61 protein-coding genes (1 of these 61 running past the window's edge) are annotated in these 57,671 nt (G+C 42.0%); 48 read left to right on the top strand and 13 right to left on the bottom strand.

From position 1 onward, the window contains the following. From nuoG to EV690_RS09285, 31 genes are all read left to right on the top strand, one after another. Positions 1–127: the final stretch of an NADH-quinone oxidoreductase subunit NuoG gene (gene nuoG / locus EV690_RS09440; RefSeq protein WP_131912767.1), read on the top strand. It extends 2,594 nt beyond the left edge of the window; 127 of the gene's 2,721 nt are visible here — the last part of the coding sequence; its start codon lies off the left edge, out of view; the stop codon is at positions 125–127. After that, a complete protein-coding gene (gene nuoH, locus EV690_RS09435; RefSeq protein WP_131912766.1) occupies positions 124–1,101 on the top strand; it encodes an NADH-quinone oxidoreductase subunit NuoH in 978 nt (325 codons plus the stop codon). The genes nuoG and nuoH overlap by 4 nt, the downstream gene beginning before the upstream one ends. Before the next feature lie 13 nt (positions 1,102–1,114). Further along, complete coding sequence (nuoI, locus tag EV690_RS09430; RefSeq protein WP_131912765.1) at positions 1,115–1,657, top strand: NADH-quinone oxidoreductase subunit NuoI; 543 nt, start codon at positions 1,115–1,117, stop codon at positions 1,655–1,657. 10 nt (positions 1,658–1,667) lie between these two features. Continuing rightward, positions 1,668–2,189 carry an NADH-quinone oxidoreductase subunit J gene (gene nuoJ, locus EV690_RS09425; RefSeq protein ID WP_131912764.1) on the top strand — a complete coding sequence of 174 codons (522 nt, stop codon included), beginning with the start codon at positions 1,668–1,670 and terminating at the stop codon, positions 2,187–2,189. Next, the gene (gene nuoK / locus EV690_RS09420; protein WP_131912763.1) at positions 2,186–2,488 is read left to right on the top strand and encodes an NADH-quinone oxidoreductase subunit NuoK; all 303 of its coding nucleotides are present in this window, start codon (positions 2,186–2,188) and stop codon (positions 2,486–2,488) included. The genes nuoJ and nuoK overlap by 4 nt, the downstream gene beginning before the upstream one ends. Beyond that, positions 2,485–4,314: an NADH-quinone oxidoreductase subunit L gene (gene nuoL, locus EV690_RS09415; protein ID WP_131912762.1), complete on the top strand. Its 1,830-nt coding sequence runs from the start codon at positions 2,485–2,487 to the stop codon at positions 4,312–4,314. The genes nuoK and nuoL overlap by 4 nt, the downstream gene beginning before the upstream one ends. Positions 4,315–4,386: 72 nt before the next feature. Beyond that, complete coding sequence (nuoM, locus tag EV690_RS09410; protein WP_131912761.1) at positions 4,387–5,913, top strand: NADH-quinone oxidoreductase subunit M; 1,527 nt, start codon at positions 4,387–4,389, stop codon at positions 5,911–5,913. Positions 5,914–5,919: 6 nt separating this feature from the next. Next, a complete protein-coding gene (nuoN, locus tag EV690_RS09405) occupies positions 5,920–7,380 on the top strand; it encodes an NADH-quinone oxidoreductase subunit NuoN (RefSeq protein WP_131912760.1) in 1,461 nt (486 codons plus the stop codon). Positions 7,381–7,681: 301 nt separating this feature from the next. Beyond that, positions 7,682–8,326 (top strand): adenylate kinase, encoded by a 645-nt coding sequence (adk, locus tag EV690_RS09400; protein WP_131912759.1) that lies wholly within the window; start codon positions 7,682–7,684, stop codon positions 8,324–8,326. Between the two features lie 109 nt (positions 8,327–8,435). Further along, positions 8,436–9,416: a ferrochelatase gene (gene hemH / locus EV690_RS09395; RefSeq protein WP_131912758.1), complete on the top strand. Its 981-nt coding sequence runs from the start codon at positions 8,436–8,438 to the stop codon at positions 9,414–9,416. 264 nt (positions 9,417–9,680) lie between these two features. After that, positions 9,681–10,175, top strand: a complete 495-nt coding sequence (locus EV690_RS09390) for an Hcp family type VI secretion system effector (RefSeq protein WP_131912757.1) — start codon at positions 9,681–9,683, stop codon at positions 10,173–10,175. A gap of 1,013 nt (positions 10,176–11,188) precedes the next feature. After that, on the top strand, positions 11,189–11,662 hold the full coding sequence (locus EV690_RS09380; protein WP_131912755.1) for a GNAT family N-acetyltransferase: 474 nt from the start codon (positions 11,189–11,191) through the stop codon (positions 11,660–11,662). 380 nt (positions 11,663–12,042) lie between these two features. Further along, positions 12,043–12,549 (top strand): peptide deformylase, encoded by a 507-nt coding sequence (gene def, locus EV690_RS09375; RefSeq protein WP_131912754.1) that lies wholly within the window; start codon positions 12,043–12,045, stop codon positions 12,547–12,549. A gap of 402 nt (positions 12,550–12,951) precedes the next feature. Further along, positions 12,952–13,398: a GyrI-like domain-containing protein gene (locus tag EV690_RS09370; protein WP_131912753.1), complete on the top strand. Its 447-nt coding sequence runs from the start codon at positions 12,952–12,954 to the stop codon at positions 13,396–13,398. Positions 13,399–13,517: 119 nt separating this feature from the next. Then, entirely contained in the window at positions 13,518–13,988 is a 471-nt protein-coding gene (locus EV690_RS09365) for a GNAT family N-acetyltransferase (RefSeq protein WP_131912752.1), read from the top strand. 784 nt (positions 13,989–14,772) lie between these two features. Continuing rightward, positions 14,773–15,246, top strand: a complete 474-nt coding sequence (locus tag EV690_RS09360; RefSeq protein ID WP_165872714.1) for a GIN domain-containing protein — start codon at positions 14,773–14,775, stop codon at positions 15,244–15,246. Between the two features lie 154 nt (positions 15,247–15,400). Then, positions 15,401–16,051 (top strand): LysE family translocator, encoded by a 651-nt coding sequence (locus EV690_RS09355; protein WP_131912750.1) that lies wholly within the window; start codon positions 15,401–15,403, stop codon positions 16,049–16,051. A 31-nt stretch (positions 16,052–16,082) separates the two neighbouring features. Then, positions 16,083–16,724 (top strand): glutathione S-transferase family protein, encoded by a 642-nt coding sequence (locus EV690_RS09350; protein WP_131912749.1) that lies wholly within the window; start codon positions 16,083–16,085, stop codon positions 16,722–16,724. Positions 16,725–16,778: 54 nt separating this feature from the next. Further along, complete coding sequence (catB, locus tag EV690_RS09345) at positions 16,779–17,411, top strand: type B chloramphenicol O-acetyltransferase (RefSeq protein WP_131913111.1); 633 nt, start codon at positions 16,779–16,781, stop codon at positions 17,409–17,411. 102 nt (positions 17,412–17,513) lie between these two features. Continuing rightward, positions 17,514–17,873 carry a MerR family transcriptional regulator gene (locus EV690_RS09340; RefSeq protein ID WP_131912748.1) on the top strand — a complete coding sequence of 120 codons (360 nt, stop codon included), beginning with the start codon at positions 17,514–17,516 and terminating at the stop codon, positions 17,871–17,873. Positions 17,874–17,912: 39 nt separating this feature from the next. Beyond that, positions 17,913–18,494, top strand: a complete 582-nt coding sequence (locus EV690_RS09335) for an NAD(P)H-dependent oxidoreductase (RefSeq protein ID WP_317986191.1) — start codon at positions 17,913–17,915, stop codon at positions 18,492–18,494. Between the two features lie 297 nt (positions 18,495–18,791). Beyond that, positions 18,792–19,508, top strand: a complete 717-nt coding sequence (locus tag EV690_RS09330; RefSeq protein WP_131912747.1) for an SDR family oxidoreductase — start codon at positions 18,792–18,794, stop codon at positions 19,506–19,508. A 219-nt stretch (positions 19,509–19,727) separates the two neighbouring features. Further along, positions 19,728–20,078, top strand: coding sequence for a hypothetical protein (locus tag EV690_RS09325; protein ID WP_207907519.1), 351 nt, complete (start codon positions 19,728–19,730; stop codon positions 20,076–20,078). A gap of 127 nt (positions 20,079–20,205) precedes the next feature. After that, positions 20,206–20,760: a class IV adenylate cyclase gene (gene cyaB, locus EV690_RS09320; RefSeq protein ID WP_131912746.1), complete on the top strand. Its 555-nt coding sequence runs from the start codon at positions 20,206–20,208 to the stop codon at positions 20,758–20,760. An 89-nt stretch (positions 20,761–20,849) separates the two neighbouring features. Then, positions 20,850–21,785 (top strand): alpha/beta hydrolase, encoded by a 936-nt coding sequence (locus EV690_RS09315; protein WP_131912745.1) that lies wholly within the window; start codon positions 20,850–20,852, stop codon positions 21,783–21,785. A gap of 266 nt (positions 21,786–22,051) precedes the next feature. Continuing rightward, positions 22,052–22,711: a DUF4336 domain-containing protein gene (locus tag EV690_RS09310; RefSeq protein WP_131912744.1), complete on the top strand. Its 660-nt coding sequence runs from the start codon at positions 22,052–22,054 to the stop codon at positions 22,709–22,711. A 393-nt stretch (positions 22,712–23,104) separates the two neighbouring features. After that, on the top strand, positions 23,105–23,719 hold the full coding sequence (locus EV690_RS09305) for a VOC family protein (RefSeq protein ID WP_131912743.1): 615 nt from the start codon (positions 23,105–23,107) through the stop codon (positions 23,717–23,719). 14 nt (positions 23,720–23,733) lie between these two features. Then, positions 23,734–24,183: an N-acetyltransferase gene (locus tag EV690_RS09300; RefSeq protein WP_131912742.1), complete on the top strand. Its 450-nt coding sequence runs from the start codon at positions 23,734–23,736 to the stop codon at positions 24,181–24,183. Between the two features lie 133 nt (positions 24,184–24,316). Then, complete coding sequence (locus EV690_RS09295) at positions 24,317–24,916, top strand: glutathione S-transferase family protein (RefSeq protein ID WP_131912741.1); 600 nt, start codon at positions 24,317–24,319, stop codon at positions 24,914–24,916. Positions 24,917–25,610: 694 nt separating this feature from the next. Further along, positions 25,611–25,820, top strand: a complete 210-nt coding sequence (locus tag EV690_RS09290) for a cold-shock protein (protein WP_131912740.1) — start codon at positions 25,611–25,613, stop codon at positions 25,818–25,820. A gap of 418 nt (positions 25,821–26,238) precedes the next feature. Further along, entirely contained in the window at positions 26,239–26,700 is a 462-nt protein-coding gene (locus EV690_RS09285) for a YbaK/EbsC family protein (protein ID WP_131912739.1), read from the top strand. Between the two features lie 49 nt (positions 26,701–26,749). Here the strand turns inward: EV690_RS09285 and EV690_RS09280 are convergent, their stop codons facing one another. Next, positions 26,750–27,067, bottom strand: a complete 318-nt coding sequence (locus tag EV690_RS09280) for a DUF496 family protein (protein ID WP_131912738.1) — start codon at positions 27,065–27,067, stop codon at positions 26,750–26,752. Between the two features lie 150 nt (positions 27,068–27,217). Beyond that, a complete protein-coding gene (locus EV690_RS09275) occupies positions 27,218–28,450 on the bottom strand; it encodes an HD-GYP domain-containing protein (RefSeq protein WP_131912737.1) in 1,233 nt (410 codons plus the stop codon). Between the two features lie 217 nt (positions 28,451–28,667). Here EV690_RS09275 and EV690_RS09270 point away from each other — a divergent pair, with 217 nt between their 5' ends. The 3 genes from EV690_RS09270 to EV690_RS09260 all read left to right on the top strand — a co-directional run bounded on the left by EV690_RS09270 (position 28,668) and on the right by EV690_RS09260 (position 32,004). Continuing rightward, the gene (locus EV690_RS09270) at positions 28,668–29,291 is read left to right on the top strand and encodes a flavin prenyltransferase UbiX (RefSeq protein WP_131912736.1); all 624 of its coding nucleotides are present in this window, start codon (positions 28,668–28,670) and stop codon (positions 29,289–29,291) included. 2 nt (positions 29,292–29,293) lie between these two features. After that, complete coding sequence (locus tag EV690_RS09265) at positions 29,294–30,283, top strand: YbgA family protein (protein WP_165872713.1); 990 nt, start codon at positions 29,294–29,296, stop codon at positions 30,281–30,283. A gap of 182 nt (positions 30,284–30,465) precedes the next feature. Continuing rightward, a complete protein-coding gene (locus tag EV690_RS09260; RefSeq protein ID WP_131912734.1) occupies positions 30,466–32,004 on the top strand; it encodes a PIN domain-containing protein in 1,539 nt (512 codons plus the stop codon). 59 nt (positions 32,005–32,063) lie between these two features. On the opposite strand, the gene fur is transcribed toward EV690_RS09260, so the two are convergent. The 5 genes from fur to EV690_RS09235 form a co-directional block, all read right to left on the bottom strand. Beyond that, entirely contained in the window at positions 32,064–32,495 is a 432-nt protein-coding gene (gene fur, locus EV690_RS09255; RefSeq protein ID WP_131912733.1) for a ferric iron uptake transcriptional regulator, read from the bottom strand. A 227-nt stretch (positions 32,496–32,722) separates the two neighbouring features. Then, positions 32,723–33,394 carry a lytic transglycosylase domain-containing protein gene (locus tag EV690_RS09250; RefSeq protein ID WP_224055017.1) on the bottom strand — a complete coding sequence of 224 codons (672 nt, stop codon included), beginning with the start codon at positions 33,392–33,394 and terminating at the stop codon, positions 32,723–32,725. Between the two features lie 113 nt (positions 33,395–33,507). Next, on the bottom strand, positions 33,508–34,035 hold the full coding sequence (fldA, locus tag EV690_RS09245) for a flavodoxin FldA (protein ID WP_131912732.1): 528 nt from the start codon (positions 34,033–34,035) through the stop codon (positions 33,508–33,510). Positions 34,036–34,050: 15 nt separating this feature from the next. After that, a complete protein-coding gene (gene ybfE, locus EV690_RS09240; protein ID WP_131912731.1) occupies positions 34,051–34,344 on the bottom strand; it encodes a LexA regulated protein in 294 nt (97 codons plus the stop codon). 157 nt (positions 34,345–34,501) lie between these two features. Further along, positions 34,502–35,290 (bottom strand): alpha/beta fold hydrolase, encoded by a 789-nt coding sequence (locus EV690_RS09235; protein ID WP_131912730.1) that lies wholly within the window; start codon positions 35,288–35,290, stop codon positions 34,502–34,504. Between the two features lie 197 nt (positions 35,291–35,487). Here EV690_RS09235 and seqA point away from each other — a divergent pair, with 197 nt between their 5' ends. From seqA to EV690_RS09190, 10 genes are all read left to right on the top strand, one after another. After that, the gene (gene seqA, locus EV690_RS09230) at positions 35,488–35,982 is read left to right on the top strand and encodes a replication initiation negative regulator SeqA (protein ID WP_131912729.1); all 495 of its coding nucleotides are present in this window, start codon (positions 35,488–35,490) and stop codon (positions 35,980–35,982) included. Positions 35,983–36,026: 44 nt separating this feature from the next. After that, positions 36,027–37,676 carry a phosphoglucomutase (alpha-D-glucose-1,6-bisphosphate-dependent) gene (pgm, locus tag EV690_RS09225; protein WP_131912728.1) on the top strand — a complete coding sequence of 550 codons (1,650 nt, stop codon included), beginning with the start codon at positions 36,027–36,029 and terminating at the stop codon, positions 37,674–37,676. A gap of 288 nt (positions 37,677–37,964) precedes the next feature. Next, positions 37,965–40,445 (top strand): glycogen/starch/alpha-glucan phosphorylase, encoded by a 2,481-nt coding sequence (locus EV690_RS09220; protein ID WP_131912727.1) that lies wholly within the window; start codon positions 37,965–37,967, stop codon positions 40,443–40,445. A gap of 384 nt (positions 40,446–40,829) precedes the next feature. Further along, a complete protein-coding gene (gene astE, locus EV690_RS09215) occupies positions 40,830–41,858 on the top strand; it encodes a succinylglutamate desuccinylase (RefSeq protein ID WP_131912726.1) in 1,029 nt (342 codons plus the stop codon). A 10-nt stretch (positions 41,859–41,868) separates the two neighbouring features. Beyond that, entirely contained in the window at positions 41,869–42,849 is a 981-nt protein-coding gene (locus EV690_RS09210) for an iron chelate uptake ABC transporter family permease subunit (protein ID WP_131912725.1), read from the top strand. Continuing rightward, on the top strand, positions 42,842–43,600 hold the full coding sequence (locus EV690_RS09205) for an ABC transporter ATP-binding protein (protein WP_131912724.1): 759 nt from the start codon (positions 42,842–42,844) through the stop codon (positions 43,598–43,600). The genes EV690_RS09210 and EV690_RS09205 overlap by 8 nt, the downstream gene beginning before the upstream one ends. Positions 43,601–43,646: 46 nt before the next feature. Beyond that, the gene (locus EV690_RS18555) at positions 43,647–43,775 is read left to right on the top strand and encodes a hypothetical protein (RefSeq protein WP_263433855.1); all 129 of its coding nucleotides are present in this window, start codon (positions 43,647–43,649) and stop codon (positions 43,773–43,775) included. Between the two features lie 260 nt (positions 43,776–44,035). Beyond that, on the top strand, positions 44,036–47,077 hold the full coding sequence (gene ydiJ, locus EV690_RS09200; RefSeq protein ID WP_131912723.1) for a D-2-hydroxyglutarate dehydrogenase YdiJ: 3,042 nt from the start codon (positions 44,036–44,038) through the stop codon (positions 47,075–47,077). After that, on the top strand, positions 47,078–47,509 hold the full coding sequence (locus EV690_RS09195; RefSeq protein ID WP_131912722.1) for a hotdog fold thioesterase: 432 nt from the start codon (positions 47,078–47,080) through the stop codon (positions 47,507–47,509). It abuts the gene before it with no gap. A gap of 90 nt (positions 47,510–47,599) precedes the next feature. Then, on the top strand, positions 47,600–48,904 hold the full coding sequence (locus EV690_RS09190; protein ID WP_131912721.1) for an MFS transporter: 1,305 nt from the start codon (positions 47,600–47,602) through the stop codon (positions 48,902–48,904). Between the two features lie 37 nt (positions 48,905–48,941). Here the strand turns inward: EV690_RS09190 and EV690_RS09185 are convergent, their stop codons facing one another. The 5 genes from EV690_RS09185 to EV690_RS09165 form a co-directional block, all read right to left on the bottom strand. Further along, positions 48,942–49,379 (bottom strand): YqaA family protein, encoded by a 438-nt coding sequence (locus EV690_RS09185; protein WP_131912720.1) that lies wholly within the window; start codon positions 49,377–49,379, stop codon positions 48,942–48,944. A gap of 7 nt (positions 49,380–49,386) precedes the next feature. Continuing rightward, a complete protein-coding gene (locus EV690_RS09180; protein WP_131912719.1) occupies positions 49,387–50,088 on the bottom strand; it encodes a gamma-glutamyl-gamma-aminobutyrate hydrolase family protein in 702 nt (233 codons plus the stop codon). Next, positions 50,049–51,044, bottom strand: coding sequence for an amidoligase family protein (locus tag EV690_RS09175; protein ID WP_165872712.1), 996 nt, complete (start codon positions 51,042–51,044; stop codon positions 50,049–50,051). Before EV690_RS09175 ends, EV690_RS09180 begins: the two co-directional genes overlap by 40 nt. Continuing rightward, positions 51,041–52,048, bottom strand: a complete 1,008-nt coding sequence (locus EV690_RS09170; RefSeq protein WP_263433856.1) for an AI-2E family transporter — start codon at positions 52,046–52,048, stop codon at positions 51,041–51,043. The genes EV690_RS09175 and EV690_RS09170 overlap by 4 nt, the downstream gene beginning before the upstream one ends. Positions 52,049–52,265: 217 nt before the next feature. Beyond that, positions 52,266–53,528: a DEAD/DEAH box helicase gene (locus EV690_RS09165; protein WP_131912716.1), complete on the bottom strand. Its 1,263-nt coding sequence runs from the start codon at positions 53,526–53,528 to the stop codon at positions 52,266–52,268. Positions 53,529–53,700: 172 nt separating this feature from the next. Between EV690_RS09165 and EV690_RS09160 the strand changes: the two genes are divergently transcribed. The 4 genes from EV690_RS09160 (at position 53,701) to EV690_RS09145 (ending at position 56,665) form a co-directional block, all read left to right on the top strand. Continuing rightward, on the top strand, positions 53,701–54,276 hold the full coding sequence (locus EV690_RS09160) for a GNAT family N-acetyltransferase (protein WP_131912715.1): 576 nt from the start codon (positions 53,701–53,703) through the stop codon (positions 54,274–54,276). Positions 54,277–54,503: 227 nt separating this feature from the next. After that, entirely contained in the window at positions 54,504–55,388 is an 885-nt protein-coding gene (locus EV690_RS09155) for a DUF72 domain-containing protein (RefSeq protein WP_131913107.1), read from the top strand. Between the two features lie 33 nt (positions 55,389–55,421). Beyond that, on the top strand, positions 55,422–55,805 hold the full coding sequence (locus EV690_RS09150; protein WP_131912714.1) for a nuclear transport factor 2 family protein: 384 nt from the start codon (positions 55,422–55,424) through the stop codon (positions 55,803–55,805). Between the two features lie 215 nt (positions 55,806–56,020). Next, complete coding sequence (locus tag EV690_RS09145; RefSeq protein ID WP_224055019.1) at positions 56,021–56,665, top strand: class I SAM-dependent methyltransferase; 645 nt, start codon at positions 56,021–56,023, stop codon at positions 56,663–56,665. A 61-nt stretch (positions 56,666–56,726) separates the two neighbouring features. On the opposite strand, the gene EV690_RS09140 is transcribed toward EV690_RS09145, so the two are convergent. Next, a complete protein-coding gene (locus EV690_RS09140; RefSeq protein ID WP_131912713.1) occupies positions 56,727–57,311 on the bottom strand; it encodes a GNAT family N-acetyltransferase in 585 nt (194 codons plus the stop codon). Positions 57,312–57,671 lie beyond the last annotated feature (360 nt).

The following is a 57,671-nucleotide window of genomic DNA, read 5'->3' as shown; positions in this document are numbered from 1 at the left end:
GTCATTGCCGATTCAATTTAGTTCGGCTCTTTCTTGTGGAATGGTGGGGTTGCCACTGGGATGTGAAACACTGCCGAATGTCTTGGCTGGGGAAACCATTACACAATTGCAGGAGGGGCACCTATGAGTATTTTCACCCCTACACTCATCGCATGCATTATTGCTGTAGCCAAAGCATTAGTGATTTTGCTGGTGGTTGTAGCTTGCGGTGCATTTATGAGCTTTGGGGAACGTCGTTTACTCGGTTTGTTTCAAAACCGTTATGGGCCAAACCGCGTCGGTTGGGGCGGTTCGCTGCAACTGGCTGCGGATATGATCAAAATGTTCTTCAAAGAAGATTGGATCCCACCGTTTGCTGATCGATTCATTTTTACATTGGCACCGATGATTGCGTTCACTTCTTTATTAGTGTCGTTTGCAATTGTTCCGGTTTCACCTACTTGGATTGTTTCCGATTTAAACATCGGCATTTTGTTTTTCTTAATGATGGCCGGTCTCGGTGTTTATGCGGTGTTGTTTGCCGGTTGGTCCAGTAATAATAAATATTCGTTATTAGGAGCAATGCGTGCTTCGGCCCAGACGTTAAGTTACGAAGTGTTTTTAGGGTTATCACTGATGGGGGTTGTGGCTAAAGCTGGGTCATTTAAGCTGACCGATATCGTTGCTAACCAAGCGCATTTATGGAATATCATTCCGCAGTTTTTCGGCTTTGTAACGTTTGTGATCGCCGGGATTGCAGTGTGTCACCGCCATCCTTTTGACCAACCTGAAGCAGAGCAAGAGTTAGCCGATGGTTACCATATTGAATATGCAGGTATGAAATTTGGCTTATTCTTTGTCGGTGAATATATCGGAATTGTGACTATTTCTGCGTTAATTGTGACGCTGTTTTTTGGTGGCTGGCAAGGGCCTTGGCTTCCCGGATTTATCTGGTTCGCGATTAAAACTGCCTTTTTTATGATGATGTTTATTTTAGTTCGAGCCGCACTGCCTCGACCTCGATATGACCAAGTGATGGCTTTTGGATGGAAGGTTTGTTTGCCGATTACACTGGTGAACTTACTTATTACCGCTGCCATTATTTTACTCCAACAGAGTTAACTAGGAGACAACCATGACGATTAAAGAAATTCTGGTTGGCTTCGGCACCCAGGTTCGCAGCTTGTGGATGATTGGCATGCATGCCTTTGCCAAACGGGAAACCCAGATGTATCCGGAGGTGCCTGTTGCGGTTCCTCCTCGTTATCGTGGGCGGATCGTATTGACTCGAGACCCAGATGGAGACGAGCGTTGTGTGGCATGTAACTTGTGCGCTGCTGTTTGTCCGGTCGATTGTATCTCGTTACAAAAAGCCGAGAAGGATGATGGTCGTTGGTATCCGGAATTTTTCCGGATCAATTTCTCACGCTGCATTTTCTGCGGAATGTGTGAAGAAGCTTGTCCAACTACTGCCATCCAGCTTACTCCTGATTTTGAACTGGGTGAGTTTAATCGCCAGGATCTTGTGTATGAAAAAGAAGACCTGCTGATTTCCGGGCCGGGGAAATATCCCGATTATAACTTCTATCGAATGGCTGGCATGTCTATTGACGGTAAACCAAAAGGTGATGCTGAAAATGAAGCCAAACCGATCGATGTGAAAGGTTTAATGCCTTAAGGATTTTCTGATGGATATTGTTTTTTATGTTGCCGCAGTCGTAGCTGTACTGGCGACGATTCGAGTGATTACACATACTAACCCGGTCCATGCCTTGTTGTACCTAGTAGTTTCTCTGCTAGCGGTGTCAGTGGTCTTTTTCTCTTTAGGGGGATATTTCGCGGGCGCTCTGGAGCTGATTGTATATGCTGGGGCCATTATGGTGTTGTTTGTATTTGTCGTAATGATGCTCAATCTAGGTGCTGAAACGATCGATCAAGAACGCCAATGGTTGCGTCTGGGATTGTGGATTGGCCCTGGTGTTTTATCTGCACTTTTATTGATTGTGCTGCTGTATGCCATCTCTAGTTTGCATTTGCCAATGATTCAATTTGAAATGATTGGCGCTAAAGCCGTAGGTATCGCGCTATTTGGACCATATGTTCTGGCAGTTGAGTTGGCTTCGTTATTGTTATTAGCCGGACTCGTAGTGGCCTTCCATCTGGGTCGGGATAAAGAAGCCTTAGCACGTACGGAGGGGAAAAAAGAATGATTGCGCTACAGCATGTCCTTATCTTGGCGGCAGTTTTGTTCGTCTTAGGATTTGTAGGACTTTTGATTCGTCGTAACTTATTGTTTATGTTGATTAGTTTGGAAGTCATGATTAATGCAGCTGCGCTAGCCTTTGTTGGTGCAGGGAGTTATTGGCACCAAGCGGATGGGCAGGTGATGTATATCTTAGCAATCACTCTGGCAGCTTCCGAGGCAAGTATTGGACTTGCGTTGTTACTGCAATTGCACCGTCGTCAACAGTCTTTAAATATTGATTCAGTCAGTGAGATGCGCGGATGAGTTTACTTTATTTAACGATACTCCTGCCACTTATAGGGTTTGTGCTATTGGCATTTTCCCGCGGTCGATGGAGTGAAAATACCTCAGCAACAATCGGCATTGGGTCAGTATTTATTGCGGCTTTAATCGGCCTGTATGCTGGGATTAACTTCTTTGCTCACTCTGAGCAAGCTTTTGATTTACCGATGTGGACCTGGATACATGAAGGGGCATTTAATATCGGGATTACCCTGCACTTGGATGGTTTGTCATTGACCATGCTTGGCGTGGTGACCGGCGTTGGTACATTGATCCACTTGTTTGCATCTTGGTACATGCGCGGTGAGGAAGGTTATTCGAGATTCTTTGCATACACCAACTTGTTTATCGCGAGTATGCTGGTGTTGGTTTTAGCGGATAACTTGTTGGTATTGTACCTAGGTTGGGAAGGTGTTGGTTTATGTAGTTACCTATTAATTGGTTTTTATTATGGTAACCCAGCCAACGGTGCAGCAGCGATGAAAGCATTCATCGTGACCCGTGTGGGCGATGTTTTTTTAGCGATTGCACTGTTCATTCTTTATGCTCAGTTCGGTACGTTAAATATCGCAGAGTTGAGCCAGATTGCTCCTGCTAAGGTTGCTGTTGGCTCATCAGTCATGTTCTGGGCGACATTGATGTTGCTGGGTGGTGCGGTTGGTAAATCAGCACAGCTGCCATTGCAGACTTGGTTGGCTGACGCGATGGCCGGCCCTACACCGGTTTCAGCATTGATTCATGCTGCAACAATGGTTACCGCTGGGGTGTATTTAATTGCAAGAACCCATGTCTTGTTCTTAATGGCACCGCAAGTGTTGCATCTAGTTGGCATTATTGGTGCAATTACCCTGGTCATTGCTGGATTTTCAGCTTTGGTTCAGACCGATATCAAGCGTGTGTTAGCCTATTCAACCATGAGTCAAATTGGCTATATGTTTTTAGCTCTTGGCGTTCAGGCTTGGGATGCGGCTATTTTCCACCTAATGATTCATGCATTCTTTAAAGCGCTACTGTTTTTGGCTTCGGGTTCGGTTATTTTATCGTGCCACCACGAACAGAATATCTTCAAAATGGGTGGGTTACGTAAGCAATTGCCACTGGCATTTGCCGCCTTTATTGTTGGTGGCGGTGCGTTGTCAGCTTTGCCGCTGTTAACCGCCGGATTTTATAGTAAAGATGAGATTTTATCGGGTGCTTTCGCCAGTGGACACATTAACCTGTTAACAGCCGGGTTAGTGGGGGCTCTTTTAACGGCGCTCTATACGTTCCGCATGATCTTTATTGTCTTTTTTGGCAAAAGTCATGTTCAAGCCCATCCAGGTAAAGGATTTGCGCATAATCTGCCTTTGATTATTCTGATGATCCTTTCAACCTTTATCGGTGCGCTTATTCCACAGCCACTTCGCGATGCATTGCCACATAGTTTTGCAGGCGATTCACTCACTGTGCAGTTGATTTCTGGTTCAGCTGCCATTATTGGCTTAGTGTTGGCTGCTTGGATTTGGTTAGGAAATCGCCAGTGGGTTGAAAGCCTATCCAACCATTATCTATGTCGCTTAGTGAGCCGTTATTGGTTTAATGCTTGGGGATTTGACTGGCTGTATGACAAAGTGTTTGTACAACCATATCTAAAAATTGCTCGGTTATTGCGAGCGGATCCCATCAACGCAATGGTGGATAGCTCGCGTTATTTAGCACTTGGCGGTAACTGGACACTGACGTTAACTGAAAACGGTAAAGTGCGTTGGTATATAGCATCGATGGGAATTGGTGCTGTGTGTGTGTTAGGTCTATTGCTCTTAAGTTAGTCTACTAGGCTGGGGTCAGCCTCTATAAGAGAGGCTGGCAGAGTTATCATATAAAGAGGAACGTATAACGCCATGCTATTACCTTGGCTCATTCTTCTGCCTTTTATCGGTGGTTTGTTGTGCTGGCAGAGCGAGCGTTTTAGTCGTGTTTTGCCGCGTTGGATTGCGGTGATATCGATGGCGCTTACTTTGCTAGTGTCATTACTGCTTTGGGGGCAGGGACATTATAGCTTAGCTGTACCGCAGGGAATTCCCCAGTGGCAAGCTGAATATGTATATCCATGGATCCCACGTTTTGGTATTTCGATTCATTTAGCATTGGATGGTTTGTCTTTGCTGATGGTCGTTTTGACCGCATTCTTGGGATTGTTAGCGGTTATTTGTTCATGGCGTGAAATCGAACGCTATGAAGGTTTTTTCCACTTAAATCTGTTGTGGATCATTGGCGCAGTGATGGGCGTATTCATTGCGATTGACCTGTTTTTATTCTTCTTCTTCTGGGAGATGATGCTGGTTCCAATGTATTTCCTCATCGCGTTGTGGGGACACAAAGGATCGGATGGTCAAACCCGTATTCGCACTGCTATAAAATTCTTCATTTATACCCAGGTTAGCGGTCTGATTATGCTGATTGCTATCTTAGGCTTGGTATTTGCTCATCATAGTGCAACAGGCGTGTGGACCTTCAATTATGAGCAATTACTGGGAACGCATTTAAATAGTACAGTTGCTTATTTGCTGATGTTGGGATTCTTCATCGCCTTTGCTGTGAAAATGCCATTGGTTCCCTTACACGGGTGGTTGCCCGATGCGCATAGTCAGGCACCGACAGCGGGTTCTGTTGACTTGGCTGGGATTTTGTTAAAGACCGCTGCATACGGGTTGCTACGTTTTTCATTGCCGCTATTTCCACATGCGAGCGCTGAATTTGCACCAATTGCAATGTGGCTCGGGGTTATCAGCATCTTCTATGGTGCGTGGATGGCCTTTATTCAGACCGATATTAAACGACTCGTCGCTTATACCAGTGTTTCGCATATGGGACTGGTGATGGTCGCTATCTATTCAGGTAGTCAGCTGGCCTATCAAGGCGCGGTTGTGATGATGATTGCCCACGGTTTATCTGCTGCTGGTCTGTTCATTATTTGTGGTCAGTTGTACGAACGCCTAGGCACTCGAGATATGCGTCAGATGGGTGGCTTATGGGGAAAAATTCGTTATCTACCCGGATTATCCATGTTCTTTGCGGTCGCTTCTTTAGGCATGCCAGGAACTGGAAACTTTGTCGGTGAGTTCTTAATGTTGATCGGTAGCTACAAAGTTGTGCCGGTAGTTGCTGTTATCGCTGCTTTTGGTCTGGTTTTTGCGTCAGTTTACTCACTAATTATGATTCAGCGAGCTTATTTTGGCCAATCTAAAGCAACTGTAACCATGACTGCAATGTCATCTCGTGAGCTGATTATGTTGTTATCGATTGTTGTGTTGTTGGTTGCGCTTGGTTTCTTCCCGCAGGAAATCCTCGTGACTTCGCATGCAGCGATGGCAAACATTCAACATTGGTTTACATCGGTTTCTTCTAATTCTTATACAGGGCTGTAATTTGCCATGACCATAACTTATCAACAACTGATCGCGCTATTACCACTATTGATCGTTGGGTTAACGGTTGTCGTGGTGATGCTAGCGATTGTCTGTCGGCGCTGCCATGCCGTTGCGGCATGGTTAAGTGTCATCGGACTAGTGATTGCGTTTATCTCGCTAGGTGCTGTGCATAGTGAGATGCCTCTTAATATCGAGCCGCTTATGAGGGCGGACGGGTTTACGATTTTTTATAGTGGGTTGGTGCTCATCGCGTCACTAGCGACCTGTATTTTGGGGTACTCTTATCTCAAAGGGTATACCCATAATCGTGAAGAGTTCTATTTGCTGGTCTTAATCTCCACGACTGGTGGTTTGTTGCTTTCTTACGCTAACCATATGGCTGCTTTGTTTCTGGGGATTGAGCTGGTTTCTGTACCTTTGTTTGGGCTTGCAGGGTATGCATTTGAACAAAAACGTTCTCTGGAAGCATCAATCAAATACACGATTCTGTCGGCGGCGGCCTCATCATTTTTACTGTTTGGCATTGCACTGTTATATGCCGAAGCAGGCTCTCTGAGTTTTGTAAAAGTCGGGGCTAGTTTGCAGACACAGCTTTTACATGCGCCAGTTGTTCTCATCGGCGTGGGGATGATGATTGTCGGAATCGCTTTTAAATTGTCACTGGTTCCATTCCACCTGTGGACACCGGATGTGTATCAAGGTTCGCCAACACCCGTTTCTACCTATCTGGCAACTGCTAGTAAAATAGCTATTTTTGCGGTGATCACTCGGTTTTTCATCGATGCTCCAGTGACCAGTGATTCGTCGGTACAACTGGTGTTAGGGATTATTGCCATTCTCTCGATGCTGTTTGGTAATTTGATGGCCGTCTCTCAGCGTAATATTAAGCGGTTATTAGGATATTCATCCATTGCTCACCTGGGTTATTTACTAGTGGCTTTAGTCGCGGTAAAAGACCATCTACTCGCGATGGAAACGATCGGTGTATATCTGATTGGTTATCTGTTTGCTAGTATTGGTGCCTTTGGGGTTGTGAGCTTGATGTCAAGTCCATACCAAGGCCGTGATGCTGACGGCTTGTATAGTTATCGAGGTCTGTTTTGGCATCGTCCTATTTTAGCTGCAGTGATGACGGTCATGTTGTTGTCACTGGCTGGGATCCCTATGACATTAGGATTTATCGGTAAATTCTATATCTTGGCGATTGGTATACAGGCTCATCTGTGGTGGCTGACTGCAGGGGTTGTGATTGGCAGTGCGATTGGCTTGTTCTATTATTTGCGTGTTACGGTTAGCTTGTATTTGGCTCCCCGTGAAGCGTTTGAACGCGATACTGCCCATGATTGGGCCGCGACAGCTGGCGGTTTAGTGACGTTGGTTGCAGCGGTGATTGTCTTTATTTTTGGACTATTTCCGCAGCCAATTATTGAACTGGCTCAAATGGCACAGTTTAGTGTGCATTAAGCACAGCTTCGTTCGCCATTAAATAGAATTTGAGTAGCAGAGAGAGGTAATTTCTCTGCTATTTTTTTGTTTAAATGGTCTATTTTTAATCGGTTTTTAGGATAGGTGAATTTTTTATAAATATTAAGTGCTCTCTTCTATATGCAAAGGTGGCTCTTAATCGTTTGTTTTAATAGATATATTCGCCGGTTCGTCGTAATTTCTCCCCCGCGTTAACAATTGTCCGACTTGAGAAAAAGCGCCGGGGAGTGTAAATTTTACGTTTTTATAAAACATCGTATTGTTTAAAAGGATAAGCGTTATGCGCATTATTTTACTGGGGGCTCCTGGAGCTGGTAAGGGGACTCAGGCACAGTTCATTATGGAACGTTACGGTATCCCACAGATTTCAACTGGTGATATGCTTAGAGCAGCAGTGAAAGCGGGCACTGAATTAGGCAAACAAGCCAAAGCGGTGATGGATGCAGGCCAATTGGTTAGCGATGAGCTGATTATTGCATTAGTTAAAGAACGTGTCTCTCAGCAAGATTGTGCAAACGGGTTCTTATTAGATGGTTTTCCTCGGACAATTCCTCAAGCTGATGCTATGAAAGAACACAATATTGATGTTGATGTGGTTCTAGAGTTCGATGTTCCTGATGAAGAAATTGTAAAACGAATGAGCGGTCGTCGTGTTCATCCTGGGTCTGGTCGTGTGTATCATATCGTTTATAATCCACCTAAAGTAGAAGGTAAGGATGACGTGACTGGCGAAGATTTAATGATTCGCCCAGATGATGAAGAAGAAACGGTCCGTAAACGTTTAGCGATTTATCATGAAACCACTCAGCCATTGGTTGAATACTATAACCAAGATGCTGAGCAAGGGTACAATAAATATTATTGCATTGATGGTACTCAACCCGTAGCTGATGTGAGTAAACAGCTGGCTCAGTTGCTTGATTAATTGGCAAATTGTATATCATTAAAAAAGCTGACTTAAAGTCAGCTTTTTTATCGGGTGTTGCCAATAACTGTTTAAATTTAACTGTTTTTATGACTCTCAAGGACTTTATATGGCGCATAATGAGAAAGTGACAGTGATTCTGGTCAATTTGGGGACTCCCGATAAACCCGATGCCGCATCCGTTCGGGCATTTCTCAACCGTTTCTTAAGCGATAAGCGAGTGGTGTCGCTTCCTGATGTGCTTTGGCAACCTTTGTTAAAAGGAATTATTTTACCGCTGCGTTCTCCTCGAGTGGCAAAACTGTACCAGAAAATCTGGCTGGAGGGGGGATCTCCACTGCAGGTTTATAGCGAACGTTTGGTGGCGAAGGTTTCGCAGCTGGTTCAGGGAAAAGTTCAGGTTAAATTAGCAATGAGTTATTCGCAGCCCCTGATCGATGATGTTGTGCAAAAAGAGATTGATAACGGTTGTGAAAAGCTGCTCGTTTTGCCGCTTTATCCACAGTACTCGGTTTCAACATCGGCCAGTGTATTTGATGGCTGCGCGCGGGTGTTTAAGAAAAATTTTTCGATTCCATCATTTGAATTTATTCGCCAGTATTATGATTTTCCTGGCTATTGCCAGATGTTGGCTGAGCGGATAAAGAGCCGGGGAGTCACTTATAGTAGCGAGCACCCACTGGTGTTCTCATTTCACGGTATTCCAGTGCGCTATGAAAAAAAAGGTGACCCATATCCACGTCAATGTGAAGCGACTGCCCATACCGTTGCGCAATTGTTGGGGCTTGATAGCGCATCCTATAAGCTCAGTTATCAAAGCCGTTTTGGTAAAGAACCATGGTTACAACCTTATACTGATCAATTGCTAACATCTCTTGCTAAAGAGGGGGTTAAGTCAGTTGATATTTTAAGTCCTGCATTTGCAGTTGACTGTCTTGAAACTTTAGAAGAGATAAGTCGTGAGCTCAAAGACGTGTTTATCGAAAATGGTGGTGAGCAGTTCTATTACCATCCGGCACTCAATGATGGTGATGATCATGCTCAGCTGTTAGCGCAACTGATTTTAGAGCGACTTGAAGAGCACTGCTAGGTTTGGAGGGGGTGATATTAATGCATATAAGCATCGAATTACGAACCATAGCTACATGTTTTGATATCACCAGAATACGGAATAGAAACCCTGATAACAGGTTGTAAAGTGTTTTATTAGGGCTGCTGATCTTTTATTCTGAATTGCCTTTTGGCTTGAGTGAAATTGAATGGATATCTTTATAAACAATTCCAATTATAGATAAAGTTGTTATTAAAGCGTACAATAAAGGCCTTTTTATTTTTATACTCAAGGATTAGTTGTATGGCGAATGTTGCGTATTTATCTATTATTGGCGAAAATCAGGGAACGATTAGTCAGGGATGTAATACTCACGATTCCATCGGAAACCATTTCCAAAGTGCTCATCAGGATGAAATTACCGTATTATCTTGGAATCACCAGTTATCTCGTGGTTTAAGTGCCCAATCTCAGCAACATCACCCTTTGCAAATCACTAAACGTATTGATAAGGCATCTCCAATGTTAGCGATGGCTTGGAGTCGAGGGGAGCGTCTTACTTGCGAGCTGAAACTTTATCGAACAAATTCAAGTGGTTTAAATGAGTGTTACTATGTTATTACGCTTAAAAATGCTGAAATATTTGCGATTAATCACTCAATGCCACATGTTCATATGAGTGATGCTGATACTCAGGAAGTGGTTTCGTTTAAATATAAAAATATCGATTGGGAACATAAAATTACTGGTACATCAGGTTATGACGATTGGGATGATAAATCTTGGGCAACTCAATAAAATGATATTGTTTGGAATACACAAGCATTGATGGCATAGCTTTGTGCCTGTGACTACAGTTCTATTCAACCTGCCTTGTTGGTTTGATAATCCGAAAAACAGTATTGGTTGCTTCAAGCTAATTATTTTACGCTGCTTTTTAGCTTGAAGTTTTGTGGTGATATTGTTTCTTATATTGATTGTGAGCTATTTATTCATTTTTGATCAGAATGGTGCAATCAATGCTAAGAGCATACGAATTCCAATCAATAATTCCAACCGGTCAAACTTCCTTAATGCCGCCAACTGCAATCTGCAATAAACCAACCGAGTGGCCATTCATTCTTGCATTTTGGATGAATTTAAAGCGGAAAAATGGTCTTGTGCCTACTCGTGCTTGCATTGTATAGAGCCAGTTTACCAACCCCACCCGACATCAGAGAATGATGGTAGAGTATCTCTGGGAAACTTTGAACTTGAATATTTTAAGTCGATAACGATTAGAATAATCAGGTTTTGCACTGTGAATAAAAAATTATTTTATGTCTTCTTATCTCTCTTTTGCTTAGTGATTTACCCCTGAGAAACTGGGAGGATTTTGTCGCATGACATTCGAGACCAACTTCCTCAGCAAAAATGTATATAGAGATAAAAAATTAAATGATGGCGTTGACCTCAACCTATCTTGAGGTTTTATTCTCAATTCACAATGCCAATCAGGGGAACAGAATGCAAAATAACTATATCAAGGAACTGGCTAAAAAAACTTTTCAAGAGGCCCCGGCCATAGAATACTGTCCATCGCGTAAACGATACCTTCATTTGCCAAGTTTTCTTATCGGAGTTATATCTTCGGTATTATTGATTTTACTTCTGTAACAAACTCTATTTTTATAAATAAAATCATGTAGTTATTGTGTATATCAATTATAAAGCCTGCTTGGGCTCTGGTGACTTTATAAGCTTACTACTCTATGCTTTGTCGTTGCTGCCCAACCAAGCGTTAGTCATCAGTAAACATCGAGGTCAATATTATGATATCAATCGAAAAGTATAGTGATAAATGGGAGCCGCAAGTGGGGTTGTTGCGTGTAAAACAGGAGCAAGAGAAATTTATAGTGGGTAACGCCGATGAGGTCATTGCAGCTTTACAGCAACATGAACATCCTCACGTGATTATTGAAAATGATCAAGTCGTTGGTTTCTTTTTTTTGGATTTATTGTATTCAAAGACGCATCATTTCACTCATTCTAAGGCTTTGGGGGTTAGGGCCCTTGTGGTTGACTATCGCTTTCAAGGCAGGGGGATTGCAACAAAAGCCATCACATCATTACCTGATTATGCTCGTTTAAATTACCCGCAGTTTGAGGTTCTCCAACTCACGGTAAATTGCCGCAATACAGCGGCTTATGATTGTTACGCCAAATGTGGTTTTGAAGATACTGGTCAATTGTATCTCGGTGGACCGGCGGGCCCTCAGCATATAATGCAAAGAAGTCTCTCTTAACAGTATTCAAGAGAACCATAGTGATAGTATTGTATTTATAGAGTGCATCGAGGCTAAAAGTAGATAAGGTCATCGAATTAATAACGCTGGATCCTGTTAGAGTGGAGGTTGCCACGGTTGTTATATTGCCGCAGGATTCTTTCGCAACCTCGTTTGGGATTCAATACACAACTGTGATGTGTCGAGTGGTTCAGTGTTAGTATGAATGTGCCTGTGTTTTTGGATTTAAATTGCTATTCAGTTCGCATGACACTTGTTGGGTAAAGAGCTCATTTATATTAAGTAGAGTAGTTAGTGGTTCATAACAGGCAACCCAGCGCGATTCATTTTAGCAATTGTTTTTCTTTCCATTATGAGCATATAAGAATAGTAAGGTATATATGGCAGTTTTAAAAATTCTTACCGTCCCGGATCCAAAGCTTAGGGTGAAGGCAAAAAAAGTGCAGAATATAGCGGCTGTTCAGACGCTAATTGACGATATGTTGGAAACCCTGTACGCAACTGATAATGGTATTGGTTTGGCTTCTCCCCAAGTCGGACGAGAGGAAGCGGTGGTTGTGATTGACCTTTCTCAAAGTCGCAATGAACCCTTAGTTTTGGTAAATCCTGAAGTTGTCAGTGGTAGTAATAAAGCACTGGGACAAGAGGGGTGTTTGTCGGTGCCAGATTATTACGCAGAAGTTGAGCGTTTTACATCCGTTGTTGTCTCGGCTCTCGATCGCAATGGTAATCCCATTACAATTGAAAGAGATGACTTTCTTGCGATCGTTATGCAGCATGAAATTGATCACTTGTTAGGCCATCTTTTTATTGATTACTTGTCACCATTAAAGCGTCGTATGGCAATGAAGAAAGTAAAGAAATACGTAAAAACACACTCATCATGAGAGCCGAAAAGATGCGGTTTATTTGTCAGTGAGGCTTGTTTCAACATATCCAAAGAGGCTCATGATGCCATTGTAATTCTTAGCAATACATCGTTTCCAGACACCAAGTGGCAGTGTTTTTATTATCAGTAGCTTATTTATATACCGATTTTCATAATGTAATAGACAGATCTGCACGATTTTTATTGTGTCAATGGTTAGCAATTCATTGAGTTGATGATTATTTAGTTGCATATAGATAAACACAAAAACTATGTCGTTGCCGCTATGGAAATCGATGGATCATATGGTAAAACTGGTCATGCTACAGTTTATATCGCGATTGGCTAATCCCCATTAGTAACCTTCTGATTTTGTATATGTTATTCACTTGTTAATCTGTGTGATATAAATGGAGTTAATATGGAAACGGTACAAATAAAAAATTTTGTTGTTAAAGGATTGGCAATAAGAACCAGTAATGAAGTTGAAATGAACCCTGAAACTGCAATGATTGCTCAGCATGTACAGTATGTAGACGCCAATTTAGTGATTGATCATCAGTCAGGGGCCCAAGCATATAGTGTTTATTACAACTATGAATCAGATGTAAATGGTCAATTTGATATTCTGATGGGCTCGACAGAGGTTTCATCCTCAAAAGTCGATTTAACGTCAGTCGAAGTGGTGGCGGGATCTTATATTAAATTCGAATCCGAGGGTGAGTTTCCATCCGCGATTATTTCCGCTTGGCAGGCAGTTTGGACATATTTTAACTCGCCTGATTGTGAGCACTCTCGGGCTTATACAACTGACTTTGAACACTATGAAAGTTCAAGTAAAGTGAGTGTCTACATCGCATTGAAATAGAGAATTAAGATGAATCTATGCTCCTCAACAGATGAGCGCTCGTGCCATGCAGCTTTAGCGTGCGCTGGTTTAAAACAGTAGCGCTTGTTTATCATCTGAGAATGAAGGAAAACTTATATATGGAAATTAAACTTGATGATCTTTCAAATGGCGAAGTCATCCGGCTACTCGAAGAGCATCTAGCGGACATGTACGCCAATTCGCCTCCGGAGAGTGTTCATGCTTTAGATCCTGATGCTTTGAAATCTCCAGAAGTTACGTTTTTTAGCGCTTGGCAGGGGGAGCAATTGCTAGGTTGTCTAGCGATTAAGCACCTGAGTGCGCAACATATCGAATTGAAATCGATGAGAACTTCAAATTCTGCTCGCCAGTCAGGGGTCGCAACTCACTTGCTAACTCATGCACTGAATGTAGCGATTGAGAAAGGGTATCAGAAAGTGAGTCTTGAAACGGGATCTCAAGATTTCTTCCTTCCTGCTAGAAATCTCTATAAAAAATTCGGTTTTGGTTATTGTGGACCATTTGCTGAGTATAAAGAGGATCCTTATAGTCGTTTTATGAGCAGAGAACTCGGCGAAAAATTCGTATAGACAAATAAAGGCCGTGTGAATGTTTCAGGGTGAATTGTTTAAGGGGTTGAGATTTAATTATCTGCTATGATTGCTCAAAATGGGGAAATTTGGGGGCAGGTTGCTGCGATATTTAACGCTGAATATTGAGCAATAAATGAGGTGGCTAAACTAGCAATTTCTATTCAAACTACAAGTAGTTAACTACTATTTTAGATCCGTTGTTTGAATTTTATACGGCTATCTATCCGTTTGTTCTCGAGTACAACTATCAAGACTCATTCATCCTAACTTATCAGTTGAAATGGATGCAATTGTAGTGCATATGCTTTATCCCCGGCTTGCGCTAGCGGAATGTGATTTTCTTAGGGAAGAGGGAATGAAAATAAAATCTATGTGTTGTTTGGCTGTGCTTTTGGCTAGGGACTGTTGACCTTTTGTGATTAGTTTTGCAGAAATCTGAGAGGGATTTAGGCAAGGCAAACGTTGTGCCGTGTAGTTATTCTCCACAAAAAACGTTTAACGCTGGATAAATTCCTCTCAGATACTGCCCTTGGGGTTCATTTAAACGCATCCTGAACTTTGTTGCCCCAGCTTGCTTAACTCATTAAGCGACGCAGGGTGCGCCGCGTTCAAAATGCGTTTCATTTGAACAAAATTCAACCACCAAAGATCAACAGTCCCTAGTAGTCATCTTGCCTTTGCCAGTGAGTCTTTTGTTGAAACCAGCATTCCGAAGTGCCATTACACAGAACTATCAGTTGATGTTCCTGCCACGATAAATTTTGTCGCTCAAGGTGAATCGTTGGGTCATGTTAAAGGCGTTCGCAGCGAATTAAAGTTGCTGAAGTACCATTGTGCCAAAGGGGTTTTTAAAATTAGTCTAAGAAACCATGTTTTGATTAAAAAAGGTTTCAGCTTTAATTTAGTCAATGGTTCATTAACTCATCTCAATATAAATGGCTCTGAACAGGTGCATCTTACCAAATTAGACACAAAAATTTTGGAGGTGACTATCAATGGTTCGGGGCGAACAACTGCTGTTGGCAAGGTTGAATCTCTTCATGTTTCGCTCAATGGTGCAGGCCAAGTCAATGCATCGACACTTGATGCTCACAAAGGGCATATCATCGTTAATGGTTCTGGCTTAGTTAAGGTGAAGTTGTCTGATAGATTAAAAGCTAGGGTGAATGGCGCGGGACGAATTGAGTATGTAGGTAAACCAAAAACTCTTGAAACCGATGTCGATGGTAGTGGTGCGATTTTATCTGTCCAATAAGCTGCAAACATAAAGGCGGTTTAAGGGGCGACTCAACATGAACCCAGATTGATAGACTGAAGTACCGAGTGTTTTCCCAGCGCTTTATACTTTTGTAAGGAAATTCATATTGTTAGCAAGTCAACTATATTTAAAAATTAAAAGGAGATAGAAGGTGGATTGGACATTATTCAGTATATTTATAACTGTGGCTGTTGCCCATTTCCTTGCGTTATTAAGTCCTGGTCCTGATTTTTTATTAATTGTTAAAAGTGCCATAAAAAATGGCCCTAAAAAATCCATTGGGGTTGCCGGAGGAATCGCCAGTGCGAACGCATTGTATATTTCCTTATGTTTAATCGGTGTTGGGTCATTGTTAGCAAGTTCAGTGATGATCATGATCGTTTTGAAAATTGCTGGTGGCTTGTTCTTAATGTATTTGGCTGTGATGGCGTTAAAGGCAAAGAAAGCCGACTATAAGGATATTGCATTTAGCGCAACGCAAATAAATAAATCGAATACAACGTTTTTAAAAGAGTTCGTGACCGGCTTTATGTCCGGTATTTTAAATCCCAAAAACCTCCTGTTTTATCTCAGTTTATTTACCATTGTTTTAACTAAAGATGTTAACTTTGGTTTTAAAGTAGGGCTTGGAATCTGGATGACGCTGGTTGTTTTCTTGTGGGACGTCTGCGTCATTTATGTTCTATCGATAGAGAAGGTACGGCGCAAATTTTCTAAAGTCGCTTATTACATCGACAAATGTACAGGGGCTCTCTTAGGCCTGATTGGTTTCACTATCGTCAAATCAGCATTCACTAAATAGCGAGTTAGGCGAGATAGACAAGGAAAAATTCGTGAAGTTATATGGAAGGGCAACATCATTTAATGTACAAAAGGTGCTTTGGTTACTTGAAGAGTTGCATCTTAGTTATGAGCATATTGAGATAGGCGGCAAATTTGGCGGTCTAGATTCACCTGAATTTGCTCGCATAAATCCAATGAAAAAAGTACCAGTCTTAGTCGATGATGATAAAGTCATTTGGGAATCTCATACGATTCTGAGATATTTGGTCGCTAGCTATGGAAAAAATTCATGGTACAAAGAATCTCCTTATGAACGCTCACTATATGAACGCTGGATGGATTGGTCTCATTTGATATTTCAACCCGCATTTATGGGAACATTTTGGGGATATTATCGGACGCCAGAAAGTAAAAGAGATATCAACCAAATAGAGACAGATTTGAACAAATGCTTCGATTGCCTCAATCAACTTGAAGCAGCTTTAGCAGATAAAAATTATCTGCTAGGTGGTGAGATTTCGTTAGCTGATGTTTGTTCAGGCGCTATTTTATATCGTTTAACATCCCAAGGTCTCACAGTGCCATTACCAGAGAATGTCCGTTGTTGGTTCGACCGATTAAAAGCAAGATCGGCTTATCAAAAGTCGATAATGAGTGATTTTAGTGAATTAAAAGCGCGAGAAGCTTATTAATATGCCCATGTGGAAGACGATCCATTAGGCGTTGCTGCTTTGGTAGAAAATGAGATGAAAAACTATTTTGATAGCCCGTTTAAAGGCAAGCCTCTAAGCGAGCAGGTCACCAATCCTAATATTAAAGTCGGTCGTTATAGTTATTATTCAGGCTATTACCATGGCCACTCATTTGATGAGTGTGCTCGATATCTTCTGCCTGACCGTGATGATGTTGATAAATTAATTATTGGTAGTTTTTGTGCCATTGGTTCGGGAGCTGCTTTTATGATGGCCGGTAATCAGGGGCACCGACACGACTGGGTGACATCGTTTCCTTTCTTTTACATGGATGAGGAGCCTGCATTTAGTGAAGCAGTGAATGCATATCAAAGCGCAGGTGACACCGTGATAGGAAACGACGTGTGGATCGGCTCAGAAGCCATGATTATGCCAGGTATTAAAGTGGGACATGGTGCTGTTATAGGCAGTCGAGCTTTGGTTAGCAAAAACGTTGAGCCATATACGATTGTGGGAGGAAACCCTGCTCAGCCAATAAGAAAGCGATTTTCTGATGAGGAGATTGCGATGTTGCTGGAAATGGCATGGTGGGACTGGCCATTAGTACAAATTAAAAATGCAATGCCGTTGCTGTGTTCGTCTGACATTGCTGGTCTGTACCATGTTTGGCAAAGTTCAACTGACTAAACAATAAAGCCTTTCGCAACGTTTGTATGATTCACTATTGCTTTATTTTGAGCGGGTATTTACTGCGTGTTAGCCATGGTTATTTAAGCTTAAGGAATTTTCATGTTTATCGGTGAAGCATCTAAATTATCTGGGGCCACACAAAGAGCAATTCGGTTATATGAGTCGCTCGGTTTACTGACGGTTTCTCGGTCAGGAAAATATCGTGTTTATAACCAGCAGAATATCAATCTGATTAAGATCATTAAAGAAGCTCAAACGCTCGGTATTACGCTTGCCGATCTGGTTGCGTTAAAAACTGAACAAGATGATTTTGACTGGATATTGGTCAGTGATTTTCTCGTAAAAAAGCGCCAAGCGATTGATCAAACCATCAAAGAGTTAGAGTTACAAAAGCAGCGTATCAAAGATTGTCAGTTGTCGATTGATAATTGTCTGCGAGGGCTTGACTCTGACCTTTAGGTAAAAGTTTAAACTACACTTTTCTCAGTATGTGTATCGATGCCTATGAAAAAAGTGTTAGTGATTAATGCCAACCCTAAAGCGAATAGTTTATGTCAGTCCTTGGCCGATCAATATGCCTTGGTTGCGGCAGACAACCATAGCGTTGAGCAAATCAATATTGGGGACCTGCATTTCGAAATCAGTCTAAATGAAGGCTATGATAAAGTGACTGATTTAGAACCTGATTTAGTGGATTTTCAGAAGAAGATCTTAGACTCAGAGCATATTGTTATTGTCAGCCCAGTTTGGTGGGGGACCATCCCAGCCAAATTAAAAGGGGCGATTGATCGTGCTTTTTTACCTGGTTTTTCATTCAAATATGTAACTGGTAAAACCATGCAGGAAAAGTTGCTGAAAGGGCGGACATCTGAATTAATTATCACAATGGATAGTCCACCATTTTGGTATAAATACATTCAAGGCAATGCGATTTATAAACAGCTAAAACAGGCTATTCTGGATTTTTCAGGCATCAAAAACATCTCGTCAACCTACTTTGGGCCAGTTATTCACTCTGATCGTCATAAAAGACAAGCTTGGTTAAAGAAAGTAGCGGAATTAGCGAGACGAGTGAGGTAAACCCTTTTGAGAGGAACTACTAGCTGCTGGCTGAAATCCCTCTGTTGTGGCTGAGCAATGTTGAGTGTTTTCTATACAATGGTGGTGTTGAGTATTGCACTTTGTAGTCGAGATTGGGAAAAATTGGATAGTAAGTCGATGGCAAAAAAGCTGTAGAGGCCTTCAAGTTAGTTTATCCAAAAGTATCATAAGGCGTTTAACCGATATTAAAATGTACGGGATGTTCGTTTACTTGTGTTTAGTCAAGTAGTTGAAAGTGGAGCGATCACTCCTGCAATAAGCTTTGATGAGAGGATTATGATGGATCGTGCTGTTCTTGTTACGGGGGCGTCTAAGGGCATTGGCCTTGCCATCGCACAGAAACTTTCTAGTCAGGGGGAACATGTGGTCGGCTTAGCTCGGCATGGCCACAATGACGATTTTCCAGGCACGTTGCTGGCTTGTGATCTGTCAGATTCTAAACAACTGGATGATTCTTTGCGGCAAATCAGCAATAAGTTTTCCATTATTGGAATTGTCAATAATGTAGGTATTGCATTACCGCAGCCGTTGTCGAGCATCGATCTGGCGACCCTTGAAACCGTTTTTGATTTGAACGTTCGGAGTGCTGTTCAGGTCACCCAATTTTTCTGTGAGCCGATGAAGCAGCAAGGGTATGGCCGAATCGTTAATATATGCAGCCGAGCAGTTTTTGGAGCGCGTAATAGAACAGCATATTCGGCTGCTAAAAGTGCGTTGGTCGGATGTACGCGGACTTGGGCTCTTGAACTTGCTGAATATGGTATTACGGTGAATGCTATTGCACCGGGCCCAATTGAAACTGAGTTATTTCGAAAAGGACACCCAGTCGGTAGCGAAGCTGAAGCACAAGCCTTGTCGAGCATTCCCATGCACAGGTTCGGTGAGCCTTATGAAGTCGCATCTGCAGTTTGTTACCTGCTTTCTGCGCAAGCAAGCTATATTACCGGTCAAGTTTTAGCTGTCGATGGTGGTGGCAGTTTGGGCGGGCGATAATGCATACGCCATTAACATTTCGAGCAGTTTTGGGATATCCCTGTATGACGATGCAATCTAAACCATCTGGCTTTAATGCCATCAGACTGAGAATTGAATCTTCTAGCGGGAAGATGCTTATTGCTAAATTTAGCAACTGTGTTGCAAAGCGTGTAATCGGAGGCTTCAGTTGTGGGCCACTATGCTATGACAGATTTTAGCCATATGAAAAGAAATAGGATGTATAAGTTTTTTGGGGTCGTATTTTTTCTGATTATGAGTCCATTTGTGAATGGGGCTACACTGGTTACAACAAACTACATTATAAGTATCAGCCAAAATTGCGAAGAAGGGAATGTTACATGTGATGATGTTACTTATATTGGTCAATCCAAAAAGTCGGGCAGATCAATAACGTTAAAAGGACATACGATTCATCGCATGTGCAGCGATGGTGTAACACCGTGTGAATTTTTGGGCTATGAATTTAAAAATGGCAATACTACATATACGGTGTTGGAGTCTGGGGTATTAGATATTAAGCAAAATGGTCATTTGTTATTGCACACGCAAGGAACATGGCGCGATTAAAAGGTTTAGAGCAAGGTGAACTAAGGGTTGGTCTTTTTTTGTACCCTAATTACGGACTTATGCGTTAGTTCAGGTTCTGGGTCTATTTATTTATGGTAGTCTTTCGTTTTTTGGTTGAAATTTATATATGGCTAATCGGCATTTTCAAGGCAAATATGAAGTAGAACTCAAATTCCGCCTGCATTCTAAATCAGAATTCCTAAATATACTCAGTAGTATCCCTCACGAGGTAATGATCCAGGATAATACTGAAGTTGATCGGTATTTTGATCGTCCGGATAGATCGCTGGAAGCTGAAAATAAAAGTATCTGTATTCGGCAAATGGAACCGTCAGGTATTCAGTTATGGATTGTTAAAGGCCCTGAACCCGACCGTTGTGAAGCGACTGATATTAAAAATGCAGCTAACGCCATGAGCATGTTAGAAACAATGGGCTTTGAAGTCGTATTAACAGCGCAGAAAACACGCAGTATTTATTTTGTTGGTGCTTTTCATATTACCGTGGATTCATTAGCCGGGATTGGTGATTTTGCGGAATTTGCCATTATGACTGATGACGAATCGAAGTTATCTATTTATCAAGCCCAGCTTGAGGAGCTTGCTCAGCAATTTGGTTTAACTCGAGCATCCTTACAAACTAAATCGTATAAGCAGATGTTTATGGAAAAAGAGGTTTTATAAGCCCCTCAGTTTAGTTTTATATATTGAAGTGGATATAAATAATGTCTTGAGGGACATATGACTCGCTTTGCAGGTATGACGAATAAAATATGACCAACTATTTAGAGGAAGGGATTAGAGAACTCGTTGAAGAGTTTATTGCCAGTGGTAAACCTTGTCCATCAAAACAAACGATTACTGAACGCCGTGCTGGTTATCTGGCAAGTACAGCTTTGGCTGGCTCTAGTCCGGAAATGGCGCAAGAGTTTATTGATGAGCTCGATGGTATCCAGGTTAAAGTCTATAAACCATTTGAGAGGGCTAATTTGCCCATTACCGTTTATTTTCATGGTGGGTGTTTTGTCAGTGGCGGTTTTGAAACACATGACATACAGCTTAGACAATTAGCTCATTTGTCAGCAACGATAGTGATTTGTATTAAGTACCGATTAGCACCGGAGCATATTTATCCAACCGCTCATGATGATGTTTATCGAGCAGTGTTAAGGATTAAAGAACAGGGCAATAGATACGGTGGTAATACGGAGCAAATCTGTTTTGTGGGGGATAGTGCGGGTGGACAGTTAGCATTGGCAACGTCCTTTCGTTTGAAAAACCAAAAGTTGTGGTTACCCGCTATCCAGATTTTGCTTTATCCCATGCTCGATCCGCTGGGTAAGTCAGATAGCTACCAGCAAAACGGAACTGATTTTATTATTACGGCTCAAATGCTACTTTCAGGTTTTCAGCTGTATGCCGGTGATGCTGAGCGCTTGACGAATGAGCCGGAGCTGAATTTATTAGCCAGACACGATTTTCAGGGGTTACCCCCAACACGACTGATTACAGCTGAGTTTGACCCCTTGCGAGATGAAGTCGCGCAATTACATCAGTTACTCCTTTCTCATGGGGTAGAAGCCTACTGTGAACATTATTCGGGGGTTATACATGGTTTCTTTCAGTTGTCGGGTGTGAGCCAATCAGCTAGGCGTTGTATTCAAAATGTAGCCAGTGTAATTAAAAATTCAACTCGAATCAGTGACTAACAAGGGCAATTAACAAAGGGCATGCAAAACTTGCTCATCGGATTTGCTGATTAATGTAAGGCGTGCATCTATTATTTGCTGTGTTGTGTCAGTCTATAACACCTTGCTATATCGGACTCTTTGCTATGAGGACAAAGATAGAGTATTTGAAGGTCAACAGGTGCCACTTTTGTATTCAATAAAAGCGCGAAAGAAGATTTAGCCAACCATAGAGAGAGTCCTTTCTAAATCAAGGTATTAATCAATTACTGTATGAATAGAATTATATGGAACAATTAGCGCCAGAAATCTGGATATTTAATGGCGAGCCAGTTTGGTTTTTAGGGTTGCCGTTTTCCACTCGGATGACCGTCGTCCGACTGCCAAATAATGACCTTTGGATACATAGTCCGATTAAACTATCGCCAGATAGGAAAGCGCAGATTGATGGTTTGGGTTGTGTTAAGTATTTGATTGCCCCTAACCATTTACATCACTTATTTTTATCTGAATGGATCACGGCCTATCCGGATGCAACATGCTTTGGAACGAATGAAGTGATCAAAAAGCGTGATGATATTGCGTTTGATGCATCGCTCAATCAGCTACAAAGTTGGCCCTGGAGTACTGATATAGAACAAGAGTTGTTTTCTGGTTCATCGTTGATGGAAGAGTGTGTGTTTTTCCATAAAGGATCTAATACTCTCATTGTTGCTGATTTAGTCGAAAATTTTTCGGGTCACAATTTTAATTGCGTGCAACGATTTATTGCAAAAGGGGTGGGTATTATGGCGCCTAACGGCAAAATGCCCTTGGATTGGCGGTTAAGTTTTATGTTTCGTAAAGCGGAGGCTCGTCAACATCTTGCTCGAGTGCTGGCTTGGGAGCCACAAATATTGGTCATGGCCCATGGTGAAATTATTAAGGAGAATACTAGGGACTGTTGACCTTTGGTGGTTGAATTTTGTTCAAATTAAACGCATTTTGAACGCGGCGCCCCCTGCGTCGCTTAATGAGTTAAGCAAGCAGGGAGCAACAAAGTTCAGGATGCGTTTAAATGAACCCCAAGGGCAGTATCTGAGAGGAATTTATCCAGCGTTAAACGTTCTTTGTGGAGAATAACTACACGGCACAACGTTTGCCTTGCCTAAATCCCTCTCAGATTTCTGCAAAACTAATCACAAAAGGTCAACAGTCCCTAGCCAGTTTTTAGCGAGATCATTCAAATGGTTAGTTTAAAGCTGCCATTATATGGTGCATATTGCGGCTGGTCATATTATTAATTGTCCGCTGTTGGTCTTCAGCATATCGGGGCGCAGAATTTACAAGGTGAATTTAACATGTTTGAATTAGACCATCTCATGATCGAGGTCGATGACCCTCAAAAAGTAGCCTCCGAGGTATCGTCACAGCTTGGGTTGCCATTGGCATGGCCTTTAATGGCAAAGGATGAATACACCAGCATGGGTGTCAATTTTGGTGATATCAATATTGAATTTATTCGTTTTAATGTCAGATTTGGTATTGAAGGTCAACAATTTAATGGATTCAGTGGCATCGCATTTAAAACCGAAGAATCCATAGAGCAAGCTATAAAAAGGTTCGGTGAAGCTGAATTAAGCTACCGAGTTGGAGAAGTATGTGACGCACACACGACGCTGGTGGTTGAAGAAGAGCGAGTTTTTCCTACTTGTTTTCTTGTTCAATATCACTTTGATACCCGTGGTTGGTGTCAGCGCCAGGAGCAAGATTTTATTGCGTGTCGGGGAGGAACGTTACATCTGGGTCACCTTAAATCTCTTGTCATCAATCAAACCAGTCCTGTTAATTTGGGTCATGACTTTCCGATTGATTATGGTGATAAAAACCAAATTGTTTTTGCATCAACCAATGCTAGCAATACAGTTATTTCCGATTTAATAGAGAATCTGGAGATAGTCATCGTACCTCAATAATTAAGGTCGAAGAAATGATAAGAGCATATGATGAGGATGACATAGAGGCCGTTCTTCAGATTTGGTTGAGTACGTCTATTCTGGCACACTGTTTTATTCCGGCTGACTTTTGGATTTCTCAGGTCGAGAACATGCGAAACGTTTATATTCCAGCCTCGGAAAATTATGTATTTGTGATTGACTCTGAAATCGTTGGGTTTTCTTCGCTATATGAAAATAATTTGGCAGCTTTGTTCGTTGTCCCTCACCGTCAGGGCAAAGGTATTGGTAAGCAGTTACTGAATCATGCAAAACACCGCAGAGCAACTCTAACGCTTTCTGTCTATAAGGAAAACCAGGCGAGTTATCAATTCTATTTGTCTCAAGGATTCAACGTCCTTCGCGAGCAAACCGATGTTAATACTGGACATCCCGAATACGTCATGAATTGTGGGGGAGGCAATTCATCTGAGACGCTAGTCTGACAGCTGTCCGTTGACGAGCAACACTACATGATTGAGTTAAGTTAGAGGTGAAAGCCGAATGAGTGGCTTTAACGGTTTCTCAGCGTTGGCAAACTCGATGATGCAATATCAAATTATATATGATGGGGAATGAATGACGATTACATTGTATACAGCCACAGGTTCGAATAGTTCACAAAGAGTTGAGTGGACACTTAATTATAAAAAGATCGGTTATCGTCGAGTAGACGTTTCTAGTCACGAATTAGCAACATCATATCGCGCCATCAACTCTTTTGGTTATGTTCCATCTCTGTGTGTCGATGAGTGTATCTTGTCTGAATCGATGGCTATCATCGAATATCTTGAAGAGCGATTTCCTCAGCTGCCACTGCTAGGTGAAAGCCTCAGAGAAAAAGCTTCTATTAGAAGGATATGCGAATATGTCAATGCAACCATTCATTCGGCGCAAAATAGAACGGTTTTGAATTTCTTTCGGCCAGATTTAGATGAGCAATCTAAGAAGCAACTTCGAGGTGATTGGATCACCCAATGTCTTCAAGATCTGAGTTCTGAACTCTGTCGTCAGTCTGGGTATGCATTAGGTGGTCGTTTTAGCCTTGCGGATATATTTGTTGCATCGATTTATAAAAAGGCTTTGCAACATGGATGTCAGAATTTGCCATTCTATGACGAGCATTTGTGCTATGTTCGAAGCGACCCAGATGCTAAATGTGCTGAGCCAACGATTTAAGCATTGTTATAGGCTTTTATGCCAGCTCAAGTATGTTTATTGGGTTACATCGCTCAGAATGGTTCGTCATGACTATTGTTCATGTAAAAATTTATTTCATAGCAACGGTGCGCGGTTCACTAACCGGTCTTTTTTCTACTTCAAGTCGACGATTGTTACTGTCGAGATTGCCTCTTGTTGTAATCTGGGATGAAATTTCTCATGTCTAGGGACTGTTGACCTTTGGTGGTTGAATTTTGTTCAAATTAAACGCATTTTGAACGCGGCGCCCCCTGCGTCGCTTATGAGTGAAGCAAGCAGGGGGCAACAAAGTTCAGGATGCGTTTAAATGAACCCCAAGGGCAGTATCTGAGAGGAATTTATCCAGCGTTAAACGTTCTTTGTGGAGAATAACTACACGGCACAACGTTTGCCTTGCCTAAATCCCTCTCAGATTTCTGCAAAACTAATCACGAAAGATCAACAGCCCCTAGAGACAAGATAGCGTGCCAGGCAAAATATAAATAAAAAATTGTTGACTTAGCTGAAATTCACACTTATTATTTGTTCAGCTTAAAAGTAAGTCCGCAGTTTAAAATCTCCATTACGTAGCAATTTGTAGTTCTTCGTCCTGTAGTTTCTAAATTTCAATTTATTTTTCCGCTTTTTTAGCCATGAAAATGGCATTATTTAATGATTAATACAGGATATAAACATGTCTAATACAGTTATTGGTACAGTAAAATGGTTCAACGAATCTAAAGGTTTTGGTTTTATTGAACAATCTTCAGGTCCTGACGTTTTTGCTCATTACAGTAACATTACTGGTAATGGCTTCAAAACTCTTACCGAAGGCCAGAAAGTTGAGTTTGTTGTGACTGCTGGTAAAAAAGGCCCTCAGGCAGAAAACATTATCCCTCAATAACTAGGTTATTCACAATAACCCTAGGTATTTAGGTTGAAAAAGGCAGACTTTATAGTCTGCTTTTTTATGTCTTGGATAAAGTGTTCATTAGTGCGTTGCGCTTCATTTAACGACACAAATATCGCTTTTCTTTTCTTCTATCTGCTCTCTCTTAATGTTTGAACGAAGACTGCGATTGATTTTTCCTGAATGAATTTTGCCAGTTAGCCTTACTCGTTTTGCTAAAACCTCAGATGCTTCTATTGCTTCCGCATTTAACTCATACTATGTTTCTTGACCTCTAAGCGCTTACATTATAATTTTAATTGATTGAAAAATGGTTAATAAATATATATCTTCATTCATTAACCCCTATCGTTATGATGCGCCTGAAGAGATACCTAAGTGATATTTCTTGACTGGCCAAATGGAGGTAGTCATGTCACTTGAAGCAGTGAAAGAGTATTTTGCTCAGTATGATCTAGAGCACCGAGTTGTAACCCTTTCTGATTCAACAGCAACGGTTGAAGAGGCTGCTCAAGCCCATAATGTCGAGCCGGACCAGATTGCGAAGACTTTGTCGTTTAGACTGAATGAACAGCCCATTTTAGTTGTAGTCGCTGGTAACTCTAAGATTGATAACCAAAAATATAAAGGGCAATTTTATAAAAAAGCGAAAATGCTGAAACCTGATGAAGTTGAGGCCGAAACAGGCCACGTCATTGGTGGAGTTTGTCCCTTTGGACTGAAAAATGAGATGAATGTCTATCTGGATGTATCACTTAAAAAATATGCTGAAGTGATACCTGCTGCAGGGGACCCATACTCCGCGATCCGGCTATCGCTCTTAGAACTTGAGCAATATTCAAACTATAAAGCGTGGGTAGATGTGTGCAAATGAACACATTGGTTGAAAAAAAGCCGCTTCATAAAGGCGGCTCCTTGCGTGTTTATTTATCTGCTTTCGCTGTGCGAATTTTGCGGAACAACTCTCGACGTTCTTTTGAGAGTTCTGCGTTTTGGATCGTGTATTCATCAACTCGATCTTCATAATCGTTTTTCATGTTTTCGATGATAGCCATTACTTCACGGAATGACATATCTTCATGAATGTAATCAGATAGGTTATTCAACAGCTCAACACGTTTACGGTTATCGCGAATTTTTTTTGCAACATCAATCATATCTCGTTTGAGCTTGTTACGCCGACGGGCCATAGATACAAGCTCTAATACTTGAGACATCTGCTGATTGTTTGGTTTTTCCATGAAAACTCCAATCTTTTCTTTATTAAAATGATCAGTTTAAATCTAGATACGACTAATGTACCTTTTCTTGCCCAAAGGGCAAAGGGGATTGGGAGATATTTTATTGATATTTCGCAAATAACGATATTTTAGTGTTAACTAAAAGGGTTATTAGCTTGGCCATCCATATAAATAGCCAATCTGAAAATGCGCCCATTTTTGGGCGATATCTGTCGGTATTGCTGCCTCCTGAACTGTTTTGACGATCCCTGATGAGATCAGGGTTAAGTTCTCGATAGGAAGATCTTCTATTTCCTGAGTTAACGGAGAGCTTAATTGTCGGATAAACGGATTGAGCTTATCGTCATGGTTACTAACACTGACTAATGCTAGTTTGCCATTCTCAAGTTGAACAATGGTGCCAGGAGGATAGATACCTAAGGCATTGGCTAATGCTTCAACAATAGTTTTATTAAATAATTTGTCAGAATGTTTAAGCAGTAATGCAATGGCTAATTGTGGTGGAATCGGTTTTTGCCAGGGATTTGGGTTAATGAATGTTTCATAAGAATCAACAACTTGTAGTATTTGAGCATGTTCACTTAGTTGTGAGGCTAATAATCCTTTAGGATAACCGCTGCCATCGAGTCGTTCATGGTGCATTGCAACCAGTTCAATGATCTGCGGTGGAAAATTTTGATTTCTTTTTAGAAGTTCGAGGCTGTAATTGATATGGGCATGATAATAGTTTTTTTCCGCAGTATTTAAAGCATCCTTCTTATTGCGAATTTGAAAAGGGACTCGAAGCATTCCAATATCCTGAATCAAAGCAGCCAGAGCCACATCTTGGGTTGCTTTTAGTGAAAAACCTAATGTTCTGGAAATTAAAATGGCTAACACACAGATATTAATACTGTGATTGAACAAGTTATCAGATTGTTTTGTATTGAAAATTAAGTAGACATTCGGCTTCCGCTGACTTTCAAAGATGGGAGCACAGAGTTTTTCAACACAATGTAGCAGTTCCGTATAGGAAAGTATCGGCTGGGAAGCAAAATGGGCTATAGCATTTTGTAATACACCTACTTGATCAACATACCAGCGAGTCGTTTGTCGATGACGCTTTTTCTCCTGATGGCTAAATTGTTCGCCTTCACTAAGTTGTGACTGATTATCTGCAATGGGCTCATAAGTCATGGGAGACTGCGGCAGTGATTCTCGCACATCCGATTTTGCGAAGTTCACTTCGATCTCAGTAAATGGCAAATTTTGTAAAACAATTAACTCTTCTTCAGTTCTGATTTTAAAGTTATTAAATAAAAAAGGGTGATTGGTCCAGCCAATCGGGAGGCAGACATAATGGCCGATCTCAAGTTTATTAAGCGGCAATTTGCTAACCGACATAACTTATATACTCCAGTACCAATAACCAATTTGATTTTAGTTATGCAAATAAACTGCAACTTATTCAGAGTGTTGCTATTACTATAGTGTGGGATTAGTAAATAATCGAAAAATCGAGGTAAATTACCACTATATTGTAGTGTGATAATGAGTCTGCTTGGCCTTTGGCTTGTATTTTGGCAGACTTAAGCAGGTTTCTTTTAATAGGGTTAAGGTCTTGCAAGCAATTACATTAGCAATTACGGGGGCATCAGGAGCACCTTATGCACTGCGTTTATTAGAGACGTTGATCCGTGCCGAACGGCAAGTTTATTTATTGTTAAGTTCAGCGGCAAAGGTCGTTTTGGCAACTGAAACGGCACAAAAGTGGCCGTCATCCGATGAACTATTTGATCAATTGATGTGTGAGCGATTTCATGCCAAAAGTGCCCAAGTTGTGTGTCTGGGCAAAGAACAATGGTTTTCTCCCGTTGCATCTGGTTCATCTGCACCTAAACAGATGGTTGTATGCCCTTGTAGCATGGGAACACTTTCTGCGATTTGTCAGGGGAGTTCCGATAATTTAATTGAACGTGCTGCTGATGTGGTGATTAAGGAGCGTGGGCAGCTGATTTTGGTTCCCAGAGAGATGCCACTGTCAGCGATTCATTTGGAAAATATGCTCAAGCTGGCACGTCTGGGCGTTGAAATTATGCCCGCTGCTCCTGGCTTCTATCATCAGCCGAAAACGATTAATGATCTCATTGACCATGTGGTAGGGCGGATTTTAGATCATCTTCATATTGATCAGTCGATCATGCCTGCGTGGGGATATAATGGTTGCCGTATAAATGGAGAATGAGCTTGAGCGATACATTTTATGATGAGCAAGATTTTCTGTCATCGCAGACTCCCATTAATTTAGGAGTGAGTGCATGTTTAATGGGGGAAAAGGTTCGCTATGATGGCGGCCATAAAAAGTGTGATTTTCTTTTAGATAAACTTTTACCTTGGGTCAATATAACCCCATTTTGCCCAGAGGTGAAGGCTGGACTGGGAATACCTCGCCCAGCCATTCGGTTGGCTCAAATTGACTCGGAGTTGCGAGTTGTAGGGACTAAGGATTCCCAACTTGATGTGACTGAAACACTGAATCGTGCAAGTGATGAACTTTGTCAACAAGCTAGTGGCTTAACAGGGTTTCTTTTTTGTGCTAAATCTCCCAGTTGTGGTATGGAGCGTGTGAAGGTTTATGATGAAAAAGGCAATCCACTTGTTGCAACTCGCAGTGGTATATTTGCGGATAAAATCCGACACCAATATCCTCTGTTACCGTGTGAAGAAAACGGACGATTGAATGATGATCTACTTAGAAATAGCTTTTTAACTCGACTGTTTTGTTTTGCTCGTTGGCAGGCTATGTTACGTGAAGGGCTAAATGCAGCACGGTTATTAGAGTTTCATAGTCGCCATAAATATTTGTTACTTGCCCATAGTCAGTCTCACTATCGTGAAGCGGGAAAGTCGCTTGCTAATCTGAAATCTCAGCCGATCGAAGTGATTGCACAGCATTATCTCTGTATATTAATGGCGGGCTTAGCATGTGTGGCAACACGTAAAAAGCATACCAATGTGTTGATGCATTTGCAGGGCTATTTTAAGAATCATCTAGAAAAGTCAGATAAAACCGCATTGACTGAAATGATTTTACGTTATCAGCAAGGGTTATTACCGCTATCATCTCCGATTGAGATTTTAAAGCACCATCTACGCCATTATCCTGATGACTACCTACAGATCCAATACTATTTCGCTCCTTTTCCTGCGCAATTAAATTCATCATCTGTCATTTAACAGTTTGTGTTGCTAGCTGATTGATTTGCTCAGGACTTGATCTCAATGACTCGAAAAACCTGTTGTGATTTTTTGCATCAGTTCGATGCTCAAGAACCATTTATAAGTAAATTGAGCAAGACTATATTTACCTTTCTATTATTAAGAGAGAAGGATGATTGAGATATCGCAGGAGGCGTTTCGTGAGGGTGCTGATTGATTTAGACCATTTTATTTTTGACTCGTGGGATTTTTTATTTCCGGCCGAGCCTGAAAACTTATTCATGGCACTTACTGAAATTGATGCAACCGTCTATTTTTATACGAAATTTAATGACAATGTCTGTGCTCGGTATTTCATGTATGTACTTGTGCCACTACTAAATAAATATAAGATACATTATGTTAACTTGCAGCAAGATCAAAATATCGCCTACGCATTACATAGTTTTAATGACTATGACGGTGATGATCATAGCAAACGTTTAGACACCCAGTTATTAAATCAACTCTATGGTCAGCATATTGATTATATCATTAGTGAGTCGGCTGAAATTAAACGTAAAGCAACGCGATTGAATCTGAATGACTATGTCTATAACGCCGATGAATTTTTGGAAAAGTTAGTGGCTGAGAAACGCCTCGCCTCAGCAGATTCAGATGTGACGTTGCAAAAACAATATATTCATGAGGTGAATTTCAAACAGAGTTTTTTTGAAAGTTTTCGTAATGAATATAGAGAGTTTGACGATTGGATACGTAAAAGAACCAAGGCTAAAGAGTTTGCCTATGTTGCTCAAACAGCCCAGAAAAAAGTTTTAGCGTTTTTATGTCTAGACATTGAGGCCTATGAGCAGCGTTCAAGAGCCATCATACCTGCGCTGCGCTCCCAAAAACGTCTTAGAATCGTCTTCATGAAAGTGGCTTATAATGGTTTTAAGCTCGCTGAACGAATGATGAGAATTATTTTTGAAGCGGCAAAAACACATCAAGTCGATGAGATTTATATTGAATTATTTAATCAGGGAAAAGAGAAACTGCGTCTGATTGAATTATTACAAAAGTGGGGGTTTTCACTTCATGGACATCGTCAGCATTCAAATAACTTTTTAGAGAGAGTCTTGGTGCGTCCGTTATACCGAGGTGAAATTAAGCGCACAAGTTTGCTCAGTCATATTTATCCGAGCACGTTAAGTTGTGCCAGAGGATGGTTTGTACCGATTCGAGAAGTGGATCATGACCAGCTGTTTTCAATCAATGCAACAGGCTATCAGGGAAAGCTGCATCGGTTAGAACATTCACCACAGAACAATGCCTTAACTAAGCTACTGATTACTCGCATTGCACCTTATGAACTACAATCAGCAGATATCCTATTTTTCTTATGCCGGACTATCGAAGGGGTGATACTTTCTCGTATTGGAGTGGTTGTTGAAATCAATACGCAGATGCAAAATGAAAAACAATTTATCGCATATTGTCGAAAATATAGTCCTTTGAGTGATGAGCAATTGCGCTCACACTGGTATGCGAGTCATTTACAACCTGCGGCGATTCGGTTTTTGGATCTTGGCTCGGTGCCTCGAGTATTACATGAAAAAGATATTAAGAAATTGGGAATTTTACCAGACGTGCCACGATATATGGAAAGATTAACAGCTCGAAACTTACGAATATTATTTAAAGCAACTCAAATTAAATTTCCAGTTCTTGCTGAACATTGCGAACCGTATGCAACTTGATAGAACTGCTAACTGGATAAAATAAAAGCCACTTTTATGAAGTGGCTTTTATTTGGTGACTACTTTTCATGATGCGGGCAATTGTCATCAAGGCAATTCCCGTACAAGTAAAGGCTATGATTGGTCAACTGGATATGATGTTCATCAGCAATCATTTTTTGCCGTTGCTCAATCAGCTCATCGCGAAACTCAATGACTTTTCCACAATCAAGACAAACCAAATGGTCATGATGATGTTGACTGTTTAGCTCAAATACAGATTTCCCACCTTCGAAATGATGGCGAGTGACAATGCCGGCATCATCAAATTGGTTGAGAACTCGGTAAACTGTCGCTAGGCCAATTTCTTCGCCTTGATCGATCAGTTTTTTATATAAATCTTCGGCACTAATATGCGCTGAATCTGGTTGTTGCATCAGATCAAGAATTTTGATCCGCGGCAATGTCACTTTTAATCCAGCTTTTTTTAGTGCTTGGTTGTTATCTGGCATATGAAACTATTCGCGTGATTAAATGAAACGATTAAGTACTGCACTAAGCATTATAATACCGACTTGCATGCAATAGCGAAGGCTTTTCCTAACCAAGCCTACAGAGTTTACTAAATTTACCACGAATTGATGTTAATACCTATCAATTTTACATTATTTATCGGTAAAACTAATTTAAGAGTGTTCTATAGCACGAATTTCACTTAATAATCATACCTATTGCACGATTAACCCGAAAATTCTTGTGTATATAGGGCCATAATTTTTTTGACGTAGCGTTGAGTCTCTGGATACGGCGGAATGCCCTTGTAACGGCGGACCGCATTTTCTCCTGCATTATAGGCTGCTAATGCCAAACGAGGGGAGCGAAATTCAGAGAGCAGCATTTTTAAATAGCGACTACCTGCATCAATATTGGCTGCTGGATCAAATGGATTTTTTACATGAAAGCGTTTGGCGGTGGCAGGCATTAATTGCATTAATCCCATCGCTCCTGCTCGAGATACGGCATTATGGCGCCAATTGGACTCAACTTTGATGACGGCTTTTAATAACTTTTGTGGCAGTTGATAGCGCTTTGCTGCTGAATGAACAAGTTGCGTTAACCGATGACGATGAGATATTACTTTTATCTTTTTGTCCGAGAGCCGAGTTTGCGTAGCTAACGGTGGGCGATGCATTAAGGCGGTGGCGACATTTTGTGCCGTATCGACTGTTTTGATGCGAAATCGCTCAGGCATACCATTGCTTGTTCCTGTGCGCATTAACAATCGCCATTTTGCTGAGCGCTGTGTCTGACTGAAATGCATTTGGCCCTGAGCATCTTGCCAGTACCAAACTTCGGCAAATGCAGTGGAGGTAAAACACATGGTGAGTAAAAAAATGAGAATAAGCCGCATAAAACATTATCTTTTAAGTATCTTCACAGATATAAGTAGCGGCAGAAAGTGAGAAATATTTAACGAAAGCTGCCTCGGGAGAGGTCAGCTTTGGATGCGAGTGAAGTGAAAAACTAATCCGCTAATTCAGCAAGGCACATTTCATCATAAATTTGTTTGCACCATTGTTTGACACGTTGCTCTGTTAACTCGGGTTGACGATCTTCATCAATCCCCAATCCGATAAAGTGATTATCGTCAACCAGCGCTTTCGATGCTTCAAATTCGTAGCCTTGTGTTGACCACTGACCGACAATTGTTGCCCCGCGAGCCTCGATGATATCGCGGACTGTACCCATGGCATCAAGGAAATACTCTGCATAATCTTCTTGATCGCCACAACCAAAAATAGCCACGATTTTGTCTGTAAAATCAATTTTTTCTAGTTCTGGATAAAAATCATCCCAATCACACTGTGATTCACCGTAATACCATGTTGGGATCCCGATGAGTATCAGCGAATATTGTTCAATATCTTCTTTTGTCGATTTGGCAATATCATATATATCGACCATATTTTTGCCCAGTTCAATCTGAATCATCTGAGCAACGGCTTCGGTATTACCGGTATCGCTACCGAAGAATAATCCAACGCTTGCCATAACTTATACCTGTATCTATCGTTGTGATTCTGTCATTAAGACGGCGACATGCTCAATGAGCACTTGTTCAATGAGTTCACTGCGGCTGAGTCCTTGCTCTGAGGCTAAGGTATTCAGGGCACTCAACAAATCATTACCAACTTTCAGCTCTATTCGCTTTAGCCCTTTCTGGCGATCCCGACGCAGCTGATTGCGTTTATTAACCCTGAGTTGTTCTTTTCTCGAGAGCGGATTTGTTTTAGGCCTGCCAGCACGCTTTTCATTTGCAAACAGATCGATTGTTGTCCGATCCGTGTTTTGTTTTGCCATAAACCTACATACTAGCATTTTATCAAATCTGACCAGCCTGTCAGATTTCTGCGGCTACAACTTCTATCTCATTATATGCTTTTTTAAGACACATGGGATATGCCATAGCCCTCGCGTGATTTTAGATGCGGACTATAGCACAAAGCTTCTGGCGGTGTTAATTTTCTGAGGAGAAAAAATCTTTTACCAGACGATTAAATATGCTCGGTTTTTGGGCATGTAGCCAATGACCTGCTTGCATGATGACTTTGAAGCGGGCATTGGGAAACTGAGTGGTTATCGTTTGCTGATCGCTTTCTTTTATATAGTCAGAGTTCTGACCTTTTATAAATAAAGTCGGTTTTTGGTAGGATTGCCCAGTAAAAGGCCAGTCAATCATCTGTGGGTAAGTTTGTTCAAGGTTATCGACATCAAAGAGCCAGTGCCATTGATTATGGTCTTTTTTTAATGACTTTAATAAAAACTGGCGAATCGATGAATCGGAAATATATTTCGCAAGGACCTCGTCGGCATCTCGGCGATTTTGAATTTGTTCTAGGTTAACGCTTTGAAGGCCCTTGAATTCAGCATTATGTCCATGTTGGTAGGCAATGGGGGCCATATCAGCAACAATGAGTTTATCCACGCGTTGCGGATACAAAAGTGCAGTTGCCATCGCCAATTTACCGCCCATGGAATGTCCTAGCAAATAACAGCTCTCAATATTAAAAGCATCGAGTGTTGCAATGAGTGCATCGGCCTGTTGGTGATATTGCATTGATTTAGCGCGAGGAGATTGGCCATGATTGAGAGCATCGACTAGGTAAACTTGGAAATTTTCACTAAGCTCTTTACCGAGTGCTTTAAAATTGTCGCCACTGCCGAATAGGCCATGAACGAGTAGCACGCTCTGAGGGGATTTTTCACTTCCTTGATAGCTTAGTTGCTGAACATTGAGTGGTTGCATAATTTACATCATTGATAAGTATTGCGATCTATTGTCGGTTATTGAACCTTTAGGCTCAATCCTAAGGTGATATCGTCAAATATAAATCAAGATCATAGGTATTTTTCAATTGTCGGGCAACAAGTTGTCGAGATCTTTCAGTCACTCTGTATAATATTTGCAATGAATTCAGAGCAGAATGGTTTATTTTTACTTAGATGAAGTCTATTGAAATTGATGAAGAACTCTATCACTACATCGCTAGCCAAACTCAGCATATTGGCGAGAGTGCATCGCAAATTTTGCGGCGATTGTTAGACGTTGACCATAATGAATCCTCAAGCCAACTGCCCGAGGAGAGTGCTCAGGATTGCCTTGAAAAGCTCCATGCGTTCATCGCTAGTGAGTCATATAAGGGGCTTGGCAGTTCGGTAAAACGATTTATAGCGCTGCTGAGTCATCTTTATCAGAGCGATCCACAAACGTTTACTCATGCCAGTGAAATTAAAGGAAGCAAACGTGTTTATTTTGCAACCAGTGAACAACAGTTGCTTGCTACGGGGAAAACGACTAATCCAAAAGCAATTCCGCAATCGCCGTTTTGGGTGATCACGAATACCAACACGGGTCGCAAGCGGCTAATTTTGTCGCAACTAATGGATTCAATGGGCTATGGGAAAGATGATATAGAGTCTGTTGTTAGTACTATTTAACATTTGTATAAGAGCAGTTATCTTATTAACGGGGAATATCAATTATGGCAATTCACCCAAGAGCAGGACAGCCCGCCAAGGCGGAGGATTTAACCAATATCCCACAGCTGATGAGTGATTATTATCTCATATCGCCAGATCCTAACAATGTGGCCCAACAAGTGAGCTTTGGAACCAGCGGCCATCGAGGATCTGCCAGTGATGGTGCGTTTAATCAAGACCACATTTTAGCGATCAGTCAGGCGATTGCTGAATATCGTAAAGAACAAGGTTATCAAGGGCCTCTATTTTTAGGTAAAGATACTCATGCTCTGTCCGAAAGCGCGTTTCGCACTGCTATTGAAGTATTTGCAGCCAATGGGTTAAGCGTGTTTTATCAGCAGGAATTTGGCTTTACACCCACACCTGTGATTTCGCATGCTATTTTGACTTACAATGCCAGCCATAGTGATCAAGCCGACGGTGTTGTGATAACCCCTTCTCATAATCCCCCGCGTGATGGTGGTTTTAAATATAATCCACCCAATGGCGGCCCTGCAGATACCGGTGTGACTAAAATCATCCAGGACCGAGCCAATGCACTATTAGCCGATGGCTTAAAAGGGGTGAAACATTTAGCTTACCCACAAGCGATTCAGCGTAACTCAATTCAGGCGTATGACTACATTACACCTTATGTTGATGATTTAAAAAATGTTATTGATGTAAACGCGATTCGAGATGCCCAAGTTAAAATTGGTGTCGATACCTTGGGTGGCTCAGGTGTTGCTTATTGGCCTGTGATTGCTAAAACCTATGGTTTGAATATTGAAGTGGTTAATGACCGCGTTGATCCGACTTTTTCTTTTATGTCGCTTGATAAAGACGGCAAAATTCGTATGGATTGCTCATCACCATATGCTATGGCAAGGTTAATTCAGTACAAAGATCACTTTGATATTGCAGTGGGGAATGACCCCGATTATGACCGCCATGGCATTGTCACGAAGTCTGCTGGATTGATGAATCCAAACCACTATTTGGCTGTTGCGATTGAATATTTGTTCTCCCATCGATCAAACTGGCCAACAGATGCTGCCGTTGGTAAAACACTTGTATCAAGTTCGATGATTGATAAGGTTGCTGAAAAGCTTCATCGCAAATTGTGTGAAGTTCCAGTGGGATTTAAATGGTTTGTTGATGGTCTTTATAGCGGTGAGTTGGGTTTTGGTGGCGAAGAAAGCGCTGGTGCATCCTTCTTACGCTTTGATGGTAGTGTTTGGAGTACTGACAAAGACGGTATCATTTTAGCATTATTGGCAGCTGAGATTATAGCGGTTACTGGCCACGATCCGGCTTGGCATTATCAGCAATTAGTTAAATCTTATGGTGCTCCAATCTATCAGCGTTTTGAAGCCAGCGCGAATGCCGAGCAAAAAGCGGTGCTTAAGTCGCTTGACCCTTCTTTGGTCGAAGCCAAAGAACTTGCTGGTGAGCCCATTATTGCTAAGCTGACCAGCGCCCCTGGAAATGACGCAGAAATTGGTGGGTTAAAAGTCGTGACCGAACATGGTTGGTTTGCCGCACGGCCATCAGGGACGGAAGATATTTATAAAATCTATATGGAAAGCTTTAAAGATAAAGCTCATCTAGAGCTGATTGAGAAAGAAGCTCAGCAAATTGTTTCAGCCGCATTTGCTAAAGCTGGTCTTTAGTGTCTCCAACGGGCCAGCTGTAGCTGGTCCGATTTCATATTCAAGCCCACGAAAAACAGCATAAACAGCTCTTTATTGATGCTTTTGCTTATTTTATAAACTGTGACATTTGCCACACATTGCGCTATACCTTGTTAAGTATGTGTAACATTATATTGGTTCTTTGTCTGAGAGTCTTATGATGTTGTAAGAGCGGATTGAATTTAACGGGGAGATGTGATCATTTCAACCTGTAGATTGTTGTTCGATTCGATTATCAAGTCTGGTTTAAAATAGGATCGTAAGTTTATGATTAATGTTCCCGCAGCTGCTGAAGACTTCCCGTTTTATCTTGATAAAGATGCATTTAAAGATTCGGTTCTGAATCATCTCCACAGTACTTTAGGCACCATTGAAGAGAAAGCAAACCCCCAAGCTTGGTGGAAAGCGACCTGTGCCGCAATCAATGAACGAGTGTTTGTCGGATTATCTGAAACCCATAAAGCACATTCCAACATTGATACCCGAGCGGTTCATTATTTGTCACTTGAGTTTTTGATGGGGCGTTTAACTCGTAATAATTTATACAACCTTGGCATTTTTGAGCCTGCTCGTGATGCGCTTGCCGAACTTGGATTAGATATCGAAGAGCTTTGTAATGAAGAGCCGGATATGGCGTTGGGTAATGGTGGATTAGGGCGATTGGCGGCGTGTTTTATTGACTCGCTGGCAACGCTTGGATATCCAGCCATTGGTTATGGGATTCACTATGAACATGGTTTGTTTCGCCAAGAATTTCGTGATGGCCAACAAATAGAACGGCCTGATAGTTGGCGTGATTATGGCAACCCTTGGGAAATTTGCCGACCTGAATCCATCCAGAAAGTTCCGCTGTTTGGCTATGTTGAAACAGTGTTTGGCAATGACGGACAGCTACGTAAAATATGGCATCCAGGCGAGATGGTTCGTGGTGTGCCGTGGGATATCCCCGTGGTTGGTTATGGTGGGCATACAGTTAATATTTTACGGTTGTGGGAAAGTCGTGCCGATGACTATTTTGATTGGGACGTCTTTAATGCAGGGGGGTATGTCGATGCTCAGGCCGAAAAATCTCGTGCCGAAGCCATATCCAAAGTTCTTTATCCTAATGATGAAACCCCTGCAGGTAAACAACTGCGGTTGACTCAACAGTACTTTTTCTGTTGTTGTTCACTGAAAGATATTGTGAGACGTTATAAACGCCGTCATGACGACTTTAGTCAGTTTGCTGAGCAAGTGGTGATGCAGTTAAATGATACTCACCCAACTATTGCGATTGTTGAATTGATGCGCTTGTTGATTGATGATGAAGGGTTAGATTGGGATAACGCTTGGGGCATTTGTGAGAAAGTATTCGCTTATACAAATCATACATTGCTTCCAGAGGCCCTGGAAAAATGGGAAGTTGGTTTATTTGAGAATGTTTTGCCTCGCCATCTAGAAATTATCTATGAGATTAATCACCGCTTTCTCGATGATGTGGTTGCAAAAAAATGGCCGGGCAATGATGAGATTAAACGCGAACTGTCGATTATCGAAGAAGGCTCTGTGCGAATGGTTCGCATGGCCTATTTGTGTGTGGTTTGTTGTTTTAAAGTCAATGGCGTGGCGCAGATGCATAGTGAACTTGTTAAAAAGGATCTGTTCCCTAAATTTTATGAGCTTTGGCCTGAGCGTTTTACCAACGTGACCAATGGCATTACGCCGCGACGTTGGCTTAAAGCCTGTAATCCTGAGCTTGCCCAGCTCTATGATGATTGTGTTGGCATACATTGGCCAACTAATTTAGAGATGCTAAAAAAAGTTGCTGAGTATGCGGATGAGAAAGATTTTCAGCAAAAATTTATGGCGATCAAGCATAAAAATAAACAAAAACTGGCGACGCTCATTCATGATTTAATGGGAATTGAAGTTAACCCTGAAGCAATTTTTGATATTCAGATTAAGCGGTTACATGAATATAAACGCCAACATCTGAATTTATTACATATTCTGACTTTATATCGTCGAATTCTGCAAGATCCTAATTTAGATATTCAGCCTCGGGTCTTTATTTTTGGTGCCAAAGCGGCGCCCGGTTACCGACTCGCAAAAGATATTATTTTTGCCATTAATAAAGTGGGAGAGAAAATAAATCAAGATAAGCGGGTGGCCGGTAAGCTGAAAGTTGTGTTTATGCCCAACTATCGAGTGACTTTAGCTGAAAAAATGATTCCTGCAGGCGACCTGTCTGAGCAGATTTCTACGGCAGGCAAAGAAGCGTCGGGCACGGGGAATATGAAATTTGCCTTAAACGGCGCATTAACCATTGGGACCATGGATGGTGCAAATGTCGAAATTCGTGAAGAAGTCGGTGATGAAAATATTTTCATTTTTGGTTTAACGGCCGAAGAGGTCGATCTTAAACTAAAAAATGGCTATAACAGTCGGGATTATTACTATAACAATCCTGAACTTAAAGCCGTTTTAGATTGGTTGGATAGTGATTATTTTACTCCGAATGCTCCTGGACAACTTTCTTCAATTAAGCACAGTTTGCTTGATGGCGGAGATCCATTCTTATGTTTGGCAGATTATCAAAGTTATATTGATGCCCAGCAAAAAGTGGATGAAACCTATCGCGATAAGGCTAAATGGGCCAAGATGGCGATTATGAATGCTGCTTGTGTCGGCAAATTTAATTCTGATCGCTCAATCGATGACTATGTTAAAGAGATCTGGAAACTCAAGCAGTATCCTGCGGTGCAGTAAGCAAACATAAAATAACAGCTCGTTTTTCGGGCTGTTGTTAGGGACTTTTGACCTTTATTGATTATGTTTTCAGCAACATGAGGCTGGTTTAGGCTAGGCAAACGTTTTGCCGTGTGGCCATTGGCTACAAAGAACGCTTAACGCTGGATAAATTAGCCTCAGATGCTGCCCTTCTGGTTTATTTACACAAATTCTGAATCCTTGTTAGATCCTTTTGCTTAACTCATTAAGCGACACAGGCTGCGCCGCCTTCAAAACGCATTACGCATTTAACTTGAACGAAATTCCACCACGATAGGTTTATAGTTCCTAATACAAATCAACGATTTTGGATTAATCGCAAGGATAAGGGCATAATAAAGATAGCTTTCTAAGGAGTTTGTTATGTTGCCCTTTACTTCTGATTATCTCAGTTACCTTTTAACGCATCCCAGTGACTCGGAGTATGCCCAAGCTGAACTTCCTGGTGGTGAGAAAATTGAATTGATTGGTGCTGGTGCTCTGGTCATTACCCCTAAACATTTTACTAATCACTGTAAAGCGATTGTTCTTTCGGCGGGAATTCATGGTAATGAAACAGCGCCCATTGAGTGGCTGAATCAGCTGTTAGATGATTTGTTAAAGGGAACACTGCGCACTCATCATCCACTACTTTTGTTATTTGGTCATCCTAATGCGATGATTGCGGCCAAGCGAGAACTTGAATTTAATCTTAACCGACTCTTTTGTGGTGCTTGGCATCAGGGAAATAGCTTGGAACATCAGCGTGCGGCACAGTTAGCTGGATGGATGTCTGATTTCTATGAGCGCTTTGCACTCGAGCGGCTGCACTATGATCTACATACGGCGATTCGGGGTTCTGTGCACGAAAAATTTGCAGTTGCGCCATATATACCACAGCGCCCCCATAATTTATCGCAACTTGCATTTTTGCAGCACTGTGATGTTAACTGTGTTCTGTTTTATCATCAGAGTACTCAGACGTTCAGTTACCATAGTGCATCCGTTCACGATGCTCAGTCGTTTACGGTTGAGCTAGGGCAGGTGAAACCTTTCGGTCACAATGACTTGTCTAGACTCCGTGCGCTCGATAGTGCTATCCGTCGGTTAGTTACCCATGTTCGGGTCGATTGGGGAACGGTTCGTTATCAACAATGCCATTGGTATCAGGTGACTGAAGAGATTATTCGCCAAGATGAAAACTTAGAGTTTAACTTTGCTGACGACTTAGCGAACTTCACGCTGTTTGAAGAGGGTGAGCTTTTAGCAACACAAGGCGGTGGGCTGATTCGAGTTAAGGATGGGCCTAAAGCAGTCGTGTTTCCTAATGCTAAAGTTGCGATTGGTCAGCGGGCTGCGATTTTAGTGAAAGCAATGAGTCGCTCTCAGTGCCAGCATTTAGTTAACTCATAGGATAACGAATTTGCAACCGCTTAATATCAGGCGTCTAGGCGGCGCTGCTTTTATTTTGTTGGTCGCTTTTGTCGTCCATTTGCAAATTGGGCAGATGGCTCTTAGTTGGTCGGCGTTATTGAATTCATCGTCATTGACGCATCAAGTCTTTTTTGAATTACGTTTGCCCCGCGCGCTAGCTGCAATATTAGTCGGAGCATCGCTGGGCGCCTCCGGGAGTATTTTACAGACCGTATTGCATAATCCACTGGCAGAGCCGGGGTTATTAGGGATCTCCTCAGGTGCTAGTTTAGCCGCGGTACTTGCTATGGTATTAAGCGCTTTATTGGGTTGGGCGCTACCTATTTGGATGATTACTTTAGCTGCCTTTATCGGAGCACTTGTGATTGCCTTATTACTCTTTTCGATGGCTAAGCGTTACCAGTTTGGTAGTGCCACGCTGCTATTATTTGGGGTGGTCATTGGTATTATTGCTGGCGCGGGGATTACTTGGTGTTTGTATTTTTCTCCCGAGCAGAATCTCAGGCAGCTATTATATTGGTTAATGGGATCATTAAGTTTTGCCCATGGTCAGGTTTACCATCTGAGCCCACTATTTTTATCAGTTTTTGTTTTGCTTATATATGACAGTCGCTATCTGAACTGGTTGCTACTGGGGGACCGCTATGCTTTCTCGCTTGGCGTTGACATTCATAAGGTACGTCCACGGCTGATCCTATGGGTTTCGTTATTGAGCGCCATTAGCGTTGCGTGTGCTGGAACGATCAGTTTTATTGGTTTATTAGTGCCTCATGTGATTCGGCGTATTTATGGCGATGAGCAGCGCCAATTATTATGGTTAAGTGCGATACTGGGGGCGGCAGTTGTATTGATTGCTGATGCGTTAGCGTTGACGATTATTCCCGGACAGGAATTGCCTATTGGCGTGATTACCGCCACGATTGGTGGGCCGATTTTGTTCTTTTTGTTGTTGAGACATCCCTATGATTGAGATAACGGATCTTGAGGTTAGAAATTATCTTGTTATCGAACAGCTGCAAATTGGCAGAGGGCAAATGGTTGCCTTGTGTGGTGCTAATGGCGCCGGTAAATCAACTCTCTTAGAGACGCTCGCTGGATATATTGCCCCGAGTCGCGGTGCGATTCAATTTCTTGGCCAACCTATAGCCAGTTATGGTGTGGCTGAGCTATCACAATATCGAAGTTGGTTGGCTCAACAATCTCAACAACGCGTTTATCTGTGTGTGAATGAACAGTTGCAATTGGCTGCACAATCATTGTTCGGACATAGTCGGCCGCTTGCCTATCAGGTGATTGATGAAATCATTGAGCAGTTATCTTTGTCGGCGTTACTCAAACGGCGCTTAGTTGAACTCTCTGGTGGAGAGTTGCAGCGAGTCAGTTTAGCCAGTATTTTCATTGGCAGTGATTTGAGGCTCAAACCGGAGCACTGCCTATTATTGCTTGACGAGCCTTTAAGTGCTCTAGATCCGCAATTTCAACATGCCGTGATTCATCTTTTACAAGATCGATGTAAGCAAGGGCAAAGTATTCTTTTGTCTCTGCACGATTTAAATTTAGCTACTTTTTATGCCATGGATGTATTGTTACTTCATCAAGGGAGGCATAAAATAATGGGGCCTGCTCAGCAGGTTTTAACTGCACCGCGGCTTGCTGAGTTATTCGGCGTTTCGATGGCTCAAATTAATATCAATGGTCACACCCAATTGATATTAGCGTGAGTTTCCGTCTTGTTGGTCCATCTAAAAGTTGCACGGGAGGCAACTGATGATTTGGAAGAATCAGTCGGACAATGATGAAGCGTTCTTTTATTTAGAACACAACAGAGATGAACGTAAGCGTGCTGCTAAACGTCGTCATCGGCTTACCCATAGCCGACGCCGGCTGCGCCGCTAATTTGCCCTTTTTGTTTTTGCCCCTGTCTTTGCAAGACAGGGGCTTTTTTCATGGTATACTGATTTTATTAAATTATCGTTAGCTGATGATTTCTAAACCTTATTACATCGCTATAACTCAGTTTTACCAAAGCTTTTGATATATTTATTATCTTGTTTTTACTTAAGTTATATCGGTGCATTGAGCAAAAAATAAAACGTTTATAGACGTTTAACACAACATCTTTTTAGCACTAATTGTCTCGTTGCGGCACACTTATTATGATTCCTAGATTGTCTGAAACGCCTCCTTTGGCGGCAAATTATCAAAATTATCTTGAGCAGCTTAAACAAAATGGCTTTCGCGGTGAAATTGAAACCCGTTATTCGAGTCGTCTGGCTGTGGCAACTGATAACTCGGTGTATCAGCTTTTGCCTCAGGCAGTTATTTTTCCTAAAACGATTGATGATATTCAGATTGCGACACGCTTGGCGAATGACCCAGCAATGCAAGCTGTATCTTTAACTCCGCGCGGTGGAGGGACGGGAACCAATGGCCAATCGCTCACCGATGGTATTGTTGTCGATTTATCACGGCATATGAATCAGCTCATTGAATTAAATGTTGAGCAGCGCTGGGTTAAAGTGCAAACCGGAATGGTTAAAGATGCACTAAACGAATTATTGAAAGAACATGGTTTGTTTTTTGCTCCAGATTTATCAACGAGTAATCGCGCAACACTCGGGGGTATGATCAATACAGATGCTTCTGGTCAAGGGTCGCTGCAATACGGCAAAACGAGTGATCATGTTCTGGAACTGACCGCAGTGACAATGGATGGTGAGCGCTTAACTACAGCCCCAATAGCAACTAACGTGGCTCGTCACAGTGGTAACATTATGCTGCAAACGGCCACTGAAGTTTGTGTTGATAATCGGGCTCTAATTGATGAAAAATTCCCACCATTGAACCGGTTTCTGACTGGCTATGATCTTAAACATGCTTATGATACTGAACTTGATGAAATCGATTTAACTCGATTGCTGTGTGGTAGTGAAGGATCTTTGGCATTTATCTGTGAAGCGAAACTTGATCTGACGCCTATTCCGCAATATCGCACATTGGTGAATATCAAATATGCCTCATTTGAAGCAGCTTTGCGTCATGCTCCAGCATTAGTTCAAGCGCAGGCTCTGTCTGTTGAAACCATCGACTCCAAAGTGCTTAATTTGGCTCGTGAAGATATTATTTGGCATAGTGTTCACCATCTGTTTAAACAGGTTAATGACCAGCCGATGGATGGCATTAATATTGTTGAATTTGCCGGCAATGATTATAAATCGCAACATGAAAAAGTTGTCGCGCTATGCTCCCAACTAGATCAAGCCCAACAGGATGGAACAATTTTGGGATATCAGTTGTGCGATGATTTAGCGAGCATTCAACAAATCTATGCGATGCGAAAAAAGGCTGTAGGTTTGTTGGGGAATACCAAAGGACGGCAAAAACCAGTTCCGTTTACTGAGGATACTTGTGTTCCTCCGCATAATCTGGCTGATTACATTATGGAGTTTCGTTCTCTGCTTGATTCACATAATTTGCAATATGGCATGTTCGGTCATGTTGATGCCGGGGTATTACATGTGCGTCCAGCTTTGGATTTATGCGATCCTGAACAGGAAAAAGTGATGCGCTCGATTTCTGATCAGGTTGTGGCCTTGACTGCTAAATACGGCGGGTTGATGTGGGGAGAACATGGGAAAGGGTTTCGTTCTGAATATAGTCCCACGTTTTTTGGTGAACAATTATTTACGCAGCTGAGAAAGATTAAAGCTGCTTTTGATCCGCATAATCAACTTAATCCTGGGAAAATTTGTACCCCGTTAAATAGTGATGCATCACTGGTTTCAGTTGATAGTGTAAAACGCGGGACGCTTGATCGACAAATTCCGGTCAATATTCGGGATAGCTTTCACAGCGTGATGGATTGTAACGGCAATGGGTTGTGCTTTAACTACGACACGAGCTCACCGATGTGTCCATCATTTAAGGTCAGTTATGACCGGCGTTTTTCTCCCAAAGGGCGAGCTGGATTAATGCGGGAATGGTTGCGCCAGTTTTCGCAGATGGGGATCGATCCATTTGAACTTGAACAACAGGCTTTAAATGGTAAAAAGCCAGCGGATCACTGGTTGTCTAAAATTCGCCACACTATGGCAAAGCGGCAAGGTGAATATGATTTTAGCCATGAAGTAATGGCGGCAATGCAGACTTGCCTCGCTTGTAAAGCATGTGCAACTGGATGTCCTATTCAAGTGGATGTTCCGCAATTTCGCAGCCGATTTTTATTCCTCTACCACAGTCGCTATTTGCGGCCATTAAAAGATTATGTAGTTGGATATGTTGAAAGTTATCTGCCAGTTATGGCCAGAATGCCACGGTTGATGAACTGGACTATGTCATCGAAAATGGCGCAAAACATGACTCGTCAAATGGTTGGACTGGTTAGTTTACCTAAGTTGAGTTATCCACCATTGCGCGAATGGATCCCTAAATCGCTCAAAACTGAGTTTGACTTTGCGGCATTAAAACGGCTCAGCATTGACGAGAAAGCGAAAACGTTGCTCATTATACAAGACCCATTTACCAGCTTTTATGAAGCAGATGTTGTGGCTGATTTTGTGAAACTGGTGGCTGCGTTAGGTTATCATCCGGTGTTGGTTCCTTTTAAACCAAACGGCAAAGCTCAGCATGTTCAGGGCTTTTTAGCACAATTTGAGAAAACCGCGCGTAGTTGTGCTGAATTTTTAAACCAGGTGGCAAGCCTTGGTATTGCTATGGCCGGTGTCGACCCGGCGATGGTGTTATGTTATCGCGACGAATATAAAACGATACTGAAAGAAGAGCGGGGCAATTTTAATGTGCTCTTGGCTCAGGAGTGGCTCTCTCAAATTTTAGCTGCCATTGACAGTTATCCGAAGAGTTCCCATGCGCCATTTTATCTGTTAGGCCATTGTACTGAAAAAGCCTTGCTGCCCGGTTCTGATAGCATTTGGGCCAAAATTTTTACTCATTTTGGCGCAAATTGTGAAGTCCAATCAGTGGGATGCTGTGGCATGGCCGGAACTTATGGTCATGATGCCAGTCAGTTAGAGACATCAAAAGAAATTTATGCCATGAGCTGGCAGAAGACTTTAGAATTTTTACCTAAAGATCAGTGCTTAGCAACTGGCTATTCGTGTCGTTGTCAGGTAAAACGATTTGAAGGCGTCAAATTATTACATCCTGTACAGGCTTTGTTACATATTGTCCAAGGAGTTTAAGTGAGTCAGATTTGGCAAAAAGAGATCAGTTTAGAGCGATTAAATGCACTGATCCCAGGTACTATGCTTGAAGCTACCCAGACACGTTTTTGCGAGTTTGGAGATGATTATCTATGTGCAACTATGCCAGTGACTAATGCCGTAAGACAACCCGTAGGGTTGCTACATGGTGGTGCTAGCGCTGCTTTAGCGGAGACGGTCGGTAGTATTGCAGGCTTTTTTGCTTGTCCGCAAGGGTGTCATATCCTAGGCGTTGATATTAGTGCTAACCATCTTCTGCCCATGAAATCTGGTCAGGTGGTCGCTAAAGCCACACCGATTCGTTTGGGCGGATTATTGCAGCTATGGCATATTGATATTCGTGATCAAGCTCACCCTGATCGACTTATCTGTAGTGCCCGTCATAGTGTTATTGTTCGTAATACTAAGTAAAGTATCGCGCAGCTTGTTCATGGCTGCGCAGTTATCATCCTGTTTTAGTCTGTTGCTGTATAAATACGATCGCTATTTTTAGGAGGGGTCATGGCTGGGAAAGTATCACAAGCACTGTATGAAAAAATCGGCAGTGAAGAGGATGCCAGAGCTTGCCAAGATATTGATGATTCACAGTGCCAAATTGTGGCAGGCAACTTCTTTAAAATCCTTCTTGCTCAATTTTTAAGTAAAAGTGGCGATGCCTTAATGAACCCTAAAGTCACATTGCCTTGGGTGATGCAGTCATTAGGAGTTCCGGCTGTATTTTTAGGGTGGCTTGTACCCATTCGTGAATCGGGGTCATTATTACCTCAGCTTATTATCGCCAATTTTGTCAGAAAGTTGGCCGTTCGACACAATGTGTGGGTTGTCGGCAGCCTATTGATGAGTTTGTCGATGATCGCCGTGGCGCTATGTATTCATTTTAGCCACGCAATGACAGCAGGCTGGTTGATCATTTTATTCCTAAGTATTTTCAGCTTGTCAAGAGGGCTTAACTCGGTTGCTTTTAAAGATGTTTTGGGTAAGACCGTAGAGAAAAAGCGCCGAGGTCGCATCAGTGGTTTTGCTACTAGTGGTGCCGGGTTAGTGACTGTCTTGGTCGCGGTGGGCGTTAGTCTTGATATTGCCCAGCGACATAGCTTAACTGTATATACCTTAGCCTTTGTATTGGCGGCCGCCTGCTGGGCGTTCGGTGCACTAATTTATAGCCGCGTTATAGAACAACCAGGCGCTGTTGATGGGGGTCGTAATGGATTATGGTTAGCGTTTAAACGGTTGTCACTGATCTTTAAAGATAAGCCGTTTGGCTATTTTGTGCTAGCTCGTGCGCTGATGCTTTGTTCCGCCTTAAGTGCTCCATATTATGTGGCGATTGCTCAGCAACAAGGGCAATCAACATTATTGCAATTGTCATTTTTTCTAGCTGCTGGTGGTCTTGCTGAACTCATCTCGGGTCCTTTTTGGGGCTGGTTTGCAGATATATCGAGCCGTAAAGTCATGATTATTGCCTCCTTGGTTAGTGCGCTGTTAGGGGCTGTGATTGCTATCTCTGTTGGCACAGCCTTAATAGGTCACTATGGTGCTTGGTTTATCCCAGGAGCGTATTTTTTGCTCACTATTGCTCATCAGGGCGTGAGGCTAGGGCGGAAAACGTATTTGGTTAATCTGGGTAAAGGAAATAAACGAACTGATTATGTTTCAGTGAGTAATACGCTCATTGGGGTCATTTTACTATTGACTGGCTTTGTTAGTTTGTTGCAACCGTTAATTGGCTTAGCTGGAATTTTAGCTGTGTTAGCGATGATGGGTTTTTTAGGTGCGTTGTTGGCGACTAGGTTGCCTGAAGTTTAAGCGTGTTACTGGCATGTGCTCCTATCGGAGTGCATGCTTAAGTAAGCCATCCATGCGTTAGATGGGCTAAATAGATAACCCCAATGTAACGCACTGTTTTACCAATTCCGACCAAAATCAGAAAGTTTACTATGTTAACTTTCATGATCCCTGCAATCAACGTTAATGCATCGCCTCCGACGGGAAGCCAAGCGAATAATAGGCTCCACTGACCATATCGATTAAACCAGCGCTGCATTTTATCAATTTGTTTGTCTTTAAAATAAAACCATCGTCTGTTTTTAAAACGCAGGATATATAAACCTAAATACCAGTTTACGACAGAGCCGAGCGTGTTACCTAAGGCTGCAACAATTACGAGTAATGCTGCGCTATGTCCTTGATTGAGCATCGCATATAGAAAAATTTCTGAATAAAACGGCAAGATAGTTGCAGCCAGAAAAGAGGCAGCGAATAAAATAAGATAGCTAAGCATCATTGTCCTATTGGTGTCGGCGGTATAGTTTCGCTTGTGCGATGAGCCAATGAAATAGTTGGCGTTGGCTATGTCGGTAGAACAGATATTCAGGGTGCCACTGCACACCTAGCATTGTATGGTGATTCATATGCTCAATGGCTTGAATAAAGTCATCTTTATCAGTTGCCGCAACCTTAAACTCGGGCGCTACCTGATAAATTGCTTGGTGGTGGAGGCTGTTGATTTGGATTTTAGGTCGATTAACAAGTTGAAAAAGCTGGGTTTGCTCGGTCAAGTATGCGGTTTTCCGCGGCAAAATTGTATTGAAGTTTGAGGTTTTTTGACGCATGGGGCGGATATCGTCATAGAGTGAGCCACCGCAGACAACGTTTAATAATTGATAGCCGCGACAAATCCCCAGCATCGGTAAATTTTGTTCCAACGCGTAACGGATGTAATGGATTTCAAGTTCATCTCGTGGTTGATCGTATTTGGCTTTAGGCATTTCCTCTTCGCCATAAAGTGATGGGTGAATATCATCCCCACCACTGATAATCAGTGCATCCAGGCGATTGATGTTCGCACTATGGCGAATACTAATCCGTTTTGCTTGGGCGCCACAGCAACGCAGAATACTCGACAATGCAAACCATGAGGGTGACCAGTACTTCGCATTGCCGGTAACGCCTATAAGTGGTTTTTGTCGATTTGGTCGAGTTTTTGCCATACTTTCTCCGAATAACGATTAGCCAAGCGGTCATCCGCAATCCAGTCTTGACTCATTTGTGCCAGCAAGGTCGGGTTTGCGGCTATCGCTTCAACAGTGCACCAGATATTCCAGCTTTGAGACAAACTCCAATCCGCCTTTTCAATCTCGCAATTCGGCAATCGATAATGCAATGTTGGTCGGGCATTCACGAGAGGATCATTTAACTTGCTAATAATCCGTGATTCATCTAAGTACATGAAAAGAGGCAACATATCTAATGCTCTGTTGCGTGTTGGGTTAAAAGCCAGATAATCGTCGATAATCTGTGACAGGGGTTCATCGCCTTGATAACCAATGACCAGTTCGCTGTAAGGCTCAGGATAAAGATTAATATAAGGTGTTACTCGGCGAATGAGATCAACTTTATGGCGTTTAACCAGCCAGTGTTGTGCTAGTACGAAACTTTTTATGTAACGGATAATCATCGCGCTATCGTAGCTGGGGAGTTCTGGATTAATGTGCACTCCAAAGGCGTAGATTAATGATTTTCCAGTGCCTAAAGCGCCATTATTGCGGAGTGCTTCAACCATTGGTTCTAACTTATCAAGTTCATTGAAAGCAATAGGTGGGCAAACCACTTCAACGGGCACTGCAATGGTTGCCAGTTTTGCCATCCATTCCATAAATGGATCATCGGCCTTGGTCGTTCCTAGTTCTTGGGCTCGTTGGGCAATGCGTTCTCGAGCTGTTGTTTTAGCAAACTGCCAGTCAATTTCGATTTTAAATGTACCCAGACTGGTTTTGACTTTTCCTTCCGCTTCTGAGATCAGCAAGAATTCGCCATTAAATGCTTCAGCCATCACTCGGCCGGCGGTTTTCAGATCAATCCCTGAAAATTCCAGCTCGAATCCGACATGACGGGGTTGTGCTTGACTAGTGGTGGTTTGCTCAGGTTGAAAAAATAGTCTTTTCATGATGACCTCGTTGTAACAATTCGAGTAAGCGTGTGCCACCCCATGCTTTGTGATACGACTAACGCCACAGTGAGCATAGGAACCGCAATGATTGCGCCGACGATTCCCCACAACCATCCCCAAAAGATAACTGAGACAAATACGACAATTGGATTAACTTTAAGTCGCATGCCGTGGACCAGCGGATCAACAAACATGCCGATAATTGTGGTTAAAACTAAAAAGATAGCAGCTGGAGTGAAAGCCAACCAAAAATGGTGAAAATCACTCAGTGCCACTGCAAAAATAAGCAAAGTAACAGCGGCAACCCCAATATATGGAATAAACCGGGCAAAGGTGACGAGCACCAGCCAGACCCATGGCATTGGAACATTTAAATACCAGAGTATCGAACTAGTGATCAGTCCGGTTACCAGATTCGTGAGAAATGCAGCACCTAAATAACGACCAACTTCACCGGGCAGTCGTCGCCAAAGGGCAATCAATTGGCGTCGTGTTAGACGGTTATGGTTGAGCCGTATTAAATTAAAAATAAGACCATCGCCACTGACCAGTAAAAAAAGCGTGAGAGTCATAATCAACAGCAGTAATGTCATACTGGTTTTTAATTCGTTCAGCAACTTATTCAGCCAGTCTTGCTGCTGATAGAGAACTTGCCGACGCGTATCTGACTGGCTAATGATCTGGCTTACTGCATTAGATACTTGCTTAGATGTCTTCTTAATTGAGCTGATGGTATCTTTGAGTTCTTGTTCTTCATCGAGCATTTTGACTAAGCTGATTGGTGCTTGTTTGATCCAATGGGTAATCGCGGGTGTGGTCAAATAGCCGGCACCGATCACTAAACTGGAACTGAAAGTGATCATAATGAGGCTGGCTAGGATCTTGGGAACATGCCAACGTATTAGCAACTGCACTGGAGGAGAAAGCATCAGCGCTAAGAGGCACGAAGCAACAATGGGAAATAAAAATGAACGTGCTAGAGAGAGTGATGCAACCACCAATACACAGCATAAAACTGGAATACACCAGCGATAGCGATTTATCCACTGGGAGAATGGCTGCTGATTTTTGGATATAGGCTGAGTAATACCTACCTCGACATTAAATCATACTTACTATAAATCATACCGCATTTTGATAAAGTGCCCAAATAGGCAGTTTCCCAGGGGCTGTTTTTTAACAAACAACCATTAACAAAAAGCGGTAATCATTTAGATTTTATCTCGATGATGATTTTGATGAGGCATTCTTACGAGGGCGATTGCGACTCGGAGCTCCATGTCGTTGACTGGTTGGCGTTTTTGGCGTTTTTGGCGTTTTTTGGGCCAGTTGAGCGCTTTGACGGTTAAATGACGCATTAAAGCCATCAACACTGAGTTCATGAATGGGAGATTTAATGAATTTCTCAATGTCGTTTAAGAGCAATAGTTGTTCTTCACTGACCAGTGAATAGGCAGTTCCTGATTGTCCTGCTCGCCCGGTGCGACCTATCCGGTGGACATAATCTTCAGGAATGTTTGGCAAATCAAAATTGACAATTTGTGGGAGTTGTTTGATATCAAGCCCACGCGCGGCGATATCAGTTGCAACAAGGACTTCAATACGACCATCTTTAAACCCGTTGAGCGCACTGACTCGAGCATTCTGGCTTTTATTACCATGAATGGCTGCCGCATTTATATTCGCCCGTTCTAGACGTTGGGTTAGACGGTTGGCGCCATGTTTGGTGCGAGTAAACACTAAAACTTGTTGCCATTTGTTTTCAGTTACTAATTGTTTAAGTAACCCTGTTTTATCGTTTTTATCAACTAAGGTGTAATATTGTTCAACTTTACGAGCGGTCTGATTCTCACGATCCACGGTAATTTCAATAGGATGATCCAGAAGTGATTGCGCTAGTTGGCGAATTGCACCTGCAAAGGTTGCTGAAAAAAGTAAATTTTGACGTTTTTTGGGCAGTAGTTTCAACAGACGACGAATATCGTGAATAAATCCCATATCCAACATTCGGTCTGCTTCATCAAGTACCAGTGTCTGCACTTTAGATAGATCTAACATTCCTTGCGAGCACATGTCCAGTAATCGACCCGGTGTTGCTGTCAATAGTTCACAGCCAGGAATTAACTGGCGGATTTGACTTTTAGCACTGACTCCCCCAAAGATCACTTGGTGACGGATGCGTAAATTTTTGGCATAAGCATCGATATTGGTATCAATTTGAGCGGCTAATTCTCGAGTCGGGGTAACAATAAGTACCTTAACTTCTTTAGTTTGTGATGGCTTTTGCTGACGTAACCGCTCAAGTAGCGGTAATACAAATGCAGCTGTTTTACCTGTGCCTGTTTGTGCTGCTGCCAATACATCTTTGCCTTTGAGAATCACTGGAACCGATTGGGCTTGAATAGGGGTTGGCTTGGAATAACCGAGCGCATTTAAGGATTCGGTAATGGGTTTAGATAAGCCTAGTTCGGCAAAAGACATAGCAACTCACACGTTATAAAAGACACGACAAAATGAGTCGCAAGTCTAGACTAAAAGCAGCTTATTAGCTAGGGGGAATGTCATACTGCCCCTTTAAAACTCATTGGAAGTATGGGAATTAGCAACTGCTCAAACTAAACTAGCTTCGTCAGCAAATGAGGGAAGGCAAACTTTGAACTCTGAAAATACGATCTCTATTCGTAAATCCAAACTAGATGAACTTGAATTTTTGCATGCATTAGTGACGAAAGATCCATTATGGACTGAATTTAATGGCCCATATTTTCCATATCAGGAACCGACATTAGAACAATTTGCACAAAACGTTTTTCTCAGGCTGTATAACGGTGAGGATATGCAGTTGATTTGTGTGAACGATAATCCGATTGGTTCAGTTAGTTTTTATTGGGAATGTGAACAGACTCGTTGGCTAGAAATGGGTGTGATTATTTATGATTCTCAGTATTGGGGGCGAGGTATTGCCAGTCAAGCGTTGCCTCTTTGGATTGAGCACCTTTTTCAAGTGCTTGCTATTGAGCGTGTTGGATTGACCACCTGGTCAGGGAATCCTGGCATGATGCGTTGCGCTCAGAAAGTTGGGCTGAAACAAGAAGCAAGGTTACGCAAAGTTCGTTATTACAAAGGGCATTATTACGATAGTGTCAAATACGGTATTTTGCGCCAAGAATGGCGGGAATTAAAAGGTCAACAGTCCCTAGTAAAACCTCAGTGCGTCTTTCCTCGATGACAAGTTGCGCGAATGTATATTGAAATCCGGGGAGCAGGGGGTAATGGCAATTGAATTGTTGGAACGCTCTATTGCCATTACATTTGATTTAGACAAATTAAGGTATTCTTATGGCAAAAACTGAATATATTATGGCTGACACTTTAGCTAGTTTTGCAGTGACAATTCTGATTGGGTTTTGGGTCAACGGTTTAAGAAAAATAGGGTAAGGTTTGATTGAAAAACAAATGACATCGGCAGATACCGGGATATTGCGAGTAGGCATGGCAATGTGGTCACACGAACAATGGCGTGGGAGTCTCTATTGTGGTCCACGGGAGCAATGGCTGGAAGATTACGCAAAGGTCTTCTCAACGGTAGAAGGGAATACCACTTTTTATGCACTTCCTAAGATTGAATCGGTGCGTAATTGGAGTCGCGCTGTTGGGCCATCATTTAGATTTACGTTTAAATTACCAAAAAGCATCACTCACCAAGCGCAATTATGTCATTGTCAGGGATTGTTAAGTGAATTCTTTGCAACGATGGCGCCAATAGCCGAGCAGACCAGTGTTTGGATGATCCAATTACCTAAGCAGTTTGGTCCGCAACAACTCCCTAATTTAGAATCTTTTTTGGCACAGTTACCCAAAGATCGAACCTTTGGTGTCGAGGTCCGTCATCCGCAATTTTTTACCAAAGGTTCCGCAGAGCAGCAGCTGAATCAGTTATTAATGGCTCAAAAGGTTGAGCGAATCATGATGGATACCCGAGCTGTTTTTGCTGCCCCTGCGACAACTGCCGCGGTTGTTGAGGCGCACGCTAAAAAGCCGCATGTTCCGGTGCATGTCCTTGTGGCGGGCCAAACGCCAATTATTCGTTTTATCGCGCATCCGCAAATGTCGGCCAATGACCAGTTTTTTCGGCCTTGGTTAGCTAAACTATCAATTTGGCTCAGTAATGGATTAAACCCTCATCTGTTTATTCATACGCCAGATAACGTATTAGCACCGCAGTTCGCGGTTTATTTATATCAACAGTTGGCTGATTTTTATCAGCGTGAAACAAACATCGTATTACCTAGTTTAGAATTACCTGAATCACCGGCTGCTCAACAAATCGATATTTTTTAGCGAATCGCTCGTAAGTTAACCAGGAGATATATTATGAACATTGGTGAACAGCTCATTAGTTTGGAAAAAATTTTGCTTAGTCCAGCGATTCGTCATTGTATGGAGCAATTCAATGCGCTTCTAGCTGATGATTTTGTTGAAATTACAGCGAAAGGTGAACGCTTAGAGCGTGCAGAAACCATGTCGGAAGTTTATGGGGACAGTTGGGATGTGGAGATTCATGCGTTGGAGCATCGCCAAATTTCTCAAGATACTCATCAGTTGATCTATTTATGCATGATTAAACTGCCAAACCGACCTGTTAAATATACGCGACGCACCAGTTTATGGCGCTGGAATGGCGAAAATTGGCAAATGGTTTTCCATCAAGCTTCGTTGTGTTCATCGGCTAATTTCCATCATGAAGATGGCCAATAAAATATGTTCGTGGGTTCAATATGACTTTAAAAAGTGACTTTATATTGCATATCGTGCTTATTGAAGGGAACTTTTGGGCCTTGCAACGTCTAATACTTTCGGGGATGATTAGTTAAATGTGTGGGCAACTATAGATAGCTCCTGCATTGGTTTAATGGCAGTAAGCTTTTAATCAGGCTAGTCATGTATATTTTATTTGTTTTTATGGGGGAGTAATGCCAGAAAATCAATCATTGTTTCGGCGCTTGACGGCACCGATGAGTGCGTTTTTCCAAATTAATTTTATCCATTCTAAGATTCTTTTTGCCCGTCAATTTCTCTCAACTCCGCGCACAGTGGGTGCTATTGCTCCCAGCTCTCGTTTTTTAGCTCGTAAAATGGTTGAACAGATTGATTTTAATAGTGCGCGTTGTATCGTCGAAATTGGTCCCGGTACTGGCGTTTTTACTGATTTATTGATCAAACGACGCTCGGATCATTGTGAGATTATTCTGATTGAGACGAACGAAGTATTTGTGCAACAGCTTAACGAACGTTATGGACACTTAGACAATGTCCGAATTATTCATGACTCTGGTGAGAAAATCAATCTGTATAAAATGAAGTATGGAATTGAACACATTGATTACATCGTATCCGGGATCCCTTTCTCAAGTTTACCCGCTCAGGTTTCAACTAATATTCTTTCGACAGTAAATAAAGCCTTGTCACCGAATGGCCGATTTATATTATTCCAATACAGCCTCATGAAGGTTAAAACAATTACGACTTGGTTTGATATCACTTTTATCGAGCGAAGTTGGGCGAATTTGCCACCTGCCTATGTGTTCACCTGTCGTAGTAAACAAATACAGTCATAACCTGTGTAAAACGAGTCATGAGGATTTTGACTCGTTAATTTTATGAACGCTATTTATTTTATCAAAGTTGATTATGATTAATGTGCTGGATGGCCTGATTACGGTAATGATTTAAGCGTTCAACTCGCCACTTTGAGATGTTGTATTGATAAACATGAGCGGGTAATACATGGGGTTGATCTTGAACTGTTTTTTTGTAAACAAAGCCTGATTTTTCCAATACCTTTTGTGATGCTCGATGGTTAATTCGCACGGTAGCATTGACGAGTTGGAGCTGGCATTGGTCAAACCCCGCTTGTAACATAGCTTTCGTGGCTTCAGTTGCATAACCATTGCCCCAAGCTTGTACTGCAAACCGATATCCTAAATTAATAATAGGTTGACCGGCAAATTGCCGATGGGTAAATCCACCAAATCCTAAGATATTAAATTCATCCTCACGGGGACTAATCACCCACATGCCAAATCCATCTTGCTGCCACTGAGAAATCCACAGCTGCAGTATGTCTTGTGCGATTTCAATATTCTCAATTGGCCCTTTAGGATTAAAAACATTGGTGGCCGGGTCGGCATAAATACGATAAAAGTCACATAGATCGTTGCTATTGGGTTTTCGTAAAATCAGTCGGTTAGAGATTATATCCATATGAGTACTGAATCAGTTACTGAGATTAAGACTAGGGTAGAGCATTTAAATGTCAGCAATATGAATGGGTTTGCTCTAGGGACTGTTGATCTTTGGTGGTTGAATTTTGTTCAAAATGCGTTTAAATGAACCCCAAGGGCAGTATCTGAGAGGAATTTATCCAGCGTTAAACGTTCTTTGTGGCCAATTACTACACGGCACAACGTTTGCCTTGCCTAAATCCCTCTCAGATTTCTGCGAAACTAATCACAAAAGGTCAACCGTCCCTAGGGACTGTTGATCTTTCGTGGTGGTTTTTTGAACGGCATGGTAAAGGGTTATAATTTGCTTCGCCAAAAGTAAAACCATGAACCAATACCA

The sequence above is a fragment of the Celerinatantimonas diazotrophica genome (assembly GCF_004339545.1).
GTDB lineage: Bacteria > Pseudomonadota > Gammaproteobacteria > Enterobacterales > Celerinatantimonadaceae > Celerinatantimonas > Celerinatantimonas diazotrophica.
This window is presented reverse-complemented; position numbering and strand designations above follow the sequence as displayed.

What these genes read in the sequence shown, in the direction of transcription:
- nuoH (WP_131912766.1), top strand. Translation starts at nt 124, where the DNA reads ATGAGTATTTTCACCCCTACACTCATCGCATGCATTATTGCTGTAGCC.
- nuoI (WP_131912765.1), top strand. Translation starts at nt 1,115, where the DNA reads ATGACGATTAAAGAAATTCTGGTTGGCTTCGGCACCCAGGTTCGCAGC.
- nuoJ (WP_131912764.1), top strand. Translation starts at nt 1,668, where the DNA reads ATGGATATTGTTTTTTATGTTGCCGCAGTCGTAGCTGTACTGGCGACG.
- nuoK (WP_131912763.1), top strand. Translation starts at nt 2,186, where the DNA reads ATGATTGCGCTACAGCATGTCCTTATCTTGGCGGCAGTTTTGTTCGTC.
- nuoL (WP_131912762.1), top strand. Translation starts at nt 2,485, where the DNA reads ATGAGTTTACTTTATTTAACGATACTCCTGCCACTTATAGGGTTTGTG.
- nuoM (WP_131912761.1), top strand. Translation starts at nt 4,387, where the DNA reads ATGCTATTACCTTGGCTCATTCTTCTGCCTTTTATCGGTGGTTTGTTG.
- nuoN (WP_131912760.1), top strand. Translation starts at nt 5,920, where the DNA reads ATGACCATAACTTATCAACAACTGATCGCGCTATTACCACTATTGATC.
- adk (WP_131912759.1), top strand. Translation starts at nt 7,682, where the DNA reads ATGCGCATTATTTTACTGGGGGCTCCTGGAGCTGGTAAGGGGACTCAG.
- hemH (WP_131912758.1), top strand. Translation starts at nt 8,436, where the DNA reads ATGGCGCATAATGAGAAAGTGACAGTGATTCTGGTCAATTTGGGGACT.
- EV690_RS09390 (WP_131912757.1), top strand. Translation starts at nt 9,681, where the DNA reads ATGGCGAATGTTGCGTATTTATCTATTATTGGCGAAAATCAGGGAACG.
- EV690_RS09380 (WP_131912755.1), top strand. Translation starts at nt 11,189, where the DNA reads ATGATATCAATCGAAAAGTATAGTGATAAATGGGAGCCGCAAGTGGGG.
- def (WP_131912754.1), top strand. Translation starts at nt 12,043, where the DNA reads ATGGCAGTTTTAAAAATTCTTACCGTCCCGGATCCAAAGCTTAGGGTG.
- EV690_RS09370 (WP_131912753.1), top strand. Translation starts at nt 12,952, where the DNA reads ATGGAAACGGTACAAATAAAAAATTTTGTTGTTAAAGGATTGGCAATA.
- EV690_RS09365 (WP_131912752.1), top strand. Translation starts at nt 13,518, where the DNA reads ATGGAAATTAAACTTGATGATCTTTCAAATGGCGAAGTCATCCGGCTA.
- catB (WP_131913111.1), top strand. Translation starts at nt 16,779, where the DNA reads ATGAAAAACTATTTTGATAGCCCGTTTAAAGGCAAGCCTCTAAGCGAG.
- EV690_RS09340 (WP_131912748.1), top strand. Translation starts at nt 17,514, where the DNA reads ATGTTTATCGGTGAAGCATCTAAATTATCTGGGGCCACACAAAGAGCA.
- EV690_RS09335 (WP_317986191.1), top strand. Translation starts at nt 17,913, where the DNA reads ATGCCTATGAAAAAAGTGTTAGTGATTAATGCCAACCCTAAAGCGAAT.
- EV690_RS09330 (WP_131912747.1), top strand. Translation starts at nt 18,792, where the DNA reads ATGATGGATCGTGCTGTTCTTGTTACGGGGGCGTCTAAGGGCATTGGC.
- EV690_RS09325 (WP_207907519.1), top strand. Translation starts at nt 19,728, where the DNA reads ATGTATAAGTTTTTTGGGGTCGTATTTTTTCTGATTATGAGTCCATTT.
- cyaB (WP_131912746.1), top strand. Translation starts at nt 20,206, where the DNA reads ATGGCTAATCGGCATTTTCAAGGCAAATATGAAGTAGAACTCAAATTC.
- EV690_RS09315 (WP_131912745.1), top strand. Translation starts at nt 20,850, where the DNA reads ATGACCAACTATTTAGAGGAAGGGATTAGAGAACTCGTTGAAGAGTTT.
- EV690_RS09310 (WP_131912744.1), top strand. Translation starts at nt 22,052, where the DNA reads ATGGAACAATTAGCGCCAGAAATCTGGATATTTAATGGCGAGCCAGTT.
- EV690_RS09305 (WP_131912743.1), top strand. Translation starts at nt 23,105, where the DNA reads ATGTTTGAATTAGACCATCTCATGATCGAGGTCGATGACCCTCAAAAA.
- EV690_RS09300 (WP_131912742.1), top strand. Translation starts at nt 23,734, where the DNA reads ATGATAAGAGCATATGATGAGGATGACATAGAGGCCGTTCTTCAGATT.
- EV690_RS09295 (WP_131912741.1), top strand. Translation starts at nt 24,317, where the DNA reads ATGACGATTACATTGTATACAGCCACAGGTTCGAATAGTTCACAAAGA.
- EV690_RS09290 (WP_131912740.1), top strand. Translation starts at nt 25,611, where the DNA reads ATGTCTAATACAGTTATTGGTACAGTAAAATGGTTCAACGAATCTAAA.
- EV690_RS09285 (WP_131912739.1), top strand. Translation starts at nt 26,239, where the DNA reads ATGTCACTTGAAGCAGTGAAAGAGTATTTTGCTCAGTATGATCTAGAG.
- EV690_RS09280 (WP_131912738.1), bottom strand. Translation starts at nt 27,067, where the DNA reads ATGGAAAAACCAAACAATCAGCAGATGTCTCAAGTATTAGAGCTTGTA.
- EV690_RS09275 (WP_131912737.1), bottom strand. Translation starts at nt 28,450, where the DNA reads ATGTCGGTTAGCAAATTGCCGCTTAATAAACTTGAGATCGGCCATTAT.
- fur (WP_131912733.1), bottom strand. Translation starts at nt 32,495, where the DNA reads ATGCCAGATAACAACCAAGCACTAAAAAAAGCTGGATTAAAAGTGACA.
- EV690_RS09250 (WP_224055017.1), bottom strand. Translation starts at nt 33,394, where the DNA reads ATGCGGCTTATTCTCATTTTTTTACTCACCATGTGTTTTACCTCCACT.
- fldA (WP_131912732.1), bottom strand. Translation starts at nt 34,035, where the DNA reads ATGGCAAGCGTTGGATTATTCTTCGGTAGCGATACCGGTAATACCGAA.
- ybfE (WP_131912731.1), bottom strand. Translation starts at nt 34,344, where the DNA reads ATGGCAAAACAAAACACGGATCGGACAACAATCGATCTGTTTGCAAAT.
- EV690_RS09235 (WP_131912730.1), bottom strand. Translation starts at nt 35,290, where the DNA reads ATGCAACCACTCAATGTTCAGCAACTAAGCTATCAAGGAAGTGAAAAA.
- seqA (WP_131912729.1), top strand. Translation starts at nt 35,488, where the DNA reads ATGAAGTCTATTGAAATTGATGAAGAACTCTATCACTACATCGCTAGC.
- pgm (WP_131912728.1), top strand. Translation starts at nt 36,027, where the DNA reads ATGGCAATTCACCCAAGAGCAGGACAGCCCGCCAAGGCGGAGGATTTA.
- EV690_RS09220 (WP_131912727.1), top strand. Translation starts at nt 37,965, where the DNA reads ATGATTAATGTTCCCGCAGCTGCTGAAGACTTCCCGTTTTATCTTGAT.
- astE (WP_131912726.1), top strand. Translation starts at nt 40,830, where the DNA reads ATGTTGCCCTTTACTTCTGATTATCTCAGTTACCTTTTAACGCATCCC.
- EV690_RS09205 (WP_131912724.1), top strand. Translation starts at nt 42,842, where the DNA reads ATGATTGAGATAACGGATCTTGAGGTTAGAAATTATCTTGTTATCGAA.
- EV690_RS18555 (WP_263433855.1), top strand. Translation starts at nt 43,647, where the DNA reads ATGATTTGGAAGAATCAGTCGGACAATGATGAAGCGTTCTTTTATTTA.
- ydiJ (WP_131912723.1), top strand. Translation starts at nt 44,036, where the DNA reads ATGATTCCTAGATTGTCTGAAACGCCTCCTTTGGCGGCAAATTATCAA.
- EV690_RS09190 (WP_131912721.1), top strand. Translation starts at nt 47,600, where the DNA reads ATGGCTGGGAAAGTATCACAAGCACTGTATGAAAAAATCGGCAGTGAA.
- EV690_RS09185 (WP_131912720.1), bottom strand. Translation starts at nt 49,379, where the DNA reads ATGCTTAGCTATCTTATTTTATTCGCTGCCTCTTTTCTGGCTGCAACT.
- EV690_RS09180 (WP_131912719.1), bottom strand. Translation starts at nt 50,088, where the DNA reads ATGGCAAAAACTCGACCAAATCGACAAAAACCACTTATAGGCGTTACC.
- EV690_RS09175 (WP_165872712.1), bottom strand. Translation starts at nt 51,044, where the DNA reads ATGAAAAGACTATTTTTTCAACCTGAGCAAACCACCACTAGTCAAGCA.
- EV690_RS09165 (WP_131912716.1), bottom strand. Translation starts at nt 53,528, where the DNA reads ATGTCTTTTGCCGAACTAGGCTTATCTAAACCCATTACCGAATCCTTA.
- EV690_RS09155 (WP_131913107.1), top strand. Translation starts at nt 54,504, where the DNA reads ATGACATCGGCAGATACCGGGATATTGCGAGTAGGCATGGCAATGTGG.
- EV690_RS09150 (WP_131912714.1), top strand. Translation starts at nt 55,422, where the DNA reads ATGAACATTGGTGAACAGCTCATTAGTTTGGAAAAAATTTTGCTTAGT.
- EV690_RS09145 (WP_224055019.1), top strand. Translation starts at nt 56,021, where the DNA reads ATGCCAGAAAATCAATCATTGTTTCGGCGCTTGACGGCACCGATGAGT.
- EV690_RS09140 (WP_131912713.1), bottom strand. Translation starts at nt 57,311, where the DNA reads ATGGATATAATCTCTAACCGACTGATTTTACGAAAACCCAATAGCAAC.